Annotated in this window: 39 protein-coding genes and 1 riboswitch; of the genes, 28 read left to right on the plus strand and 11 right to left on the minus strand. The window is 71.8% G+C overall.

Annotated elements, in window-relative coordinates; translation table 11 throughout:
* Nucleotides 1-158: 158 nt before the first annotated feature.
* From ACFYV5_RS00475 to ACFYV5_RS00490, 4 genes are all read left to right on the plus strand, one after another.
* Nucleotides 159-1,505 carry a pitrilysin family protein gene (locus ACFYV5_RS00475; protein WP_355106169.1) on the plus strand — a complete coding sequence of 449 codons (1,347 nt, stop codon included), beginning with the start codon at nt 159-161 and terminating at the stop codon, nt 1,503-1,505.
* Nucleotides 1,506-1,531: 26 nt separating this feature from the next.
* Nucleotides 1,532-2,899, plus strand: a complete 1,368-nt coding sequence (locus tag ACFYV5_RS00480) for a M16 family metallopeptidase (RefSeq protein ID WP_389164985.1) — start codon at nt 1,532-1,534, stop codon at nt 2,897-2,899.
* 200 nt (nt 2,900-3,099) lie between these two features.
* A riboswitch (cyclic di-AMP (ydaO/yuaA leader) is annotated at nt 3,100-3,264 on the plus strand.
* 12 nt (nt 3,265-3,276) lie between these two features.
* Nucleotides 3,277-4,059 (plus strand): M23 family metallopeptidase, encoded by a 783-nt coding sequence (locus ACFYV5_RS00485; protein ID WP_355106173.1) that lies wholly within the window; start codon nt 3,277-3,279, stop codon nt 4,057-4,059.
* 163 nt (nt 4,060-4,222) lie between these two features.
* Entirely contained in the window at nt 4,223-4,906 is a 684-nt protein-coding gene (locus tag ACFYV5_RS00490; RefSeq protein ID WP_355106175.1) for a GntR family transcriptional regulator, read from the plus strand.
* Nucleotides 4,907-5,070: 164 nt separating this feature from the next.
* Here ACFYV5_RS00490 and ACFYV5_RS00495 read toward each other — a convergent pair whose 3' ends face one another.
* Entirely contained in the window at nt 5,071-5,352 is a 282-nt protein-coding gene (locus ACFYV5_RS00495) for an HPr family phosphocarrier protein (RefSeq protein ID WP_355106177.1), read from the minus strand.
* 177 nt (nt 5,353-5,529) lie between these two features.
* Between ACFYV5_RS00495 and ACFYV5_RS00500 the strand changes: the two genes are divergently transcribed.
* The 4 genes from ACFYV5_RS00500 (at nt 5,530) to ACFYV5_RS00515 (ending at nt 11,351) form a co-directional block, all read left to right on the plus strand.
* A complete protein-coding gene (locus tag ACFYV5_RS00500; RefSeq protein WP_389162594.1) occupies nt 5,530-8,796 on the plus strand; it encodes a GNAT family N-acetyltransferase in 3,267 nt (1,088 codons plus the stop codon).
* Nucleotides 8,797-8,852: 56 nt separating this feature from the next.
* The gene (locus tag ACFYV5_RS00505) at nt 8,853-9,437 is read left to right on the plus strand and encodes a DUF5998 family protein (RefSeq protein WP_355106181.1); all 585 of its coding nucleotides are present in this window, start codon (nt 8,853-8,855) and stop codon (nt 9,435-9,437) included.
* Entirely contained in the window at nt 9,437-10,639 is a 1,203-nt protein-coding gene (locus ACFYV5_RS00510; protein ID WP_389162597.1) for an alkaline phosphatase family protein, read from the plus strand. The genes ACFYV5_RS00505 and ACFYV5_RS00510 overlap by 1 nt, the downstream gene beginning before the upstream one ends.
* Before the next feature lie 61 nt (nt 10,640-10,700).
* Nucleotides 10,701-11,351, plus strand: a complete 651-nt coding sequence (locus ACFYV5_RS00515; RefSeq protein WP_355106185.1) for a thymidine kinase — start codon at nt 10,701-10,703, stop codon at nt 11,349-11,351.
* A 16-nt stretch (nt 11,352-11,367) separates the two neighbouring features.
* Here the strand turns inward: ACFYV5_RS00515 and ACFYV5_RS00520 are convergent, their stop codons facing one another.
* Both ACFYV5_RS00520 and ACFYV5_RS00525 read right to left on the minus strand, forming a co-directional pair.
* Complete coding sequence (locus ACFYV5_RS00520) at nt 11,368-11,796, minus strand: heme-binding protein (protein WP_389162601.1); 429 nt, start codon at nt 11,794-11,796, stop codon at nt 11,368-11,370.
* Between the two features lie 48 nt (nt 11,797-11,844).
* The gene (locus ACFYV5_RS00525; protein ID WP_389162604.1) at nt 11,845-13,086 is read right to left on the minus strand and encodes an MFS transporter; all 1,242 of its coding nucleotides are present in this window, start codon (nt 13,084-13,086) and stop codon (nt 11,845-11,847) included.
* A 298-nt stretch (nt 13,087-13,384) separates the two neighbouring features.
* Here ACFYV5_RS00525 and ACFYV5_RS00530 point away from each other — a divergent pair, with 298 nt between their 5' ends.
* The 3 genes from ACFYV5_RS00530 (at nt 13,385) to ACFYV5_RS00540 (ending at nt 18,455) form a co-directional block, all read left to right on the plus strand.
* A complete protein-coding gene (locus ACFYV5_RS00530) occupies nt 13,385-16,024 on the plus strand; it encodes a YfhO family protein (protein WP_389162607.1) in 2,640 nt (879 codons plus the stop codon).
* Between the two features lie 127 nt (nt 16,025-16,151).
* The gene (locus tag ACFYV5_RS00535) at nt 16,152-17,117 is read left to right on the plus strand and encodes a glycosyltransferase family 2 protein (protein WP_389162609.1); all 966 of its coding nucleotides are present in this window, start codon (nt 16,152-16,154) and stop codon (nt 17,115-17,117) included.
* A 3-nt stretch (nt 17,118-17,120) separates the two neighbouring features.
* Nucleotides 17,121-18,455, plus strand: coding sequence for a polysialyltransferase family glycosyltransferase (locus ACFYV5_RS00540; protein ID WP_389162611.1), 1,335 nt, complete (start codon nt 17,121-17,123; stop codon nt 18,453-18,455).
* A gap of 433 nt (nt 18,456-18,888) precedes the next feature.
* Here the strand turns inward: ACFYV5_RS00540 and ACFYV5_RS00545 are convergent, their stop codons facing one another.
* Nucleotides 18,889-19,671: a VOC family protein gene (locus ACFYV5_RS00545; protein ID WP_389162614.1), complete on the minus strand. Its 783-nt coding sequence runs from the start codon at nt 19,669-19,671 to the stop codon at nt 18,889-18,891.
* A 341-nt stretch (nt 19,672-20,012) separates the two neighbouring features.
* Here ACFYV5_RS00545 and ACFYV5_RS00550 point away from each other — a divergent pair, with 341 nt between their 5' ends.
* On the plus strand, nt 20,013-20,894 hold the full coding sequence (locus ACFYV5_RS00550; protein WP_389162617.1) for a sulfurtransferase: 882 nt from the start codon (nt 20,013-20,015) through the stop codon (nt 20,892-20,894).
* 63 nt (nt 20,895-20,957) lie between these two features.
* On the opposite strand, the gene sepH is transcribed toward ACFYV5_RS00550, so the two are convergent.
* Nucleotides 20,958-22,025 carry a septation protein SepH gene (sepH, locus tag ACFYV5_RS00555; protein ID WP_355106200.1) on the minus strand — a complete coding sequence of 356 codons (1,068 nt, stop codon included), beginning with the start codon at nt 22,023-22,025 and terminating at the stop codon, nt 20,958-20,960.
* A 420-nt stretch (nt 22,026-22,445) separates the two neighbouring features.
* On the opposite strand from sepH, the gene ACFYV5_RS00560 reads away from it, so the two are divergent.
* The gene (locus tag ACFYV5_RS00560; RefSeq protein WP_389162621.1) at nt 22,446-23,264 is read left to right on the plus strand and encodes a hypothetical protein; all 819 of its coding nucleotides are present in this window, start codon (nt 22,446-22,448) and stop codon (nt 23,262-23,264) included.
* Between the two features lie 3 nt (nt 23,265-23,267).
* Here ACFYV5_RS00560 and ACFYV5_RS00565 read toward each other — a convergent pair whose 3' ends face one another.
* Together ACFYV5_RS00565 and ACFYV5_RS00570 are read right to left on the minus strand one after the other, a co-directional pair.
* Entirely contained in the window at nt 23,268-24,617 is a 1,350-nt protein-coding gene (locus tag ACFYV5_RS00565) for a D-arabinono-1,4-lactone oxidase (protein WP_389162624.1), read from the minus strand.
* The gene (locus ACFYV5_RS00570) at nt 24,547-25,818 is read right to left on the minus strand and encodes an MFS transporter (RefSeq protein WP_389162626.1); all 1,272 of its coding nucleotides are present in this window, start codon (nt 25,816-25,818) and stop codon (nt 24,547-24,549) included. Before ACFYV5_RS00570 ends, ACFYV5_RS00565 begins: the two co-directional genes overlap by 71 nt.
* 178 nt (nt 25,819-25,996) lie before the next feature.
* Here ACFYV5_RS00570 and ACFYV5_RS00575 point away from each other — a divergent pair, with 178 nt between their 5' ends.
* Nucleotides 25,997-27,124: a ferrochelatase gene (locus tag ACFYV5_RS00575; protein WP_389162629.1), complete on the plus strand. Its 1,128-nt coding sequence runs from the start codon at nt 25,997-25,999 to the stop codon at nt 27,122-27,124.
* Nucleotides 27,125-27,185: 61 nt separating this feature from the next.
* Nucleotides 27,186-28,010: an inositol monophosphatase family protein gene (locus tag ACFYV5_RS00580; protein ID WP_389162632.1), complete on the plus strand. Its 825-nt coding sequence runs from the start codon at nt 27,186-27,188 to the stop codon at nt 28,008-28,010.
* A gap of 76 nt (nt 28,011-28,086) precedes the next feature.
* On the opposite strand, the gene ACFYV5_RS00585 is transcribed toward ACFYV5_RS00580, so the two are convergent.
* Nucleotides 28,087-28,260, minus strand: a complete 174-nt coding sequence (locus ACFYV5_RS00585; RefSeq protein WP_355106212.1) for a hypothetical protein — start codon at nt 28,258-28,260, stop codon at nt 28,087-28,089.
* Between the two features lie 384 nt (nt 28,261-28,644).
* Between ACFYV5_RS00585 and ACFYV5_RS00590 the strand changes: the two genes are divergently transcribed.
* The 4 genes from ACFYV5_RS00590 to ACFYV5_RS00605 all read left to right on the plus strand — a co-directional run bounded on the left by ACFYV5_RS00590 (nt 28,645) and on the right by ACFYV5_RS00605 (nt 32,244).
* Entirely contained in the window at nt 28,645-29,298 is a 654-nt protein-coding gene (locus tag ACFYV5_RS00590) for a response regulator transcription factor (protein WP_355106214.1), read from the plus strand.
* Between the two features lie 4 nt (nt 29,299-29,302).
* Nucleotides 29,303-30,538, plus strand: a complete 1,236-nt coding sequence (locus ACFYV5_RS00595; protein WP_389162636.1) for a sensor histidine kinase — start codon at nt 29,303-29,305, stop codon at nt 30,536-30,538.
* A 395-nt stretch (nt 30,539-30,933) separates the two neighbouring features.
* Complete coding sequence (locus ACFYV5_RS00600; RefSeq protein WP_003955561.1) at nt 30,934-31,230, plus strand: DUF4193 domain-containing protein; 297 nt, start codon at nt 30,934-30,936, stop codon at nt 31,228-31,230.
* Nucleotides 31,231-31,242: 12 nt separating this feature from the next.
* Nucleotides 31,243-32,244 (plus strand): hypothetical protein, encoded by a 1,002-nt coding sequence (locus ACFYV5_RS00605; protein ID WP_355106220.1) that lies wholly within the window; start codon nt 31,243-31,245, stop codon nt 32,242-32,244.
* A 30-nt stretch (nt 32,245-32,274) separates the two neighbouring features.
* Here the strand turns inward: ACFYV5_RS00605 and ACFYV5_RS00610 are convergent, their stop codons facing one another.
* On the minus strand, nt 32,275-32,799 hold the full coding sequence (locus ACFYV5_RS00610) for a DUF3093 domain-containing protein (RefSeq protein ID WP_389162640.1): 525 nt from the start codon (nt 32,797-32,799) through the stop codon (nt 32,275-32,277).
* A gap of 58 nt (nt 32,800-32,857) precedes the next feature.
* Between ACFYV5_RS00610 and ACFYV5_RS00615 the strand changes: the two genes are divergently transcribed.
* The 8 genes from ACFYV5_RS00615 (at nt 32,858) to ACFYV5_RS00650 (ending at nt 40,271) form a co-directional block, all read left to right on the plus strand.
* Nucleotides 32,858-33,442 carry a PaaI family thioesterase gene (locus tag ACFYV5_RS00615; protein ID WP_389162643.1) on the plus strand — a complete coding sequence of 195 codons (585 nt, stop codon included), beginning with the start codon at nt 32,858-32,860 and terminating at the stop codon, nt 33,440-33,442.
* A complete protein-coding gene (gene dut, locus ACFYV5_RS00620; protein WP_389162646.1) occupies nt 33,442-33,972 on the plus strand; it encodes a dUTP diphosphatase in 531 nt (176 codons plus the stop codon). The genes ACFYV5_RS00615 and dut overlap by 1 nt, the downstream gene beginning before the upstream one ends.
* A 1-nt stretch (nt 33,973) precedes the next feature.
* The gene (locus tag ACFYV5_RS00625; protein WP_389162648.1) at nt 33,974-34,744 is read left to right on the plus strand and encodes a DUF3710 domain-containing protein; all 771 of its coding nucleotides are present in this window, start codon (nt 33,974-33,976) and stop codon (nt 34,742-34,744) included.
* A 146-nt stretch (nt 34,745-34,890) separates the two neighbouring features.
* Nucleotides 34,891-35,619, plus strand: a complete 729-nt coding sequence (locus tag ACFYV5_RS00630; protein WP_389162651.1) for an ABC transporter ATP-binding protein — start codon at nt 34,891-34,893, stop codon at nt 35,617-35,619.
* 120 nt (nt 35,620-35,739) lie between these two features.
* A complete protein-coding gene (locus tag ACFYV5_RS00635; protein ID WP_355106232.1) occupies nt 35,740-38,286 on the plus strand; it encodes a sensor histidine kinase KdpD in 2,547 nt (848 codons plus the stop codon).
* A 73-nt stretch (nt 38,287-38,359) separates the two neighbouring features.
* Nucleotides 38,360-39,046, plus strand: coding sequence for a response regulator (locus ACFYV5_RS00640; RefSeq protein ID WP_355106234.1), 687 nt, complete (start codon nt 38,360-38,362; stop codon nt 39,044-39,046).
* Nucleotides 39,047-39,104: 58 nt separating this feature from the next.
* Nucleotides 39,105-39,503 carry an OB-fold nucleic acid binding domain-containing protein gene (locus ACFYV5_RS00645; protein WP_329114953.1) on the plus strand — a complete coding sequence of 133 codons (399 nt, stop codon included), beginning with the start codon at nt 39,105-39,107 and terminating at the stop codon, nt 39,501-39,503.
* Between the two features lie 3 nt (nt 39,504-39,506).
* A complete protein-coding gene (locus ACFYV5_RS00650; protein WP_389162657.1) occupies nt 39,507-40,271 on the plus strand; it encodes a DUF3159 domain-containing protein in 765 nt (254 codons plus the stop codon).
* A gap of 116 nt (nt 40,272-40,387) precedes the next feature.
* On the opposite strand, the gene ACFYV5_RS00655 is transcribed toward ACFYV5_RS00650, so the two are convergent.
* Both ACFYV5_RS00655 and ACFYV5_RS00660 read right to left on the minus strand, forming a co-directional pair.
* On the minus strand, nt 40,388-41,059 hold the full coding sequence (locus ACFYV5_RS00655) for a TrkA family potassium uptake protein (protein ID WP_355106238.1): 672 nt from the start codon (nt 41,057-41,059) through the stop codon (nt 40,388-40,390).
* Nucleotides 41,059-41,727 carry a potassium channel family protein gene (locus ACFYV5_RS00660; protein ID WP_389162660.1) on the minus strand — a complete coding sequence of 223 codons (669 nt, stop codon included), beginning with the start codon at nt 41,725-41,727 and terminating at the stop codon, nt 41,059-41,061. Before ACFYV5_RS00660 ends, ACFYV5_RS00655 begins: the two co-directional genes overlap by 1 nt.
* A 236-nt stretch (nt 41,728-41,963) precedes the next feature.
* Between ACFYV5_RS00660 and ACFYV5_RS00665 the strand changes: the two genes are divergently transcribed.
* Nucleotides 41,964-44,015 carry an APC family permease gene (locus tag ACFYV5_RS00665; RefSeq protein ID WP_389162663.1) on the plus strand — a complete coding sequence of 684 codons (2,052 nt, stop codon included), beginning with the start codon at nt 41,964-41,966 and terminating at the stop codon, nt 44,013-44,015.
* Nucleotides 44,016-44,148 lie beyond the last annotated feature (133 nt).

Below are 44,148 nucleotides of genomic sequence, written 5' to 3' on the forward strand. Positions count from 1 at the left end.
GAGCCCTGTGTCAGCCGTCGGTGAGCCCCGCGTCAGCCGTACGCGACGTCCGCGCGACCCGGAAGAGGGACGTGGGGAACCAGCGGGAACTTCGCCAGGTGTCAGTGCGCTTGCATAGGGTGGCAGGACTTTTCCATATCGCGATCGAAGGGACGTACATGCCCATGGGTCACACGGCCACGGCAGAGGCCGGCTCCGGCGGCCTGACAGCGACCGAGCACCGGCTGGCCAACGGCCTGCGGGTGGTGCTCTCCGAGGACCACCTGACCCCGGTCGCCGCGGTCTGCCTCTGGTACGACGTCGGCTCGCGCCACGAGGTCGAGGGCCGCACCGGCCTTGCCCACCTCTTCGAGCACCTCATGTTCCAGGGCTCGAAGCAGGTCCACGGCAACGGCCACTTCGAGCTGGTGCAGGGCGCGGGTGGCTCGCTCAACGGCACGACGAGCTTCGAGCGCACCAACTACTTCGAGACCATGCCCACCCACCAGCTGGAGCTCGCGCTCTGGCTGGAGGCGGACCGCATGGGCTCGCTGCTCGCGGCCCTGGACGACGAGTCCATGGAGAACCAGCGGGACGTCGTGAAGAACGAGCGCCGTCAGCGGTACGACAACGTGCCGTACGGCACCGCCTTCGAGAAGCTGACCGCCCTCGCGTACCCCGAGGGCCACCCGTACCACCACACGCCGATCGGCTCCATGGCCGACCTGGACGCGGCCACCCTCGAGGACGCGCGGTCCTTCTTCCGGACGTACTACGCGCCGAACAACGCGGTGCTGTCGGTCGTCGGCGACATCGATCCCCAGCAGACGCTGGCCTGGATCGAGAAGTACTTCGGCTCCATCCCGTCCCACGACGGCAAGCTGCCGCCGCGCGACGGCACGCTGCCCGACACCATCGGGGAGCAGCTGCGCGAGGTCGTCGAGGAGGAGGTCCCGGCCCGCGCGCTGATGGCCGCCTACCGGCTCCCGCACGACGGCACGCGCGAGTGCGACGCCGCCGACCTGGCCCTGACCGTCCTCGGCGGCGGCGAGTCCTCGCGGCTGCACAACCGCCTGGTCCGCCGCGACCGCACGGCGGTGGCCGCCGGCTTCGGGCTGCTGCGCCTGGCCGGCGCGCCCTCGCTCGGCTGGCTGGACGTCAAGACGTCCGGCGGGGTCGAGGTGCCCCGGATCGAGGCCGCCGTCGACGAGGAGCTGGCCCGGTTCGCCGCCGAAGGGCCGACGCCCGAGGAGATGGAGCGCGCCCAGGCCCAGTTGGAGCGCGAGTGGCTGGACCGGCTCGGCACGGTCGCGGGCCGCGCCGACGAACTGTGCCGCTTCGCGGTCCTGTTCGGTGACCCGCAGCTCGCCCTCACCGCCGTGCACCGGGTCCTGGACGTCACCGCCGAGGAGGTGCAGGCGGTCGCCAAGGCCCGGCTGCGCCCGGACAACCGCGCGGTGCTCGTCTACGAGCCGATCGGTACCGAACAGAGCGACAGCGACGAGGAAGAGGGAGCGGACCAGTGACCGACGCTGCCGCGTCTTTGACGAGCATGACGTTCCACCCGCAGCCGGACCCGGGCACCGCGAAGCCCTGGGCCTTCCCGGCCCCGGACCGCGGAGCGCTGGACAACGGCCTGACGGTGCTGCACTGCCACCGTCCCGGCCAGCAGGTGGTGGCCGTCGAGGTCTTCCTCGACGCCCCGCTGGACGCCGAGCCCGAGGGCCTGGACGGCGTGGCCACGATCATGGCCCGTGCCCTCTCCGAGGGTACGGACAAGCACTCCGCCGAGGAGTTCGCGGCCGAGCTGGAGCGCTGCGGCGCCACGCTCGACGCGCACGCCGACCACCCGGGCGTACGGGTCTCCCTGGAGGTCCCCGTCTCCCGGCTGCCCAAGGCGCTCGGCCTGCTCTCCGAGGCGCTGATCGCGCCGGCCTTCCTCGACACCGAGGTCGAGCGCCTGGTGCGCAACCGGCTCGACGAGATCCCGCACGAGACGGCCAACCCCGCCCGCCGGGCGGCCAAGCAGCTCTCCAAGGAGCTGTTCCCGGCCGCCTCGCGCATGTCCCGGCCGCGCCAGGGCACCGAGGAGACGGTGGCGGCGATCGACGCCGCCGCCGTGCGCGCCTTCTACGAGGCGTATGTGCGGCCCTCCACGGCCACCGCCGTGGTCGTCGGCGACCTGACCGACGTGGACCTGGACAAGGTCCTCGCCGAGACGCTGGGCGCGTGGACGGGGAACGCCGCCGAGCCGCGTCCCGTTCCGCCGATCACGGCCGACGACACCGGCCGCGTGGTGATCGTGGACCGGCCGGGCGCCGTCCAGACCCAGCTGCTCATCGGGCGCGTGGGCGCCGACCGGCACGACCGCGTCTGGCCGGCCCAGGTCCTCGGCACGTACTGCCTCGGCGGCACCCTCACCTCCCGTCTGGACCGCGTCCTGCGGGAGGAGAAGGGCTACACGTACGGCGTGCGGGCCTTCGGCCAGGTGCTGCGCTCCGACGGCCGGGGCAACGGCGCCTCGATGCTCGCCATCAGCGGGTCGGTCGACACCCCCAACACCGGCCCGGCACTTGACGACCTGTGGAAGGTGCTGCGCACCCTCGCCGCGGAGGGTCTGACGGACGCCGAGCGCGATGTGGCCGTGCAGAACCTGGTGGGCGTGGCGCCGCTGAAGTACGAGACGGCCGCCTCCGTCGCCGGAACGCTCGCCGACCAGGTCGAGCAGCACCTTCCGGACGATTTCCAGGCGCAGTTGTACGCCCGCCTGGCCGAGACCGGCACGGTGGAGGCGACGGCGGCCGTCGTCAACGCCTTCCCGGTGGACCGTCTGGTCACCGTGCTCGTCGGTGACGCGGCGCAGATCGAGGAGCCGGTGCGCGCCCTCGGCATCGGCGAAGTGACCGTCGTCACCGGCTGATCGAGGCGACCGAGCACCCTAGGAGGACCCCGACGTCACGGTACGTCGGGGTCCTTCCCTATGTCCGTATTGCGGAAGACGGTGGCTGTATGCCCTGTGGCATGTCTTACAAACAGCCGTGTCTGTTTGCTGATTGAAAGACGGTCCGCTTAGCGTCGGTCCGGCTGTTCGCCAGTTGCATCCGCCGCGCCCGCGGCATCGGACAGTCATCGCCGAGTCCCCGTCAGGCGCGAGCCTGGGGAGCCGGGGACCCATGAAGTCCCTGGGGTGAATCGGACGCCTTCGCATCCGTGCGGAGGAGCCCGTAGGAGACCTTCCTGCTCCGAACCCGTCAGCTAACCCGGTAGGCGAGAAGGAAGGAAAGGATCAGCCACTACATGGCGTTCACCCGTGCCACCGGGAAGCATCGTGGTCCGAGCCGTCTGGCGCGCCGCAGCGCGGGCATCGCCGGCATCGCGACACTCGCCACCACCGGCGTCATCGGCACCCTCGCCTCCCCGGCGCTCGCCGTCGACGCGGACGCCCCCTCTCCCGAGGACACCGGCCTGACCCAGATCGTCGCCGTCGACGACCTCGCCGACACGATCGACGCCCAGGCCGCCGCCCAGGAGCGCGAGGCCGTCGAGGCCCGGGAGCGCGCCGAGGCCGCCGCCCGCGCCAAGGCCGAGGCGAAGCGCAAGGCCGAGGCCCGCGCCAAGGAGATCCGCGAGGCCAAGGAGCGCGCCGCCCGTGAGGCCGAGCGCAAGCGCCTGAACTCCTTCCAGCTCCCCATAGCCGGCTCGTACGTGACCACCGGCTACCAGGCCGGTGGGTCGCTCTGGTCCTCCGGCAGCCACTCCGGCGTCGACTTCCGTGCCGCCTCCGGCAGCCGGGTCGTCTCCGTCGGATCCGGCACCGTCGTGGAGGCCGGCTGGGGTGGCGCGTACGGCAACAACATCGTCATCCGGATGAACGACGGCACGTACACCCAGTACGGTCACCTGTCGGCCATCAGCGTCTCGGTCGGCCAGTCGGTCACCCCGGGCCAGCAGATAGGCCTCTCCGGCTCGACCGGCAACTCGACCGGCCCGCACCTCCACTTCGAGGCGCGCACCAGCGCCGAGTACGGCTCCGACATCAACCCGGTCGCGTATCTGCGCGCCCGCGGCGTGAACGTCTGACCGCAGACTCACAGCACGTCAGAAAAGCCCCGGCTCGTACTGAGCCGGGGCTTTTTGCTGGCCAAAAGATATCCATGCTTCCCGGAGACCCATCGGAAATAGTGCTCTGCTGCAATAGAGTCGCGGCGAACCGGTTTCGCGCGGATCAAAGCGGAGGTCGAACATGCGCATTCCCGCGCACTCGGTATGCACGGCGATCCGGGACGACATCGTCTCCGGTGTCTTCGCGTGCGGCAGCCGGCTGACCGAGGAACAGCTGGCCCGCCGCTACGGAGTCTCCCGCGTTCCGGTCCGCGAGGCCCTGCGCACCCTGGAGTCCGAGGGCTTCGTGATCACCCGCCGCCACGCGGGCGCCCATGTCGCCGAGCCCACCGAGCAGGAGGCGGCGGACCTGCTGGACGTACGGGCGCTGCTCGAGCCGCTCGGTGCCGCCCGCGCCGCCCAGCGCCGTACCGAGGCGCACCTCAAGGTGCTGCGCGGCCTGGTCAGGCTGGGTCAGGAGAGGGCCAGGCGCGGGCAGGGCGAGGATCTGCGCTCGCTCGGCGGCTGGTTCCACGAGACGCTGGCGCAGGCCTCCGGCAGCCCGGCGCTCACGGCGCTGCTCACCCAGCTCCGGCACAAGATCGCCTGGATGTACGCGGTCGAGCCGGCGGCCCAGCCCGTCGAGGCGTGGGCCGAGCACGGGGCGATCGTGGACGCGGTGGCGCGCGGCGACGCGGAACGGGCCCGCGCCCTGACCGCGCTGCACGCGGAGCGCTCCCTGGCGCAGCACCGGTTGAAGCGCGTCGAGCGCGGGCGTGTGAGGGCTTCGCAACACGTCGTCAACACCGTGAACGTCCGGAATTAACACGCGGGCCGTATACAAAGAATAGGAATTCGACGGGCTTTCTTCGTGCTGCTCTGAATTCCAGCGGGAACGACAAGCCGGACCGGTGGGGAAAACAATGGAGCCGCGCCCGCCGTCATTTCGGCGTGCGCGGCTCCATCGGAAACCGGAATTCGGTCGGACGGTCAGACGGTCTCGGGAAGCTCGTCGAGTCCCTCGGCAACCAGCTTCGCCAGACGGTCCAGAGCGGCCTCGGCGCCATCGGCGTCCGAAGCGAGCACGATCTCCTCGCCGCCCTGCGCGCCCAGACCGAGCACCGCGAGCATCGACGCGGCGTTCACCGGGTTGCCATCGGCCTTGGCGATCGTCACGGGGACGCCGGAGGCCGTGGCGGCACGGACGAAGATGGAGGCGGGGCGGGCGTGCAGGCCCTCGGCCCAGCCGACGTTGACGCGGCGCTCAGCCATGGTGTTGCCCTTCAAGTCTCAAGCGGGTTGTCTAGACCAGTCTCTCACGGGTCGCGGGGTGCTCGTGGCCGACCTGCGGCCCCTGCGGCAGGGGCTGATGGGTCCTCCCTACCCTGCCCGGCGCGCAGACGCCACACGACCGGTGCCACTGTCGGACCCCGGCCGTACGCTTGGCCCATGCAGAGCGCGTCGGAACGGCCGGAGCAACCGGAACACGCCTACCCCGCCCACTGGGAGGCGGATGTGGTCCTCCGCGACGGCGGCACGGCGCGCATCAGGCCCATCACCGTCGACGACGCCGACCGGCTCGTCAGCTTCTACGAACAGGTCTCGGACGAGTCGAAGTACTACCGCTTCTTCGCGCCCTACCCGCGGCTCTCCGCCAAGGACGTCCACCGCTTCACCCATCACGACTTCGTGGACCGGGTCGGGCTCGCGGCGACCGTCGGCGGGGAGTTCATCGCGACGGTGCGGTACGACCGCATCGACGACCGGGGCCGGCCCGCCGGCGCCCCCGCCGACGAGGCCGAGGTCGCCTTCCTCGTCCAGGACGCCCACCAGGGGCGCGGCGTGGCCTCCGCACTGCTCGAACACATCGCGGCGGTGGCGAGGGAGCGGGACATCAGGCGCTTCGCGGCGGAGGTCCTGCCCGCCAACACCAAGATGATCAAGGTGTTCACGGACGCCGGGTACACCCAGAAGCGCAGCTTCGAGGACGGCTCCGTGCGGCTCCACCTCGACCTGGAACCCACCGACCGCTCCCTCGCCGTCCAGCGCGCGCGTGAGCAGCGCGCCGAGGCCCGCTCCGTGCAACGGCTGCTCGCCCCCGGCGCGGTCGCCGTCATCGGCGCCGGACGCACACCGGGCGGAGTCGGCCGGACGGTCCTGCGCAACCTGCTGGGCTCCGGGTTCACCGGTCGTACGTACGCCGTGAACCGCGCGCTCGGGGAGGGGACCGCCACGCTCGACGGGGTGCCGGCCTTCCGCTCCGTCGGAGACATCGGCGAACCGGTCGACCTGGCGATCGTGGCGGTGCCCGCCGAGCGGGTGCCGGAGGCGGTCGCCGACTGCGGCGAACACGGCGTGCAGGGTCTCGTCGTCCTCTCGGCCGGGTACGCGGAGAGCGGCCCCGAAGGGCGGGAACGGCAGCGCGCACTGGTGCGGCAGGCCCGCTCGTACGGGATGCGGATCATCGGTCCCAACGCCTTCGGGATCATCAACACCTCGGCGGACGTCCGGCTGAACGCCTCGCTCGCGCCGGAGATGCCGGCCCCCGGACGGCTCGGGCTCTTCACCCAGTCCGGCGCGATCGGCATCGCGCTGCTCGCCGGACTGCACCGGCGAGGCGCCGGCCTCTCCTCCTTCATCTCCGCGGGCAACCGGGCGGACGTCTCGGGCAACGACTTCCTCCAGCACTGGTACGACGACCCCACGACCGATGTCGTCCTGCTGTACCTGGAGTCGATCGGTAACCCCCGGAAGTTCACCCGGCTGGCCAGGCGGACGGCGGCGGTCAAGCCGGTGGTGGTGGTCAAGGGCGCCCGGCACAGCGGGAGCGCGCCACCGGGACACCGCGTACCTGTCACGCGCATTCCGCACGCCACCGTCTCCGCGCTGCTCCGGCAGGCCGGCGTCATCCGCGTCGACACGGTCACCGAGCTCGTCGACGCGGGTCTGCTCCTCGCGGGCCAGCCGCTGCCGGCCGGGCCCCGCGTGGCGATCCTCGGCAACTCCGAATCGCTCGGGCTGCTGACGTACGACGCCTGTCTGACGGAAGGGCTGCGTCCGCTGCGTCCGATCGACCTGACGACGGGGGCGAGTCCGGCGGACTTCCGCGACGCGCTGGCGGCGGCGCTCGGGGACGACGCCTGTGACGCGGTCGTGGTGACGGCGATCCCGTGGGTCGGCGAGAACGGCGCGGTCGAGTCCGGCGACGGCGAGGTCCTCGCGACTTCGCTCCGCGACGCGGTCGCCTCGGCGCCGACCCCGGCGAAGCCGGTGGTCGTCGTCCACGTCGAGATGGGCGGCCTGGCCGAAGCCCTCGCGGCGGCGACGAGCACGCGCCCGACCCCGGGCCCGCCCGGGCCGCCCGCGCGGGCGGCAGCGGGCGCATCTGCCGGTACGGCGCCGGCCACCGGCCCGGGCCTCACCGGCGCGACGGGCGGACCCGCCGGGACGGGCCCCGGCACCGGTACGACGCCGGCCACCGGTCCGGCACCCCTCAGCGACCGACGGGACGCCGAACCCGTCGGCGAACCGACGTCCGGCACGGGCCCCGGTTCCGGCCCGCGTTCCGGCGCCGACCCGCGTTCCGGCGCCGACCCGCGTTCCGGCGCCGGCACGGGCTTCGCCCCGGCCGGTGGCGGCGGGCCCGCTTCGACCGACATGACCGCGACGTCGCCGGCCGGCTCGGCCCAGCGGCCCGGTGCGGCGGCCGGCACCGCCGGTCCGGGCGCCGGTGAGGGGGCCGCTGCCGGGCCCGCAGGGGGCCGGCCGTCGAACGGCACGCCGCAGAGGTCCGGCCCCGCCACGCCGCCGACCGCCGTGGAAGACGCCGTCGGCGTGTCCGGTGGTGGCAACATTCCCGCCTATCCCGCCGCCGAGCGGGCCGTGCGGGCGCTGGCCGAGGCCGTGCGGTACGGGCAGTGGCGGCGGCAGGCCGCCGAGCCGGGGCGGGTGCCCGAGTACGAGGACATCGACGAGGGCGGGGCCGCCGCGCAGATCGAGCGGTTGCTGGGCGAGGACGTCGACGCCCGGGGCGTGACCCTCGACATCGACGCGGCGAGCGAGCTCCTGGGGCGGTACGGGATCACCGTGCTGCCCACCCTGCCCGCGCCCAGCCCCGACGCCGCCGTCCTGGCCGCCGGCCGCCTCGGCTACCCCGTCGCCCTCAAGACGACAGCCCCCCACCTGCGCCACCGCCCCGACCTCGGAGGCGTACGGCTCGATCTGGCCACCGAGGAGCAACTGCGGACCGCCTACGCGGAGCTGACCGAGGCCCTCGGCAAGCCCGCCGAGCTCCAGCCCGTCGTCCAGGCCATGGTGCCGCGCGGCGTGGACACCGTCGTGCGCTCCGCCATCGACCCGGCCGTCGGCGCCGTGCTCTCCTTCGGGCTCGCCGGAGCTCCCTCCGAGCTGCTCGGCGACATGTCCCACCGGCTCGTCCCGGCCACCGACCGGGACGCCGCCGAGCTCGTACGGTCGATCCGCACCGCGCCGCTCCTCTTCGGGTGGCGCGGCTCCGCCCCCGTCGACACCCCGGCCCTGGAGGAACTGCTCCTGCGTGTCTCCCGGCTCGTCGACGACCATCCCGAGGTGGTCGCCATCGCCCTGGAGCCCGTCGTCGTCGCCTCGCACGGCCTCTCCGTGCTCGGCGCCACCGTCCGGCTCGCTCCGCCCCCGCCGCGCACGGACCTCGGTCCGCGCCGGCTTCCCAGCTACTGACGACCCCCCGCGCAAGCGGCCAGGAGCGCACCTTCCGACGGATTAGGATGGAGTCCATGGCGAAGACCGGTACGACGACCCAGGGGCTGCGCGCGGCGATCGAGCGCAGCGGCTACTACCCGGCCCTCGTGGCCGAGGCGGTGGAGGCCGCCGTCGGTGGCGAGCCGATCGCGTCGTACCTGGTGCATCAGGAGACCACCTTCGACTCCAACGAGGTCCGCCGCCATGTCACGGTCCTCGTCCTGACGGCCAACCGTTTCATCGTCAGCCACACCGACGAGCAGGCCGCCGACAGCAGCTCGCCGACGCCGTACGCCACGACGTCCACCGAGTCGGTCAAGCTCGACCGGATCTCCTCGGTGGTCGTCAGCCGCGTCGTCGCCAACCCGGAGTCGTACACCCCCGGCACCCTGCCCCGTGAGGTCGTCCTCACCATCGGCTGGGGCGCCGTCTCGCGGATCGACCTGGAGCCCGCGGCCTGCGGCGACCCGAACTGCGACGCCGACCACGGCTACACCGGCAACGCCACCGCCGACGACCTGAGCCTCCGTGTCAGCGACGCCGGCGACGGGCCGGACACCGTCCGCCAGACCCTCGCCTTCGCCCAGTCGCTCTCCGAAGCCACCGCGGCGACCCGCTGATGGTCCAGCCCACCACGATCACCGGCTGGCCCGACGACCCGGTTCCGCTCGCGCTCGACACCGCGCCCGTGCCGGAGTACGGCTCCGGCTCGCTGGCCGACGTCCTCCCGACGCTCGTCGCCGGACAGGGTGTGGCCGGCTTCGACGCCCGGATCACCGAACTCGCCCCGGCCGACCGGAACTGCCTCTTTCTGATCGACGGCCTCGGCTGGGAGCAGATCAAGACCCACCCGGACGAGGCGCCGTACCTCACCTCCCTCCTCGCCTCCTCGCGCGGCGGCACGGGACGCCCGATCACCGCCGGTTTCCCCGCGACCACCGCGACCTCGCTCGCCTCGGTCGGTACGGGACGGTTCCCCGGCACCCACGGCCTGACCGGCTACACCGTCCGCAACCCCGAGGCCGGCGAGCTCATGAACCAGCTCCGCTGGAAGCCGTGGACCTCGCCGCGCGTCTGGCAGCCGTACCCCACCGTCTTCCGGCTCGCCCACGACGCCGGGATCCACACGGCCCAGGTCTCCTCGCCGATCTTCCAGGACACCCCGCTCACCAAGATCGCGCTGAGTGGCGGAACGTTTCATGGTCGGCTGTCCGGCGAGGAGCGCATGGACTTCGCCGCCGAGCAGCTCGCCGGCGGCGACCGCTCGCTCGTCTACACGTACTACAGCGAGCTCGACGGTGCCGGACACCGCTTCGGCATCGACTCCGACGCCTGGCGCGGCCAGCTGATGTTCGTCGACCGGCTCGTTCAGCGCCTCGCCGAGCAGCTGCCGCCCCGCTCGGCGCTGTACGTAACGGCCGACCACGGCATGGTCGACATCCCGTTCGACGAGCAGCACCGGATCGACTTCGACGAGGACTGGGAGCTGCGCGCAGGCGTCGCCCTCCTCGGCGGCGAGGGTCGCGCCCGCCACGTCTACGCCGTGCCGGGAGCCGAGGCCGATGTGCTGACGTGCTGGCGCGAGGTGCTCGGCGAGCAGTTCTGGGTGGCGAGCCGGGACGAGGCCATCGCGCTCGGCTGGTTCGGCGACGAGATGGACGAGCGGGTCCTCGGCCGGATCGGCGACGTCGTCGCCGCTTCCCACGACGACGTCGTCATCACCGCGTCCGTCAACGAGCCCCACGAGTCGGCGATGGTCGGCATGCACGGATCGATGACACCCGCGGAGCAGCTGGTGCCGCTTCTCGAAGTCCGTTCCTGACCCCGACCCGTCGGCCCCGTCCTCTCCTTCCCTCCACGACCTGAAAGGTCCTCGACCTGCCATGCCCGAGCTGGTGTTCTTCTCCGGAACGATGGACTGCGGAAAGAGCACCCTGGCGCTCCAGATCGGACACAACCGTTCTGCACGCGGGCTCCAGGGAGTGATCTTCACGCGGGACGACCGGGCGGGGGAGGGGAAGCTCTCCTCGCGCCTCGGCCTGGTCACGGAGGCGGTCGAGGCCGCCGAGGGCATGGACCTGTACGCGTTCCTCGTGGACCAGCTGTCCAGGGGCGGCAAGGCGGACTACGTGATCGTGGACGAGGCACAGTTCCTGGCCCCGGAGCAGATCGACCAGCTGGCCCGGGTCGTGGACGACCTGGGGATGGACGTGTTCGCCTTCGGGATCACCACAGATTTCCGCACCAAGCTCTTCCCGGGTTCGCAGCGGCTGATCGAGCTGGCCGACCGGATAGAGCAGCTCCAGGTCGAGGCCCTGTGCTGGTGCGGCGCCCGCGCCACCCACAACGCCCGCACGGTGGGCGGGGAGATGGTCGTCGAGGGCGCCCAGGTCGTCGTCGGTGACGTGAACCGTCCGGCGGAGGAGATCGGCTACGAGGTCCTCTGCCGCCGCCATCACCGCCGCCGTATGACCAGTGCCTCCGCCCACGCGAGCGCCCTCTCCCCGGACGTCCTCCCCGTCAACCACGCCTGACGGCGTCCACGGGCCCTCAGGCGAGGGCCGTGACGGCCGCCGTGGCGAACGCGTGGTCCTGCTCCGGGGCGCCGCCGCCGACCCCGATGGCGCCGACGAGGCGGCCGTCGCGGTGGACGGGAAGCCCGCCGGCGATGAAGAGGAGCGGGCGGTCCAGAGCCGTGGCGAGGCTGTGGAACGGGCCGTCGGGCTTGACCAGGTCGACGAGGTCGGCGGTCGGCGCGTTCAACTGGAGGGCGGTGTACGCCTTACGGGTGCTGGTCTCGCCGGACACGAGGACGGCCCGGTCGTCCCGCCGGAAGGCGAGCAGGTGGCCGCCCGCGTCCAGGACGGTGACGCTGACGGTCGCCCCCGCGGCTTCGGCGGCGCGGCGGGCGGCGGTCAGCAGGATCTCGGCGTCCTGGGTGCTCAGCGGGGTGACGGCGGTGGGGGTGGCGGTGCTCATGCTGCGTGCTTCCTTCGTGCGGGTGAGGAGAGGGGCGGGGGTACGAGGTCAGTGGCGGGCGGCAGCGGTGGCGGCCGTCGGCGTCGGTGTCGGCGCCGGTGTCGACGTCGTGGCGGGGCCTGTCGCCACGACCCGGGAGCGGGCCTTGGTGCGCCTGTCGAGGAACGCGGCCAGGAAGGCCAGGAGCAGGGCGGTGGCGGAGAGGAGCGCGCCGACCCAGTTCGGGGCGGTGTAGCCGAGGCCGGCGGAGATGACGACGCCACCGAGCCAGGCGGCGAGCGCGTTGCCGAGGTTGAAGGCGCCGATGTTGGCGGCCGAGGCCAGGGTGGGCGCGGCGGAGGCCTGGTCGAGGACCCACTTCTGCAGCGGCGGCACCGTGGCGAAGCCGAGCGCACCGATCAGCGTGAGGGTGATCGCGGCGAGCACCTTGTCGTGCGCGGTCTCCGTGAAGGCCAGCAGGGACAGGGCCAGGGCGCCCAGGGTGGTGAAGAGCAGAGGCATCAGCGCCCGGTCGGCGAACCGGCCGCCGAGGAGGTTGCCCAGGAACATGCCGATGCCGAAGAGGACGAGCAGCCAGGTCACGGCGCCTTCGGTGTAGCCGGTGACCTCGGTCATCATCGGGGTGATGTACGTGATGGCCGCGAACACGCCGCCGTAGCCGAGGACGGTCATCGCCATGGCCAGCCAGACCTGGACGTTCTTGAACGCGGCGAACTCGGTGCGGACGTTCGCCGTCTCGGGGCGCCCCTGCGCGGGCACGAGCTTGGCGACGCCCAGGAGGCCGAGGACGCCGAGGGCGGCCACGAGGACGAAGGTGACCCGCCAGCCGAGGGCCTGGCCGATGGAGGTGCCGCCGGGGACACCGACGATGTTGGCGACGGTCAGCCCCATGAACATCAGGGAGATCGCGGACGCCTTCTTCTCCGGCGCGACCAGGTCCGCGGCGACGACGGAGCCGATGCCGAAGAAGGCGCCGTGGGCGAGCGAGGCCACGACCCGGCCGATCAGCATGACGCCGAAGCTGGGCGCGAAGGCGGACAGCGCGTTGCCGACGATGAAGAGGCCCATCAGGAACATGAGCATCTTCTTGCGGGACACCTTGGTGCCGAGCACGGTCAGGAGCGGGGCTCCGAGGACGACGCCGAGGGCGTAGCCGGTCACCAGCCAGCCGGCGGTGGGAATCGAGACACCGAAGTCACCGGCGACCTGGGGCAGTACGCCCATGATCACGAACTCGGTCGTGCCGATCCCGAAGGCCCCGATGGCCAGGGCCAGGAGCGCGAGAGGCATGGCGAAGCACCTTCCGAAAAGATTGCAGGGGGATCTTGCGTGCTTCCACAATAATTGCAGACGCGGGATAAGTGCAACAGGTGGCTAGTGGCGCGCGATGGCTAGTGGTCGCCAGGGGGCCTACGGCACCTCGTGTTCACCTGGGGTGCGCCCGGAGATCCACTGGTGATCGGATGCGGGACGCCGGGCTCGGCGGTAATGGGCCTCGCCCATCCGCGCGCCGCACGACACCGCCGTACGAACACCGCCGCACGACACCGCCGTACGAACACCGCCGCACGAACACCCCGGAGGACCTGTGCCCCCTGCAGCCGAGACCGTGCAGGCCGAGGGCGTGCGGCCCCCCGCGGCGAACGGCGGTGACGCCGGCCGGGGCCCGGCCCGTCCGGCGCGGCTGATCTCCCGCGCCCGGTACAGCATCCGTGCACGGGCTGCCGCCGGAGCCGCCCTCCTGACCTGCCTCGTCTTCTGCCTCGGCGGCGTGCTCGCCGGCACCCATCCCTTCGGGCCCACGACCCGTAACACCGTCGACCTCGGCCAGCAGTACCTGCCGTACCACGCCTACTGGCGCAAGCTCCTGCTCGGCGAGGCGGACGGCGACCTGTTCCTGAACTGGAGCACGGGCTTCGGGTCGAACTTCCTCGGCGACTACGGCACGTACCTGAGCAGCCCCTTCGACCTGCTGGTCGTGCTCTTCCCGGCGGACCGGATCGAAGTCGCCCTCTACCTCGTCACCGCGGCCAAGATCACCGCCGCCGGTGCGGCGATGGCCGTGCTGCTCCTGAGGCTGCGCCGCGGCCCCTGGCCGGTGGCCGCCGTGCTGGGAGCGGCGTACGCGCTGTGCGGCTGGACCCTGAACTACGCGGCCACCGTTCCGATGTGGCTCGACGGGCTGCTGGCCTTCCCGCTCCTGTGCCTCGTGGGGGAGTGGGCCGTGGCCGGGCGCCGCCCGGTCCTCGGCCCGCTGGTCGTGGCCCTGGCCTGGTTCGCCAACTTCTACACCGCCTACATGGCGACCGTCGGCGCTGCCGTGGTCCTGGCGGTCCGGCTGTTCACGGCCGACGACACGGGCCGCCGACGCCTGGCCGGGCTGGTGCGCGCCGCCCGGACCGTCCTCGTCGGGGTCGCCCTCGCGGCCCCCCTCGTCCTGGTGATCTTCCTGGGCACCCGGGTCGCCGACCCGACCCCCGAGGTGACGTTCACCGCCGTCGCCTGGTCGGAGGTGTTCGCCCGGGTGCTGCCGGCCACGGCGAGCGTCGCGAGCCCCGCCCTCTTCATCGGCACCCCGGCGCTCGTCCTGGCGCTGACCCTGCCCTTCAACCGCACCGTGGCCCCCCGGGTCCGTATCGCCTGGACGGCCGCGATCTGCCTGGTCGCGCTGTCCATGCAGTGGGAGCCCACCCATCTGCTCTGGCACGCGGGCGCCTCGCCCAACGGCATCCCGTACCGTCAGACCTTCGTGCTCTGCGGCCTGTTGCTGATCGCCGCCTGGCTCTCCACCGCCCGGGGGCTGCCCGGGCCGGCCGCACTGCTCGGCGCCCTGGCGCTCCTCGCCGCGATGGCCTTCGCCGCCCGGGACAGCGCCGTCGTCGACCGCTGGACCTACCCCGCCTTCGCCGCCGCCCTGATCCTCGCCGCGCTCGCCGCCGCGGCCGTTCTGCTCGCCCGCCGGTCCGCCGTCGGGACCCGGACCCGGACCCGGGCGCTGCCCGCCCTGGCCGTCGTGCTCCTCGTCCTGGCCCAGGCCGGCGAGGCCGCCCTCACCGGCGGCAGGATCGAGGAGAAGCAGCTGAGCCAGGTCTCGTGGGCTCCGCGGGTCGGGCCGTGGCAGGACGACATGTCCCGGGCCACCGCCCGCGCGGACGCCTGGCCACGGCACCGTACGGACCCGGGCGAGGTGCCGGGCGGCAACGACCCCCTGCTCGTCGGGGGGCAGGGCGCGGACTATTACTCGAGCCTCACGTCGGAGGTCTACTCCCGTACGCTCTCCGCCCTCGGCTTCGGCTTCTACGCCAAGGGCCGCCATCCGGTCAGCCTGGACAATCCGGTGACGGACGCGATCTTCTCGATCGGCACCCGGATGCGTTCCACGCCCTCGGCGCCCGTCCGGCAGGACGTGCTGCCCGAGGCGGTGATCACCACCACCCACACCGCCGTGCCGCCCCTGGTGACCGTCCGCCCGGACGTCCGGTTGCCCGCGCGCGGGACCAGGTTCGGTGACTCCGCCTTCGCCAACCAGGAGTTGCTGCTCGGCTCGACGGTCTACGAGGTGCCGGCCGACCTCCGGCGTACGGACGGTCCGGCGAACACCGTCACGCTGGCGGCTTCCTGCCCCGCGAACACCCACGTCTGGTTCTGGGCCCCCGAATACCAGGGCACCGCGGCCCTGGACGGAGAGACGCCCGTCTCCTTCGTCGGCAGACTGCCGGCCGTGCGCGGTCCGATGCGGCCGCTCGGCACCGTCCCGGCCTCCGGCTCGGTGCGGATCGAACTGCGCGGGGACCGGTCGGCCCCGAAACTGCCCCGGCAACCGGTCGGCTGCCTCGTCCAGGAGCGACTGGACGCCGTCGTACGGCAGTTGACGGCGACCGGAGCCACCACCGTGCGGGTCTCCGGACACAGCCTCACCGCCGAACTCCCGGCCGGCAGCACGGGAACCGCCGTCGTCGCCGTGCCGCGGATCTCCGGCTGGAGCTGCGCGGCGGGCGACGCGCCCCCGGCCCCCGCCAGGCGGTACCTCGGCCTGCTGGCCGTCCCGCTCGACGGCGAGGCGACCTCGATCAGGTGTGCGTTCCGGCCCCCGGGTCTGCGCCTCGGCGGTGCGATCGCCGGTGTCGCGGTCCTCGTCCTGCTGGCGACCGGATTCCGGAACCGGTTTCTCCGCAGGACGAGAAGAGTTCACCCGGAGTGCACATCTGGCTCGTCCAGCGGGAATTGACGAGGGATACGCTGCACGCCTGGCCGGCGTTTGTCCGTGTGTACGTCATGACTCGATCACCCCGTCATGAACGCGATCGCCCGCGTGATCGACTGATTGCCTGTTTGTTTGAATGTTGGGATTCCGTGTGCCGAAATTGTCCGTCATCGTGCCGTTCCACAATGTCGGGATCTATGCGCCCGACACCATGCGCAGCCTCGCGAACAACGCGGACCCGGACTTCGAGTTCCTGCTGATCGACGACTGCTCCACGGACGAGACGCCGTACGTCCTGGACCGCTGGCAGAGCCGCGTTCCGAACGCCACCGTGATCCGCCACGAGACGAATCTCGGCGTGGCGCAGGCGCGCAACACCGGCCTGGACGCGGCGACCGGGGACTACGTCACCTTCCTCGACGGCGACGACTGGTACGCCCCCGGCCACCTGAGCGCCATGGTCCGCGGCATCGAGGCGCTGGGCTGCGACTTCGCCCGTACCGACCATGTGCAGTCGACCGGCACCGCGCGCAGCATCCGCTACGCGCCCGCCCCACAGCGCGACACCGTGATGAATCCGCGCGACGGAATCGCACCCGCCGGCATGGTGACGATGGTGGACTACCCCTTCGTCCCCTTCGGTATCTACAGCGGACGCCTTTTCGAGAACGGCGCCTCACGCTTCGAGACGGTATTGCGCACCGCCGAGGACCGGCTCTGGATCTGGCGCCTCCATCTGAAAGCCACGACCTACGCGGCTCTCAGCCTGCACGGAGTCTTCTACCGGCGCGGTGTCACCACGTCGCTCACCCAGATCACCGACAACCGCCAATTGGACTTCATTCCGTCGTACGACCTCCTTCTCGAAGAAGTGTCGAAGGACGCCGAGGCCGATCGCTTTCTGCCGAAGGCGGTCCGCACCTACTGCGCCATGATCGCCTTCCACATGGGCAAGGCCGACCAGTACGAGCCGGCCGTGACCAAGCGGCTCCGGCAGAACGTGACCGACGCCCTGCGCCGGATGCCGCAGCAGGTGCTCGACGAGACCCTGGCCACGATGGACAGCACCCGCGGCACGCTGCTCCGGAGCCTGCACGCCACCGGAAGGACCGCCTGACCCATGACCGCGCAACCACGCATCCAGATCTTCCAGGTGTCGACGCTGTACGGCGCGGCCACGCTGGCGGCGGCGCTCGACTCGGGCCGGTTCGGCGCCCGCGAGGACGCCCGGCGAATCCTGCTCGTCTCCCACAACGCCGAGATCCCGGAGACGGCGCTGCGGCTCGACGCGATGACCGGCTATGACCGGATCGTCGCCCGGTTCGACGAGACGATCGACTGGAACGAGGCCATCCACCCGCACCACCCCAGCTCGTGGGCCCCCCGCCCCGAGGAGGTGCCGCTGTGGCAGCGGGTCTTCCGCACGGCGTGGGGCCTTGCCGACGCCCCGGTCGAGCTGATCGTCGAGTCCATCCAGGTCAACCCCGCCAAGGCCCTCGCCGCCCTCTTCGCCGAGAGCTCCGTCCAGCTGTACGCCGACGGCCTCATGAGCTACGGGCCGACGCGCGGCGAGCTGCCGCAGTCGATCGCCTGCCGCGTCCGGCGGCTGCTCCACCTCGACCTGGTGCCGGGGCTGCGACCGCTGCTGCTGGCCGAGTACGGCGTCGAGCCCGAGCTGGTGCCCGACACGGCCTTCCGCGCGGTGCTCGCGGAGATCGCCGAGGCGGCGGAGGGCGACCCGCAGGTGACGGCGGCGGTCGTGGCCGAGCCCACCGCGCTCCTCCTCGGCCAGTACCTCGCGGCCCTCGGCATCCTCACCGCCGACGAGGAGGAGGAGCTGCACATCCGGATGCTCCGCGGAGCCGCCGCGGCCGGACACACGTCGGTCGTCTTCAAGCCGCACCCGACCGCGCCCGCCCGCTACTCCACGGCCCTGCACGAGGCGGCCGAGGAGTCCGGCGTACGTCTCACCGTCCTGGACGGTCCGTTGCTCGCCGAGACCTTCTACGAGCGCTGCCGCCCACGCCTCGTCGTCGGCTGTTTCTCGACCGCGATGCTCACCGCGTCCGTCTACTACGGCGTCCCGATCGCCCGGGTGGGCACTGACACGGTCCTGGAACGGCTCAAGCCGTACGAGAACAGCAACCGTGTGCCGCTGACCGTCGTGGACCACATCGTTCCGGACCTGGAGTCGGGCGAGGGCCCCGCCGTCCCCGGCGCCGCGCCGGAGACGCTGACGCCGCTCGTGCGCGCTGTGGGCCACTGCATGCAGCCGCGACTCCACCCTCTCCTGCGCGACGAGACGGCCGCGTACCTCACGGCGCGTCAGGGCGACGACGACACGGCGCGGTACTTCCAGCGGGAACGGCTGACCGAACTCGAACTTCCCGGCGGCGACGGGCGACGGGCCGGCTCCAGGCTCCGCCGGAGCCTGGCCCGCGGCGGGCGGAGCTGACCCCGGGCGGAGTCTGGCCCGCGGCGGCAGGAACTGCCCCCGGGGCGGAGCCGGCCCGCGGGTGCGGGGCTGGCCCCGGGTGCGGGGTTGCCTGCGAGCCGGACGTGCTCCTGGGCCGGAGCTGTTCCCGGGGCGGAAGCGTCCGCAGTGCGGGGCTGCCCGCGGGTGCGGGGTTGCCTGCGGGCCGGACGTGCTCCTGGGCCGGAGCTGTTCCCGGGGCGGAAGCGTCCGCAGTGCGGGGCTGCCCGCGGGTGCGGGGTTGCCTGCGGGCCGGACGTGCTCCTGGGCCGGAGCTGATCCCGGGGCGGAAGCGTCCGCAGTGCGGGGCTGCCCCGGGCCGGGCCTGCCTCCGGGCCGGACGTGCCCCCGGGCCGGAGCCGTACCCAGGGGCCCCAGGGCGCCGGGAGGCCGAAGGCCCCCGGCTCCGTGCCTCTCAGGCGGCGGCCGACGCCGTCGAGTGGACGATGGTGAAGACCGCGCCCTCCGGGTCCGAGACCAGGGCGTGTCGGCCTCTCGTGGCCTCCCCGGGCGGCCGCAGGACCTGGCCGCCCAGCTCGGCGACCAGGTGGGCGGCCGCGTCCGTGTCGGCGACCTCGAAGGACGTCATCCAGTGCGCACCCCGGTCGCGCGCCAGCGCCGTACCGACGCCGTGCAGGGACGCGACCGGGCGCCCCGCCACATGGAGGGTCATACGGTCGAAGTCGGCGGAGTCGACCGGCTCGGCCTCGAACCCGAACACCGTCCGGTAGAACTTGCCGACCGCCGAGGTCTCGTACGTCAGCAGTTCGTTCCAGACCGGCGTCCCGGGCGGTCCCGCGGCCGCGATGCCGTGGTGCAGCTCCGCCTGCCAGACCCCGAAGACCGCGCCGGTCGGGTCCGAGCAGATCGCCATCCGTCCGGCCTCCGCGGCGTCGATCGGGCCGACGGCGACCGTTCCCCCGCAGCTGCGGATGGCCTCCGCGGTCTCGTGGGCGTCGTCCGTGGCCAGATAGGGCGTCCAGGCGACCGGCAGATGCCGGTCGGGCGGCAGCTGGCCGATACCCGCCACTTCCTTGCCGTCGAGCAGCGCGCGGACGTACGGGCCGAGCTGCTGCGGCCCGGGAACGAACTCCCAGCCGAACAGCGCGCGGTAGAACTCCTGCGTCGCGTCAAGCCCGTGCACCATCAAACTCACCCAACAGGGTGTACCGGGTGTGCGCCGAGTCGCCTCGGTCATCGTCACTCTCCTCGGACCATCGTCGTGGCCGTACGGGGGGACAAGCCGTGCGCACAGGGCGCGTACGGGCGGTGGGGGCCGGGCCCACGGGGTCCGCAGCGGATTACTGCCCGCCGTTCGGCTGTCGTACGCGCGGCTGCGCCGCGCGCTCCGTGCAGATGCTTGCACCACCGGGCGCGCCGCACGCCAGGGCCGCGCCGTGCTTTGGCGCGATCCCACACGAGGATGCCTGGATTTCCGGTCCGCTTTCCCGCCGTCCTCTGCCGTCGTGCGGCGCCGTCCGCCGGCGCCGGAGTCACGGCGTGGCACGGGGCGGCGCGTCCTGCGCGAGGATGGCCCCCATGAAGCCCATCATCACCGCGAGCGAACTCGCGAGCGAGTCGGCCGGGGGCAGGCCCCCGGTACTGCTGGACGTCCGCTGGCAGCTCGGCGGCCCGCCCGGGCGGCCGGCGTACGAGGCCGGGCACATCCCCGGCGCGGTCTACGTGGACCTGGACACGGAACTGGCCGGTCCGCCCGGCACCGGCGGCCGCCATCCGCTGCCGGACGTGGCGGCGTTCGGAGCGGTGATGCGCCGCGCGGGCGTCTCGGCCGACACGCCGGTCGTCGTCTACGACGACTGGCTCGGCTGGGGCGCGGCCCGCGCCTGGTGGCTGCTGCGCTGGACGGGTCACGCGGACGTACGGGTCCTGGACGGCGGGCTCGCGGCGTGGACGGCGGAGGGCCACGGGCTGTCGAAGGAGACCCCGAGCCCGGAGCCGGGCGACTTCGCGCCGCGGCCGGGCGCCGTCGGCCTCCTCGACGCCGACGGGGCCGCGGCCCTGGCCCGCTCCGGCCTGCTCCTCGACGCGAGGGCGGCGGAGCGCTACCGGGGCGACGTGGAGCCGATCGACCCGGTCGGCGGCCACATTCCGGGCGCGGTGTCGGCCCCGACGACGGAGAACGTGGACGAGGCTGGCCGCTTCCTGCCCGCGCAGGCCCTTGCGGCGCGCTTCTCGAAGCTCGGCGCGGACGCCGACGCGGACGCGCACACGGACGCGGCCTCGCCCGAAGCCGTAGGCGCTATGGGTGCCGTAGGTGTCTACTGCGGCTCGGGCGTCTCGGGTGCGCACGAGGTGCTGGCCCTGGCGATCGCGGGCATCCCGGCCGCCCTCTACGCCGGTTCCTGGTCGGAGTGGTCCAACGACCCCACCCGGCCGGTGGCCACAGGCCCGAATCCGTAGAACCCGCGTACGGAGAAAGGGGCCCGCGCCGACCCGGCGCGAGCCCCTCTTTCCGTACGGACGTCAGTCCTGCTTCTTCCTTCGCGTGCCGAAGACGATCTCGTCCCAGCTCGGGACCGCCGCGCGGCGGCCCGGGCGGACGCCGTCCGCCTCGGCCTGGCGGTCCGTGGTGCCCGTCAGGCGGTCGCGGTGGCCCGAGACCGCACGGGGCATCAGGACGTCGGCGTACGCCGAACCCGCCCCCGCCGAGGCCGCCGGAGCCGGGGGCTCCTCCGCCTCGGGCTCGTCGGAGGGCTCGGACGAAGGCGGCTCGGAGTTGCGGTCCGGGACCACCATGTCGCCACGGAAGCTCGGCACCGCCTCCAGCAGGCTGGTCAGCGAGTCCCGTTCCTCCTCCGGCTCCGGGGACGGCACGGGCGCGCGCTCCAGCTGGCGGTCCAGAGCGCGGTCCAGCGGCCTGTCGCGCGGCAGTCGGGCGATGCGCGGCACGAACGGGAAGCTGGGCTCCGGCGCGGCGGCGATCGTGTCGTCCGTCTCGCCGATCAGCGCGCGCGCCTCGTCGTCCACGGCCTGGACGAGCCGCCTGGGCGGGTCGTACGTCCAACTCGCCGTGTGGACCTCGCCGGCCACCCGGTAGACGAGCAGCACCTCCCAGGTGCCGTCGTCACGGCGCCAGGAGTCCCACTGCACGGTGTCCTTCTCGGCGCCGCGCAGCAGCAGTCGCTCCTGCACCGCCTCGCCGAGCTGCGGTCCGGTGTTCTCCCCGGGCCTGCGGACAGGGGTCTTGCGGGCCCGCTCCGCCATGAACGCCCGCTCCGCGAGCACGGGGCCCTCGAAGCGCCGTACGCGGTCGACGGGGATGCCGGCGAGCTGGGCGACCTCCTCCGCGGAGGCACCGGCACGTATCCGCGCCTGGATGTCGCGGGGGCGGAGGTGGCTCTCCACCTCGATCTCGATCTGACCGAGCCGTGCGCGGTCGTTGCGCACGGCGGCGCGCAGCCGCTCGTCGATCGGAAGCGTGTACTCCGTGCTGTCAGCAGCCTTCAGCACCAGTCGTGTGCCGTCGTTGGAGACGGCCACGACACGCAGTTCGGGCATGGGGACCTCCCGGGTGGTGCCTGCCGACGTCACGTGCGTCGCTGCTTCCGCTAGTCGAGTGTGGCCTGCCCGGGTGCAGCCTGCCACAACCTTGCCGAGTTGCCCGGCGTGTCGGGCATGGACCCTGGAACGCCGTTATGGCACGGTTACCTGTCTGCGACGCAGAGTGACAGGCCGTCACTCTGTGCATCGGGCGACCGTGCGGTGCCGCGGCGCCGCCGGTTCGAGCGCCACGTTCGGCCCCCTCCCGTTGGACCCCGAGCACCCTCGCGGGAGCCCGGACCCAGGGCTCGACACAGTACTCCATTCGGGCCACCTGGGTGGACCGGCACGCCGCTCAACTTCTCCGGAGGTACGGGAGTTGAGTCTCCGCGATCTCCGTCCGCACGTGTCGCTCTTCACAGAACCGGCAGAAACGGAACTTTTCACTTCGCCCATTTGTCCCTTGTGGGTATGGAGCAGGAGCAGAACGGTGAGAAGAAGAAGCGGCTCGACCTGAGCGTCGCTCAGGTCTCGGGCAGCGCGGTCGCCGCGGTCGTCGCCGCCAAACTCGCCTCCACCCTCGGCGTGTACGGAACGATCCTCGGCGCCGGTGTGATCAGTGTCATCGCGACCTGCGGCGGCTCGGTCTTCCAGCACCTCTTCAGGCGCACGGGAGAACAGATACGGGACGTCGCCGTCCCCACCGAGCCGTCGAAGGCGGCGGCCCGGCAGCCGACGGCCGACCGTACGCGGCTGCCCGCGACCGTCGGCGGGCCCGCGGCACCCTCGTACGACGAGGAGTTCGGCCGGGAGTTCGGCGAGGCCACCACGCACGGCACGCGTGTCCGGGGCTGGAAGCGTTCCGGCATCGCCGCCGCGTTCGTCTTCCTCGTCGCGATGGGAGGCATCACCACCTACGAACTGATAGCCGATCAGGACTTCAGCGGCACCCAGGGGACGACGACCTTCGGCTCGGTCGCCCGCGGCGGCGACAGCGGCGGCAAGGCCGAACCCTCCACCCAGCCGTCGACCGGCCCGACGCCCTCCCAGCAGCCGCGGAGCGAGCAGGACGGGACCGGCAGCGGGACGGGCGCGCCGTCCCCGGGGACCGGGGCGAGCACCCCCGACCGCACCCCGACACCCTCACGCTCGGCCGGGGACGACCCGACGCCCGCCCCCACCCCGACGCCCACACCCTCCGGCGCGACGCCGACCGTGCCCGCGCCCCCGACGGGGACCCCGTCCACCGGCACCGGGCCCGGTGGCCAGGAGACCCCGCCGGCCGAGTGACCGTCAGTCGCCCAGGACCCGGCGCAGATAGTCGTTGGCGAAGAGCCGTTCCGGGTCGAGACGGTCGCGCAGCGCCGTGAACTCGGCGAAGCGCGGGTAGACCTCGGAGAAGTACGCGGCGCCCTGGGTGTGCACCTTGCCCCAGTGCGGCCGGCCGCCGTGCGCGGTCATGATGCGCTCCACCGCGGTGAAGTACCCGCGATAAGGCGTCCCCTTGTAGAGATGCACGGCGATGTACGCCGTCTCCCGGCCGGAGGCCGTCGAGAGCGCGATGTCGTCGGCAGGGGCCGTCCGCACCTCCACCGGGAAGCTCACCTTCAGCGGCGAGCGCTCCAGCATCGCCTTCACCTCGCGCAACGCCGCGACGGCCGCCTCGCGCGGCAGGGCGTACTCCATCTCCAGGAAGCGCACCCGGCGCGGGGAGGTGAACACCTTGTACGGGATGTCGGTGTACGTACGGGCCGACAGCGCGCGGCTGGAGACCTTGGCGATCGACGGGATGACGGGCGGGATCGCGCGGCCCAGCGAACAGGCGAGCTGGAAGAGCCCGTTGGAGAGCAGCTCGTCCTCGATCCAGCCGCCGACCCGTCCGGGCGGCGCGGCGGGGCCGGCGCTGCGGTTGTTGCGCTTGGTGTTGCAGTTGTCGGTGTGCGGGAACCAGTAGAACTCGAAGTGCTCGTTCTCCGCGTGCAGCGCGTCGAACTCCGAGGTGACCCGGTCGAAGCTCATCGGCTCCTCGCGCGCGGTGAGCAGGAAGACGGGCTCCACGGCGAACGTGATCGCCGTGACCACGCCGAGCGCGCCGAGGCCGATCCGCGCGGCCGCGAAGACCTCGGGGTTCTCCTTCTCGGAACAGGTCATCAACCGGCCGTCGGCGGTGACCAGCTCCAGCTCCCGGATCTGCGCGGCGATCGAGGCCGAGTCACGGCCCGTGCCGTGGGTGCCCGTGGACGTGGCCCCCGCGACCGTCTGCTCCATGATGTCGCCCATGTTCGTGAGCGACAGGCCCTCCCGGGCCAGCGCCACGTTGAGCCGCTTGAGCGGAGTGCCGGACTCCACCGTGACCGTCATCGCCTCGCGGTCGATGCGCCTGATGCCCGTCAGCAGATCCGGCCGGACCAGCACGCCGTCCGTGGCGGCGATCGAGGTGAAGGAGTGGCCGGTGCCGACCGTCTTCACCCGCAGCCCGTCCGCGGCCGCCTTCCTGACCGCGTCGGCCAGCTCCTCGGCCGACGCGGGACTCACCTCCCGTACGGGGCGGGAGGTGACGTTCCCCGCCCAGTTACGCCACGGGCTGTTCGCCGTCCTTGCGCTTGTCGGTCGCTGTGACCGCCCTGTTGTCGGCCCGCTCACGCTGCCCCTCCCCAGTCGGCACCGGCCTGCGCAGCCGGCGGTACCCCAGGAGACCCACCAGGACCGCGAGCGCGCCCGAGACGACGGGCACCACGTACGCCGCTTCCGCGCCCGAGGCGTCGACCATCCAGCCGGCGGCCGAGGAGCCGAGCGCCAGACCGATCGCCAGCCCGGTCCCTGTCCAGGTCATGCCCTCGGTCAGCTTGGTGCGGGGTACGTGCGCTTCGACGAGGGCCATGGTGGTCACCATCGTCGGTGCGATGGACAGGCCCGCGACAAAGAGCGCCACGGCCAGCAACGGCAAGTTCCCGGCCAGTAGGAGGGGGATCATACTCACGGCCATCGTGCAGACGCCCAGAAGCCACCTGCGCGACGGCTCGCCCTTGAGATGGAGCAGGCCGAACACGGCACCGGCCAGGCAGGAGCCCAGCGCGTAGACCGCGAGCACCAGGCTGGCGGCGGCCTTGCTGCCCTGCTCCTCCGCGAAGGCCACCGTCACCACGTCGACCGAGCCGAAGATCGCTCCGGTGGCGACGAAGGCGAGGGCCAGGACCTGCAGGCCGGGGGAGCGGAGCGCGGAACCACCGGAGTGCCCGTCGCTCGGGTGCGGCTCGGGCTCGGTGGCGCGCAGCGAGGTCAGCCAGAAGACGCCGATGGCGAGGAAGACGGCGGCGAACAGCGGACCGGCCTCGGGGAACCAGATGGTGGACAGACCGATGGAAATGATCGGGCCGAAGATGAAGCACACCTCGTCGACGATCGACTCCCAGGAGTACGCGGTGTGCAGCCGGCGCGCCTCCCCGCGGTAGATGTCCGCCCAGCGGGCCCGGGTCATGGCGCCGAGGCTCGGCACGCAGCCGATCACCGCGGTGAAGACGAACAACGTCCAGTCGGGGGCGCGCTGCTGGACGCAGAGCAGCAGCCCGGCGGCGGCGACCAGCGAGACGAGGGTCACCGGCCGCAGCACACGGCGCTGGCCGTAGCGGTCGACCAGCCGGGAGACCTGCGGACCCAGCACGGCCGCGGACAACGCCATGGTCGCGGAGAGCGCGCCCGCGAGTCCGTACCGCCCCGTCACCTGGGAGATCATGGTGACGATGCCGATCCCCATCATGGACAGCGGCATCCGGCCGATGAAACCGGCGACCGAGAACGATCTGGTGCCGGGCGCCGCGAAGATCGCGCGGTAGGGACTGGGCAAAGGGATCTCCGGGCGTCTGCTCAACACGTGTAATTAACAGCTAAAGCCTACGGCTTTGAACTGGATGCCGCAGCAGCATTTTCGGCCGGGCCGCGCCTTCGGCCGTCGGCAGGGGCCTCCCCGCCGCGGGCAGGGGCCTCCCCGCCGCGGGCAGGGGAAGGGTGGGAAGATCGGTGCCATGTCCGATCAGCGCGATCCCGCACCGTACGACGCTCTTCTGCTGCTCTCCTTCGGCGGCCCCGAGGGCCCGGACGACGTCGTCCCCTTCCTGGAGAACGTCACCCGCGGCCGAGGCATCCCCAAGGAGCGGCTGAAGGAAGTGGGGCAGCACTACTTCCTCTTCGGTGGCGTCAGCCCGATCAACGACCAGAACCGCGCGCTGCTCGACACGCTGCGCGAGGACTTCGCGCGGGCGGGCCTCGACCTGCCGGTCTACTGGGGAAACCGGAACTGGGCGCCGTATCTCACCGACACCCTGCGGGAGATGGTCACCGACGGCAGGCGTCACATCGCCGTCCTCACCACCAGCGCCTACGCCTCGTACTCCGGCTGTCGGCAGTACCGCGAGAACCTCGCCGACGCGCTCGCGGAGCTGGAGGCGGAAGGGCTCCCGCTGCCCCGGGTGGACAAGCTCCGGCACTACTTCAACCACCCCGGCTTCGTCGAGCCCATGGTCGAGGGCGTGCTCGCCTCGCTGGCCGACCTCGACGAGTCCGTCCGGGCCGGCGCGCATCTCGCCTTCACGACCCACTCGATCCCCGACTCGGCGGCGGACTCCTCCGGTCCGGTCGGCGAGCACGGCGAGGGCGGCGCCTATGTGAAGCAGCACCTCGACGTGGCCCGGGTGATCGTCGACGAGATCCGCGAGCGCACCGGGGTCGAGCACCCGTGGAAGCTCGTCTACCAGTCCCGCAGCGGTGCCCCGCACATCCCCTGGCTGGAGCCGGACATCTGCGACCACCTGGAGGAGCTGCACGGCGCCGGCGTCCCGGCCGCCGTGATGGTCCCGATCGGCTTCGTCTCGGACCACATGGAGGTGCTGTACGACCTCGACACCGAGGCCACGGCCAAGGCGGCCGAGCTGGGCCTTCCCGTCCGGCGCTCGGCGACCGTCGGTGCCGACCCCCGGTTCGCGGCGGCCGTACGGGACCTCGTCCTGGAGCGCGCGGCGAGCGAGCGCGGCCTCCGGGTCGAGCGCTGCGCCCTCGGCGCCCTCGGGGCCTCGCACGACCTCTGCCCGATCGGCTGCTGCCCGGCGAGGGCGGAGCGGCCCGCGGCGGCCGGAGCCGACAGCCCGTACGCGTGATCCCCGCGCGTGATCCGTACGTCTGATCCGTACGCCTGATCCGTACGCACAAGGAGCGCCTGTGACCGAGCCCGTGAACCCCACGCCGACCGATCCCCTGCTCGCCGAACTGCTCGACCTCGCCCTGGAGGCCGCACGCCGGGCGGGCGCACTGCTCCGCGACGGCCGGCCCGACGACCTGGTGGTGGCGAAGACCAAATCCAGCCCGATCGACGTCGTCACCGAGATGGACATCGCCGCCGAGAAGTTGATCACCGGCTTCCTCGCCGAACACCGGCCCGACGACGGCCTCCTCGGTGAGGAGGGCGCCGCCACCCCCGGCACCAGCGGGGTCCGCTGGGTGATCGACCCGCTCGACGGCACCGTGAACTATCTGTACGGGCTGCCCACCTGGGCCGTCTCCATCGCCGCCGAGCGCGACGGCGAGACCGTCGTCGGCGTCGTCGAGGCCCCGCTGCGGAACGAGACGTACCGGGCCGTGCTCGGCGGCGGCGCGTACCTCGGGGAGCGCCGCCTGGCCACCCGCCCCGCGCCCCCGCTGGAGCAGGCGCTGGTCTCCACCGGCTTCGCCTACGTGCAGACTCGGCGCGCCCGCCAGGCCGACCTCGCGCAGCGGATGATTCCGCGCCTTCGCGACATCCGCCGCGGCGGATCGGCCGCCATCGACCTCTGCGACGTCGCCGCCGGCCGTCTCGACGGCTACTACGAGCGCGGTCTCGCCCCCTGGGACCTCGCCGCCGGTGACCTCATCGCCCGTGAGGCGGGCGCCCTGACGGGTGGACGGCCCGGTGAGCGCCCGTCGGGCGAGCTGGCGATCACGGCCTCCCCGGGCGTCTTCGAGCCGCTCCAGGAGCTTCTGGAGGAGTTCGGGGCCTGGCACGACTGACCCGGTCCGGCGGCAGCCCGCGCGCATGCGAAGGGCCCCGGTGTCGACGACACCGGGGCCCTTCGCACGTCAGGGGTCAGGCGCTGGCGACGCCGACCTCCACGCCGTGTTCGGCGGCCAGGCGGTGCAGGTCCTCGAGCTCGGCCTGCTCGACCTCCGCGAGGAAGTCGTCGCCCGTCTCGCGTGCCCGTGTGAGGTCGGTCTGCGCAGTCCTTATGCGCTGCAGCAGTCCTGCGGTGAAAGCGTCCATGGTGCGCCCCCTCGTCATGGGTCGGTGGCACGGGGGTGTGCCGAGGGTGGGGTGGATCACACGCTGCGACCTCTGGGGACAGAGCGGTCGGTGGCGCGCCACATACAGGGCGTGATCGCGGGGTGTGCAGACGTCCTCCCCACGGCGTTCCTCACAGAAACCTCAACTGGCCCGTGAATCCGGTGAACTCTCCGCGCGCCCCTTTCCGACCCCGTTCGTGCACCCACACGCCCCCCACCCCGCCCGCGTGCCTTCCTGTCCTGGGCGCCACCGCCGTCTTACAGCCGGTTTACGCGCGTACGGGGCAGGATGGACACGCACAGTCAGTGCTCACAAACCGCCCGGTCCGTGTGAAGGACAGGGGCTCGCAGGAAGGAATGCGACGTGCGCGTACTCGTCGTCGAGGACGAGCAGCTGCTCGCCGATGCGGTGGCCACCGGACTGCGCCGGGAGGCCATGGCGGTCGACGTCGTGTACGACGGCGCAGCCGCTCTCGAACGCATCGGGGTGAACGACTACGACGTGGTGGTCCTCGACCGGGACCTCCCCCTGGTCCACGGCGACGACGTCTGCCGCAGGATCGTCGAGCTGGGGATGCCCACCCGCGTCCTGATGCTCACGGCCTCCGGCGACGTCAGCGACCGTGTGGAGGGCCTGGAACTGGGCGCGGACGACTACCTCCCCAAGCCCTTCGCCTTCACCGAGCTCACCGCGCGCGTGCGGGCCCTCGGTCGGCGCACCACCGTGCCCCTGCCGCCCGTCCTGGAGCGCGCCGGGATCAAGCTGGACCCGAACCGCCGGGAGGTCTTCCGCGACGGCAAGGAGGTCCAGCTCGCGCCGAAGGAGTTCGCCGTCCTGGAGGTCCTGATGCGCAGCGAGGGCGCGGTCGTCTCGGCCGAGCAGCTCTTGGAGAAGGCCTGGGACGAGAACACGGACCCCTTCACCAACGTCGTACGGGTCACGGTGATGACCCTGCGCCGCAAGCTCGGCGAGCCTCCCGTCATCGTCACCGTCCCCGGCTCCGGCTACCGGATCTGACCCGGTGGCCGCGACCCCCGCGCCCCCACAGGCGCCCCCGAAACCGACCTGGGACCCCAGAGACCCGGTCAGGCCCCTGCTGCGGCCGACGATCCGCATACGGCTCACCCTGCTGTACGGCGGCATGTTCCTGATCGCCGGCATCCTGCTGCTCTCGATCATCTACCTGTTCACCGCGCAGGCCCTGGGCGAGAGCGCCTCGGAACTGCCCTTCAAGGTCGTCGAGGGCAAGGTCCAGCCGACCACCTCCTGGTGCCAGCTGCCCGTCCAGGGCACCGGTGAGCAGCTCAACGAGGCCGTCTCCGCCTGTCTCCAGCACCAGGGCGACCTGGCGCTGGACGACCTCCTGCGCCGCTCCCTGTTCGCCCTCCTGGGCCTGAGCATCATCGCCTTCGCCTTCGGTTACGCGATGGCGGGCCGCGTGCTGTCGCCCCTGGGCCGGATCACCCGGACCGCCCGCCAGGTGGCCGGATCCGATCTGGCCCGGCGGATCGAGCTGGACGGCCCGGACGACGAGCTGAAGGAGCTCGCGGACACCTTCGACGAGATGCTGGAGCGCCTGGAGCGGGCCTTCACGGCCCAGCAGCGGTTCGTCGCGAACGCCTCGCACGAGCTGCGCACTCCGCTGGCGATCAACCGCACGCTCCTGGAGGTCCACCTCTCGGACCCCGGGGCGCCCGTGGAGCTCCAGCAGCTCGGCAAGACGCTGCTCGCCACCAACGAGCGCAGCGAGCAGCTGGTGGAGGGCCTGCTGCTGCTTGCCCGCAGCGACAACCAGATCGTCGAGCGCAAGCCCGTGGACCTCGCCGAGGTCGCCTCGCGCGCCCTCGACCAGGTGCACGCGGAGGCCACCGCCAAGGGCGTCGGGATCCGCGGCGAGCGGGCGCCCGCCGTCGTCCAGGGCAACGGCGTCCTGCTCGAACGGATCGCCCTGAACCTGGTCCAGAACGCCGTGCGGTACAACCTGGCCGAAGGAGGCTGGGTGGAGGTCACCACGGAGACGCAGCACGGTCAGGCGGTCCTCGTCGTCTCGAACACGGGCCCTGTGGTCCCCGCGTACGAGATCGACAACCTCTTCGAGCCCTTCAGAAGGCTCCGGCAGGAGCGGACCGGGAGCGACAAGGGAGTCGGTCTCGGCCTGTCGATCGCCCGTTCCGTCGCGCGTGCCCACGGTGGCCGTATCATCGCGGAGCCCCGCGAAGGCGGCGGTCTCGTGATGCGTGTCACTCTCCCGATCTGACACACTTCGGGTACCAGCCGGTTCCGTTCGCTTTGCGCGGAATTCCCGGGTCTCGTTTCTGAGACGCTCATGTGTGATCGATCACAGGAACGAACATCCGGCTCTCTACTCTCCGTGATCGAGAATTCCCGCGGAAAACCCGGAAAAGTCCGGGTTTCCGGGGCCCTGGATGACGGGAAGTACACGGGGTGGCGCCCGTGAAGGACAGTAGGTGGACCGTGTACGGTCCCGTTCGCCACCCAAAGCCGATCACTCGCGAGAGGGCCGGTTGGGTGTCGATTGAGTAACAGACCTTGATGTGAGGCAAAATCTCCGCCTCGGGTCGGGCACAAGTCCGGCCTCTCACGCGTTACGTGCGCTGGAGACACCGCAACCACCCAGAGGGGGAGAGCGACATGGCAACGGATTACGACACCCCACGCAAGACCGACGACGACGTCGATTCGGACAGCCTTGAGGAACTGAAGGCTCGCCGGAACGACAAGTCGACCTCGACGGTCGACGTCGACGAGTTCGAGGCCGCCGAAGGCCTGGAGCTGCCCGGCGCGGACCTCTCGAACGAGGAGCTCGCCGTACGGGTCCTGCCCAAGCAGGCCGACGAGTTCACCTGCATGAGCTGCTTCCTCGTGCACCACCGCAGCCAGCTGGCTCGGGAGAAGAACGGCCAGCCGATCTGCCGCGACTGCGACTGAGATCGGTCGGCCGTGGCAGGCGACACCCCGTCTCGGAAGCGACGCTTCCGGCTTCCCGGGAAGCCGGAGGCGTATCAGGGCGGCTCGGACCCGGCGAAGGGAGCTCAGGAGGCCCCTGAAGCCGAGCAGACCGCCCACCTGCCCTCCCTCGGCGCGCGTGACGACGAGCGGGGCCCTTCGGCCTCGCTCGAAGCAGGCGTGACCGGAACGGCCGGGACACCGGAACCGGTGGAACGGGAGGCCCCGCGTAGCGGGCGCCGTCTCGACGCCGTCAAGCGCGTCGCCAATCCGGCGCGCGTCCAGCTGGACCGTATGAAACTCGACCGCGCGCGGATCGACGCCGTCAAACGCGGCGTGAAGCGTGGCGGCGAGAGCGCCAAGGCCGGCATCGGCTTTCTCGCCGACCGGATCATCGAGATCGCCCCCCGCCTTCCCGTACGGGACCTGGAGACCCTGCGCCGCCACTTCCCGGGGCTCGGCCCCGAGCAGATCGCCGACAAGCTCGTCGCGGGCGCCGCCAACGCCAGCTCGACCGTCGGCGCGGGCATCGGCGCCGCGGCCATGCTTCCCGTACCCCCGGCGATGCCGGCCGAGCTCGCGGCGGAGATCACGGGAGTCGCCGCGATCGAGCTCAAGCTCATCGCCGAGCTGCACGAGGTGTACGGCCTGCGGCCGCCCGGCACGCTCACCCAGCGGTCGACCGCCTACCTGACCTCCTGGACGGAGGAGCGGGGCATCGACCCCACCAAGCCGACCACCGTCAACGCGGCGCTCGGCGGACACCTCAAGCGGGAGCTGCGCCAGCAGATCATGAAGCGCATGGTGCGCAACCTGCCGAACCTGATGCCGTTCATGGTCGGTGCCGCCGTCGGCGCGGTGATGAACCGCCGCGACACCAAGAAGCTCGCCGAACACGTCCGCAAGGACCTGCGGCGCCGCCAGGTCCCCTGGGACGCCCTGGGCGGGCTGCCCCCGCTGGAGCAGCCCGAGAACCCCAAGGAGATCGGCTTCTAGGGCTCAGGAGACCGGCTTCCGGATCTCGCCTCAGGAGACCGGCGTCCCCGTCCCGGTGTCCTGGGCCTTCGCGCCCTCGTCCGGGTCCTCCGCGCGCGCGGCCTCCAGGGCCGCGGCCAGGCCCTCCGGGTCACGGCTGGACAGATACACGTACGGCGTCGGGTCCGCCGGGTCGGTCACCTCGATCCGGACCGCGCGCGGGACATAGCTGCGCAGCAGCATGAAGGCGCGCGGGTCGGCCTTGAACGTGCGCCAGGCGCGCGCCTCCTCCGCGTCCAGCACCTCCGGAGCTCCCAGCGCCGTCACCGGGATCCGTGCGTCGCCCGCCACCAGCGAACCGGCCACCACCCGGATCCGCGCCGAGCCGTACGAGGAGACGACGACCGCCGCCAGCGCCGCCGCGACGATCAGCCCGCCCAGCGTCGGGACGGTGCCCAACGGGAACATGACCAGACCGCCGGACAGGCCCAGCAGAGCCGTGATGACCCACCAGGAGCGGGGAGCGGTCAGACGTTCGTCGAAGCGCGGCGTGGAGGACGGTACGGAAGGCTGCATACGTCCAAGCTTGGCACGGCGCGACCTGCCCCTACCCGCGCGGGTAAGGTCTGCGGCTGTGACTGCAACATCTGCCGCCCTCACCCCGCCGGCCGACGCCATACCGCCGGTACGCCACCCCGACGCGCCCGCCCCCGGCGAGCTGCTCGGCGCGCACTACGAGTTCTGCTTCGGGTGCGGCGGCGGGCAGCCCCACGGCCTCCACCTGGAGGCCCGGGCGGGCGACGGCGTGCGCGTCACCGCCGAGTTCACCGTGACCCCCGACCACCAGGGCGCGCCCGGTCTCGCGCACGGCGGCGTCCTCGCCACCGCGCTCGACGAGACCCTCGGCTCCCTGAACTGGCTGCTGCGGGTCATCGCCGTCACCGGCCGGCTGGAGACCGACTTCGCGCGGCCCGTACCGGTCGGCACCGTCCTGCACCTGGAGGCCGAGGTCACCGCCGTGCACGGGCGCAAGATCTACTCGACCGCCACCGGCCGGATCGGCGGGCCCGACGGCCCCGTCGCGGTCCGCGCCGACGCCCTCTTCATAGAGGTGAAGGTCGACCACTTCATCGACAACGGCCGCCCGGAGGAGATCCAGGCCGCCATGTCCGACCCCGACCAGGTCCGGCGCGCCCGCGCCTTCGAGGTGAACCCCTGATGCGTAATCCTGTCGACGTACTCATCCGGCGCCTGGACCCGGACGTACCCCTCCCGGCCTACGGCCATCCCGGCGACGCCGGGGCGGATCTGGTGACCACCGAGGCGGCCGTCCTGGCCCCCGGGGAGCGGGCCGTGCTGCCCACCGGAGTCTCCATCGCCCTGCCGGACGGCTACGCCGCCTTCGTGCACCCGCGTTCGGGTCTCGCGGCCAGGTGCGGAGTCGCCCTCGTGAATGCCCCGGGGACGGTGGATGCCGGGTACCGTGGAGAGATCAAGGTGATCGTGGTCAATCTCGACCCGCGCGAGAGCGTGCGGTTCGAACGGTTCGACCGGATTGCCCAACTGGTCGTCCAGCAGGTCGAGAAGGTGCGCTTCCACGAGGTGGCGGAGCTTCCCGGCTCGGCGCGGGCCGAGGGGGGCTTCGGGTCCACCGGCGGTCATGCCGCCGTGGACGGCACAGACGACACAGACGGCACAACGGGTGGGAATCGATACGCTTCGGTCGTATCCGACCGGGAAGGACAGTGACGTGTTCGGACGTCGCAAGAAGAGTGGTTCCGCTGAGGGCGCGGCGGACGCAGCGGGCGAGGCCGAGCAGGTCGTCGACGAGGTCGAGTCCCGCGACGGCGCGGCCGCGCCGCGCCGGGTGAACCTTCCGCCGGCACCCCGGCCCGACGGGCCATGGGACATCTCCGAGGTCTCCAAGCCCGAGGAGGGGCGGGTGGACCTGGGCGGCATCTTCGTGCCCGGGGTCGAGGGCATGGAGCTGCGGGTCGAGGTCGCGGGCGACGCGATCGTCGCGGCGACCGTCGTCCTGCGCGACAGCGCCGTGCAGCTGCAGGCCTTCGCCGCACCGAAGAAGGAAGGCATCTGGGGCGAGGTCCGCGAGGAGATCGCCTCCGGCATCACCCAGCAGGGCGGCGTCATCGACGAGGTCGAGGGCCCGCTGGGCTGGGAGCTGCGGGCCCAGGTCCCCGTGCAGCTGCCGGACGGCACCGGCGGTGTGCAGCTGGTGCGCTTCGTGGGAGTCGACGGCCCCCGCTGGTTCCTGCGCGGAGTGATCTCCGGTCAGGGCGCGGTGCAGCCCGAGGCGGCCGGTCTGCTGGAGCAGATCGTGCGGGACACCGTCGTGGTCCGCGGCGACGGCCCGATGGCCCCGCGCGACCCGATCGTCCTCAAGCTCCCGAACGACGCGCAGATGGTGCCCGAGGGCATCCAGCAGGAGGAGCAGGAGGGCTCGCGCTTCTCCGGAGGCATGGGTCAGCTCCAGCGCGGACCGGAGATCACCGAGGTCCGCTGAGACACGAGTCGTCCAGAGCCCGGTGGGCCGTATTCCGAACACATCGTCCGGAATGCGGCCCCTCGGCGTCTGACGGACCCTGGCCCGGCAGCCCCTCGGCAGCCCATACTGACGGGCGCACGCGTTCGACGAGGGGGAGTCAGACGATGACAGACAGCAGCGCGCGGTCCGGCACGGCGGTGGTCGAGGACCTGCCCGGCGGACCCATGGTCCGGGTCGAGAACCTGCGCCGCTCGTACGGTACGGGCGCGGCGGCCGTCCACGCCCTGCGCGGGGTCTCCTTCGACATCCCGCCGGGTCAACTCGTCGCCCTCAAGGGCCGCTCGGGCTCGGGCAAGACCACGCTGCTCAACCTCGTCGGCGGCCTGGACACCCCCGACAACGGACGGATCACCATCGGCGGGACCGACCTCGCGGAGCTCGGCGAGAACGGGCTCCTGGCCCTGCGCCGGGACCGTATCGGCTTCATCTTCCAGTCCTTCGGGCTCATCCCGATCCTCACCGCCGCGGAGAACGTCGGCGTGCCCCTCCGACTGCGCAAGGCCGATCCCAAGGAGCGCGAGGAGCGGGTCGCCCTCCTCCTCGCCCTGGTCGGCCTCGCCGACCATGCGGCGCAGCGGCCCGGCGAGCTCTCCGGCGGCCAGCAGCAGCGCGTCGCCATCGCCCGCGCCCTGGCCAACCGGCCCGCCCTGCTGATCGCCGACGAGCCGACGGGCCAGCTCGACGCCGAGACCGGGCTCGCGGTGATGGAGCTCCTGCGCGCGGTGGTCCGCGGCGAAGGCGTGACGGCGCTGGTGGCCACGCACGACACCCAGCTTCTGGGGCTCGCGGACCGGGTGCTCGAGCTGAGCGACGGCGAGATCATCGAGCATTGAGGTCCGGGGCGTCGGGATTCCCGGGGCCGCGTCCGGCCGCCCATCAGAATCCCGTCAATACAGCCGCGAGGCCCTCCCCCTCGTGCGGAATGTCCGTTTCCCTGCACGTAAGGTCATGCCATGGGACGCGGCAGGCTACGGATCTACCTCGGAGCGGCACCGGGTGTCGGCAAGACGTACGCGATGCTCTCCGAGGGACACCGGCGCGTGGAACGCGGCACGGACTGCGTGGTCGCCTTCGTCGAGCACCACGACCGTCCGCGTACGGAGGTGTTGCTGCCCGGTCTGGAGCAGGTGCCCCGCCGCACGCTCGCGTACCGCGACACCACCTTCACCGAGATGGACGTGGACGCGGTCCTGGCCAGGAAGCCGGCCGTCGTCCTCGTCGACGAACTCGCCCACACCAACGTGCCCGGCTCGCGGAACCCCAAGCGCTGGCAGGACGTCGAGGAGCTGCTGGCCGCCGGGATGGACGTCATATCGACGGTCAACATCCAGCACCTCGAATCACTGGGCGACGTCGTCGAGTCGATCACCGGGGTGCGCCAGCAGGAGACCGTCCCCGACGAGGTCGTACGCCGTGCCGACCAGATCGAACTCGTCGACATGTCGCCCCAGGCCCTGCGCCGCCGCATGGCCCACGGGAACATCTACAAACCGGACAGGATCGACGCGTCCCTCGCCAACTACTTCCGCCCCGGAAACCTGACCGCGCTCCGGGAACTCGCCCTGCTGTGGACCGCCGACCGGGTCGACGAATACCTCCAGCAGTACCGGGGCGAACACAACATCCGCTCCACCTGGCAGGCCCGCGAGCGGATCGTCGTCGGACTCACCGGCGGACCCGAGGGCCGCACCCTCATCCGGCGGGCCGCCCGGCTCGCCGAGAAGGGCGCGGGCGGTGAGGTCCTCGCCGTCTACATCGCCCGCAGCGACGGCCTCACAGCAGCCTCGCCCAAGGAGCTCGCCGTCCAGCGGACCCTCGTCGAGGACCTCGGCGGAACGTTCCACCACGTCATAGGCGACGACATACCCTCCGGCCTGCTCGAGTTCGCCCGGGGAGTCAACGCCACCCAGGTCGTCCTCGGCTCCAGCCGCCGCAAGACCTGGCAGTACATGCTCGGCCCCGGCGTCGGCCAGACCGTCGCCCGCGAGTCGGGCCCCGACCTCGACGTCCACATCGTCACCCACGACGAGGTCGCCAAGGGGCGCGGACTGCCCGTCGCACGCGGCGCCCGCCTCGGCCGCTCCCGGATCATCTGGGGCTGGTTCGCCGGCATCGCCGGCCCCGCGCTGCTCACCCTGCTGCTCACCCACGTCGACGCCGACCTCGGTCTGGCCAACGACATGCTCCTGTTCCTGGCGCTGACCGTGACCTCGGCGCTGCTCGGCGGGCTCCTGCCGGCGCTGGCGTCGGCCGCTTTCGGCTCCCTGCTGCTGAACTACTTCTTCACCCCGCCGCTGCACCTGTGGACCATCGCCGACCCGCGGAACGTCGTCGCCATCGCCGTGTTCTTCGCCGTCGCCACCGCCGTCGCCTCCGTGGTCGACCTCGCGGCGCGTCGCACCCAGCAGGCCGCCCGGCTGCGCGCCGAGTCCGAGGTCCTCTCCTTTCTCGCCGGAGGCGTCCTGCGCGGGGAGTCCAGCCTGGAAGCCCTGCTCGAACGCGTCCGGGAGACCTTCTCCATGGAGTCCGTCGCCCTGCTGGAGCGCACGAGCGACGTCGAGCCGTGGACCTGTGCGGCGAGCGTGGGGTCGCGCCCCGTCGAGCGCCCCGAGGAGGCGGACGTGGACATGCCCGTCGGTGAGCACCTGGCGCTCGCCCTGACCGGTCGCGTGCTGCCCGCCGAGGACCGGCGGGTGCTCGGCGCCTTCGCCGCGCAGGCCGCGGTCGCCCTGGACCGGCAGCGGCTCGTCGGCGAGGCCGAGGAGGCCCGCAAGCTCGCCGAGGGCAACAAGATCCGTACGTCCCTGCTCGCGGCGGTCAGCCATGACCTGCGTACCCCGCTCGCCGGGATCAAGGCGGCCGTCTCCTCCCTGCGGTCCGACGACGTCGAGTGGTCCGAGCAGGACCGCGCCGAACTCCTCGCGGGCATCGAGGAGGGCGCCGACCGCCTCGACCACCTGGTGGGGAACCTCCTCGACATGTCCCGCCTCCAGACCGGCACCGTCACCCCGCTGATCCGCGCCATCGACCTGGACGAGGTCGTCCCCATGGCACTCTGCGGGGTCCCCGACGGCAGCGCCGAGCTGGACATCCCCGAGAGCCTCCCGATGGTCGAGGTCGACAAGGGGCTCCTGGAGCGTGCCGTCGCCAACATCGTCGAGAACGCCGTGAAGTACAGCCCGCAGGGCGTGCCGGTGGCCGTCGCCGCCAGTGCTCTGGGGGAGCGGGTCGAACTGCGGGTCGTGGACCGCGGGCCGGGCGTGCCCGACGAGAGCAAGGACGGCATCTTCGAGCCCTTCCAGCGCTTCGGCGACGCCCCGCGCGGCTCCGGAGTCGGTCTCGGCCTCGCGGTCGCCCGCGGCTTCGTCGAGGCGATGGGCGGCACGATCACCGCCGAGGACACCCCAGGCGGTGGACTCACCATGACCCTCACGCTCAGGGCCGTGGCGGGCCGGCGGCCGGAGACGGCCGCCGACGTACCCACACGGGCCGTCCCGTGACCACGCGATCCGACCGCGCGCCCCGTGGCCACGCCGTCCGGCGGCCACACCGACAGAGAGAAGGAAGCCTTCGATGACCCGGGTTCTCGTCGTCGACGACGAGCCGCAGATCGTCCGCGCGCTGGTGATCAACCTCAAGGCGCGGAAGTACGAGGTGGACGCGGCGCCCGACGGCGCCACCGCCCTCCGGATGGCCGCCGAGCGCCACCCCGACGTGGTCGTCCTCGACCTCGGACTGCCCGACATCGACGGCGTCGAGGTCATCAAGGGGCTGCGCGGCTGGACGCGGGTGCCGATCCTCGTGCTCTCGGCGCGGCACACGTCCGACGAGAAGGTCGAGGCCCTGGACGCGGGCGCGGACGACTACGTCACCAAGCCGTTCGGGATGGACGAGCTCCTGGCCCGGCTGCGCGCCGCGGTCCGCCGGGCCGAGCCGGTCGGCGGCGGCGAGGACGGCGTCGTGATGGTCGAGACCGAGGGCTTCACGGTCGACCTGGCCGCGAAGAAGGTGCACCGGGACGGGCGGGACGTACGCCTCACGCCCACCGAGTGGCATCTGCTCGAAGTGCTCGTCCGCAACAGCGGTCGCCTGGTCAGCCAGAAGCAGCTCCTCCAGGAGGTCTGGGGCCCGTCGTACGGCACCGAGACCAACTACCTGCGCGTCTACATGGCGCAGCTGCGACGCAAGCTGGAGGCCGACCCCTCGCACCCGCGGCACTTCGTCACCGAGCCGGGCATGGGCTACCGCTTCGAGCGCTGATCCGGGACGGTTCCGCCGGGGCGGTTCTGCCGTGTGCCGGGGCCGGTACGCTTTCTGTATGAGTGCTGCACCGCGTACAGAGAAGCCGGCAGGGCGCTTCCGCCGGATGCTCGACCGGCTGTCCACCTCGCAGGAGGAGCTGGAGTCCGAAGAGCTCCAGGAGGACGCCGAGGCGTCGGGCTGCACGCGTATCTGCGACTGCTCCGACCGCCAGATAGTCAAGGTGACTGGTACCTTGCGCACGGTCACCCTGCGTCCTCGGGCCGGTGTGCCGGCCCTCGAGGCCGAGCTGTTCGACGGCACGGCCCCGCTGGACGTGGTGTGGCTGGGCCGGCGGTCCATCGTGGGCATAGAGCCGGGCCGCAAGCTGATCGCCTCCGGCCGGATCTCCATGAGCCACGGCCGGCGGGTCCTCTTCAACCCCAAATACGAGCTCCGACCGCTCGGACAGGAGTAGCCGGTGACGTCGCTCGACAAGCCGACGACGGATCAGGACGCCCAGGACGCTCCGGGCGGCCAGGACCCCCAGGACCCCCAGGCGGCGAAGGAGGTCACCGAAGCCGCGCTCTTCGAGGCCTTCGGCGGCCTGCGGGGCATGGTCGAGACGGTCCTGCCCGGCCTCCTCTTCGTCACGATCTTCACGATCAACAAGGACCTGCACATCTCGGCGATCGCGGCGCTCGCGGTCTCCCTGGTGCTCGTCGCCGTCCGGCTGATCCGCCGGGACACCGTCAAGCACGCGTTCAGCGGCGTCTTCGGCGTGGCGTTCGGTGTGGTCTTCGCGATGATGACCGGCAACGCCAAGGACTTCTACCTGCCGGGCATGCTGTACACGCTGGGCCTCGCCCTCGCGTACATCGTCACCACCCTCGCGGGAGTCCCGCTCATCGGCCTGATCCTCGGGCCGGTCTTCAAGGAGAACCTCTCCTGGCGGACCCGTAACCCCGGCCGCAAGAAGGCCTACGCCAAGGCCAGCATGGCGTGGGGCCTGATCCTGCTCGGCAAGTGCGCGATCCTCTTCCCGATGTACTGGTGGGCCGACACGACCAAGTTCGGCTGGGTCCTGGTCGCGCTGAAGATCCCGCCCTTCCTGCTCGCGGTGTACCTCACCTGGGTCTTCCTCGCGAAGGCCCCGCCGCCGATCGACGTCTTCGCCGAGATGGAGGCGGAGGAGGAGGCCGAGAAGGCCCGCAAGGCGGCCGCGGCGCGGCTACCGGAGGCGTGACACCGGCACGCGGATACGCGGATACGCGGTACGCGGATACGGAGAAGGGCCCGGGACCTCGACGAGGTCCCGGGCCCTTTCCCGTACGTGCGTATTATCCGGGGCCGGCCCCTCGGCTACGCGTCGTCGCGGCGGACCGAGAGCAGGTCTTCCAGCTGCTCCTCGCGCGCCTGGGCGGCCACGAAGAGGAGCTCGTCGCCCGCCTCCAGCGTCTCCTCCGCGCTCGGGGTCAGCACCCGCGAGCCGCGGATGATCGTCACCAGGGAGGTGTCCTGCGGCCAGGCCACATCGCCCACCGCCGTCCCCGCGATCGCCGACTCCGGCGGGAGCGTCAGCTCCACGAGGTTCGCGTCGCCATGGCTGAAGCGCAGCAGCCGGACCAGGTCGCCGACGCTCACCGCCTCCTCCACCAGGGCCGACATCAGACGCGGCGTCGACACGGCGACGTCCACGCCCCAGGACTCGTTGAAGAGCCACTCGTTCTTCGGGTTGTTCACCCGGGCGACCACGCGCGGCACGCCGTACTCGGTCTTCGCGAGCAGCGAGACGACCAGATTCACCTTGTCGTCACCGGTGGCCGCGATCACCACGTTGCAGCGCTGCAGCGCCGCCTCGTCCAGCGACGTGATCTCACAGGCGTCGGCCAGCAGCCACTCCGCCTGCGGCACCCGCTCCACCGAGATGGCGGTCGGCGCCTTGTCGATCAGCAGGATCTCGTGCCCGTTCTCCAGGAGCTCGCCCGCGATGGAACGGCCCACCGCACCCGCGCCCGCAATAGCGACACGCATCAGTGACCGCCCTCCTCAGGACCCTCGGCGAAGGCCTCCTCGACCTTCGCGATCTCGTCCGTACGCATCATCACGTGCACGAGGTCGCCCTCCTGGAGCACGGTCTGCGAGGAGGGGATGATCGCCTCGCCCAGCCGGGTGAGGAACGCCACCCGCACGCCCGTCTCGTCCTGCAGCTTGCTGACCTTGTGACCGATCCACGCCGCGGAGGTATGCACCTCGGCGAGCTGCACCCCACCGCTCGGGTCCGTCCACAGCGGCTCGGCGCCGGACGGCAGCAGCCGCCGGAGCATCTGGTCGGCGGTCCAGCGGACCGTGGCGACCGTCGGGATGCCGAGGCGCTGGTAGACCTCGGCCCGCCGCGGGTCGTAGATGCGGGCCGCCACGTTCTCGATGCCGAACATCTCGCGCGCGACCCGCGCGGCGATGATGTTGGAGTTGTCGCCGCTGCTCACCGCGGCGAAGGCACCGGCCTCCTCGATCCCCGCCTCGCGCAGCGTGTCCTGATCGAAGCCGACGCCCGTGACACGGCGGCCGCCGAAGCCGGAGCCCAGACGGCGGAAAGCCGTCGGGTCCTGGTCCACGACGGCGACGGTGTGCCCCTGCTGCTCCAGGGTCTGCGCGAGAGCGGCTCCCACTCGCCCGCAGCCCATGATGACGATGTGCACGTCCCCTTACCCCGCACTCCTGATCGTCTTACTGACCTGCGAATACACCCTGCTCACAACTTTCCTCACCCGACTGGCCCGGGCCGCGGCGGGCAGCGCCCTGCTGTGCTGCCCGATCCGAGCTTATGCGGCAACACCGAACGGGACCTCATCCGAGGTGGCCGGCCGGAAAGATTCCGTATGGATCGGGGGTCGCGGTGAGCATGGCTCTTTTCGAACGCTTACGATCCTCTGTTGTGTCCAAACTGACCGACCTGCCCAAACGGATCCTGATCGGACGGGCTCTGCGCAGCGACAAGCTCGGGGAGACCCTCCTTCCGAAGCGCATCGCCCTCCCCGTCTTCGCCTCCGACCCGCTGTCCTCGGTGGCGTACGCACCCGGTGAGGTGCTGCTCGTCCTCTCCATCGCGGGTCTGTCGGCCTACCACTTCAGCCCGTGGATCGCGCTGGCCGTCGTGGTCCTGATGTTCACGGTCGTCGCCTCGTACCGGCAGAACGTCCACGCCTATCCGAGCGGCGGCGGCGACTACGAGGTCGCCAACACCAACCTCGGCCCGAAGGCCGGACTCACCGTCGCCAGCGCCCTGCTCGTCGACTACGTCCTGACCGTCGCCGTCTCGATCTCCTCCGGGATCGAGAACCTCGGCTCGGCCATCCCGTTCGTCGTGGAGAACAAGGTCCTCTGCGCGATCGCGGTCATCGTGCTCCTGACCCTGATGAACCTGCGCGGGGTGAAGGAGTCGGGCAAACTCTTCGCCATCCCGACGTACGTCTTCGTCGCCGGCGTCTTCCTCATGATCGCCTGGGGCGCGTACAAGGGGATCGTCCTCGACGAGACGATGAAGGCGCCCACCGCCGACTTCGAGATCAAGCCCGAGCACCAGGGCCTGGCCGGCTTCGCGCTGCTCTTCCTGCTGCTGCGCGCCTTCTCCTCCGGCTGTGCCGCCCTCACCGGCGTCGAGGCGATCTCCAACGGCGTCCCCGCCTTCCGCAAGCCGAAGTCGAAGAACGCGGCGACCACGCTCGCCCTCATGGGCGGCCTGGCCGTCACCATGTTCTGCGGCATCATCTTCCTGGCCATGGCCACCGACGTACGGATGGCCGAGAAGCCCGCCCACGACCTGCTGCTGAACGGCGTGCCGGTCGGCGAGAGCTATGTCCAGGACCCGGTCATCTCCCAGGTCGCGGCCGCCGTCTTCGGCGACGGCACCTTCCTCTTCGTCGTCCTCGCCGCGGCCACGGCACTCGTCCTCTTCCTGGCCGCCAACACGGCGTACAACGGCTTCCCGCTCCTCGGCTCGATCCTCGCCCAGGACCGCTACCTGCCGCGCCAGCTGCACACCCGCGGCGACCGGCTCGCCTTCTCCAACGGCATCGTGCTCCTCGCGGGCGCCGCCGCCCTCCTCGTCTGGGTCTACGGGGCGGACTCGACCAAGCTCATCCAGCTGTACATCGTCGGCGTCTTCGTCTCCTTCACTCTGAGCCAGACCGGCATGGTCCGGCACTGGAACCGCCACCTGAAGACGGAGCGGGACCCGGCGCAGCGCCGCCGCATGATCCGCTCCCGTGCGATCAACACCTTCGGCGCCTTCTTCACCGGCCTGGTCCTCGTCGTCGTCCTCGCCACGAAGTTCACCCACGGCGCCTGGGTCGCGCTGCTTGGCATGGTGATCTTCTACGGGACGATGACCGCGATCCGCCGGCACTACGACTCCGTGGCGGAGGAGATCGCCGCCGCGGAGGAGCGCCCCGACGAGTACGTACGCCCCTCGCGCGTCCGTTCCGTCGTCCTCGTCTCCAAGCTGCACAAGCCGACGCTGCGCGCGCTCGCCTACGCCAAGCTGCTGCACGCGAACGAGCTGGAGGCGCTGAGCGTCAACGTCGACCCGGCCGAGACCAAGGCGCTGAGGGAGGAGTGGGACCGGCGCGGGATCAACGTGCCGCTCAAGATCCTCGACTCTCCGTACCGCGAGGTCACCCGGCCGGTGATCGAGTACGTGAAGAACATCCGCCGCGAGAGCCCGCGCGACGCCGTCTCCGTCTACATCCCGGAGTACGTCGTCGGCCACTGGTACGAGCATCTGCTGCACAACCAGAGCGCGCTGAGGCTCAAGGGGCGCCTGCTCTTCACCCCCGGCGTGATGGTGACGTCGGTCCCGTACCAGCTGCAGTCCTCCGAGGCCGCGAAGAAGCGCGCCAGGAAGCACCAGGACTGGAACGCGCCGGGTTCGGTGCGCCGGGGCCCGGTCGAGAAACGGACGAAGGAATCGGCCGGCAAGGGGACGTAGACTGGTGGGGGGGGGGGGCCGGCGCCCCCCCCCCCCCCCAAAAATGTTTGGACCCCACCAGAAGAAAACCCCCCAGTTTTTTTTTTTTTGGGGGGGGTTTTTGTGGGTGGGGGGCGGGCCGGGGCCCCGCGCC

This window comes from Streptomyces sp. NPDC003035, assembly GCF_042888285.1.
In the GTDB taxonomy this organism is placed as follows: Bacteria; Actinomycetota; Actinomycetes; order Streptomycetales; family Streptomycetaceae; genus Streptomyces.

Bases quoted from the DNA above. Each gene is read 5' to 3' on its own strand.
- ACFYV5_RS00475 (WP_355106169.1), top strand. From the start codon at position 159: ATGCCCATGGGTCACACGGCCACGGCAGAGGCCGGCTCCGGCGGCCTG.
- ACFYV5_RS00480 (WP_389164985.1), top strand. From the start codon at position 1,532: ATGACGTTCCACCCGCAGCCGGACCCGGGCACCGCGAAGCCCTGGGCC.
- ACFYV5_RS00485 (WP_355106173.1), top strand. From the start codon at position 3,277: ATGGCGTTCACCCGTGCCACCGGGAAGCATCGTGGTCCGAGCCGTCTG.
- ACFYV5_RS00490 (WP_355106175.1), top strand. From the start codon at position 4,223: ATGCGCATTCCCGCGCACTCGGTATGCACGGCGATCCGGGACGACATC.
- ACFYV5_RS00495 (WP_355106177.1), bottom strand. From the start codon at position 5,352: ATGGCTGAGCGCCGCGTCAACGTCGGCTGGGCCGAGGGCCTGCACGCC.
- ACFYV5_RS00500 (WP_389162594.1), top strand. From the start codon at position 5,530: ATGCAGAGCGCGTCGGAACGGCCGGAGCAACCGGAACACGCCTACCCC.
- ACFYV5_RS00505 (WP_355106181.1), top strand. From the start codon at position 8,853: ATGGCGAAGACCGGTACGACGACCCAGGGGCTGCGCGCGGCGATCGAG.
- ACFYV5_RS00510 (WP_389162597.1), top strand. From the start codon at position 9,437: ATGGTCCAGCCCACCACGATCACCGGCTGGCCCGACGACCCGGTTCCG.
- ACFYV5_RS00515 (WP_355106185.1), top strand. From the start codon at position 10,701: ATGCCCGAGCTGGTGTTCTTCTCCGGAACGATGGACTGCGGAAAGAGC.
- ACFYV5_RS00520 (WP_389162601.1), bottom strand. From the start codon at position 11,796: ATGAGCACCGCCACCCCCACCGCCGTCACCCCGCTGAGCACCCAGGAC.
- ACFYV5_RS00525 (WP_389162604.1), bottom strand. From the start codon at position 13,086: ATGCCTCTCGCGCTCCTGGCCCTGGCCATCGGGGCCTTCGGGATCGGC.
- ACFYV5_RS00540 (WP_389162611.1), top strand. From the start codon at position 17,121: ATGACCGCGCAACCACGCATCCAGATCTTCCAGGTGTCGACGCTGTAC.
- ACFYV5_RS00545 (WP_389162614.1), bottom strand. From the start codon at position 19,671: ATGACCGAGGCGACTCGGCGCACACCCGGTACACCCTGTTGGGTGAGT.
- ACFYV5_RS00550 (WP_389162617.1), top strand. From the start codon at position 20,013: ATGAAGCCCATCATCACCGCGAGCGAACTCGCGAGCGAGTCGGCCGGG.
- ACFYV5_RS00560 (WP_389162621.1), top strand. From the start codon at position 22,446: ATGGAGCAGGAGCAGAACGGTGAGAAGAAGAAGCGGCTCGACCTGAGC.
- ACFYV5_RS00575 (WP_389162629.1), top strand. From the start codon at position 25,997: ATGTCCGATCAGCGCGATCCCGCACCGTACGACGCTCTTCTGCTGCTC.
- ACFYV5_RS00585 (WP_355106212.1), bottom strand. From the start codon at position 28,260: ATGGACGCTTTCACCGCAGGACTGCTGCAGCGCATAAGGACTGCGCAG.
- ACFYV5_RS00600 (WP_003955561.1), top strand. From the start codon at position 30,934: ATGGCAACGGATTACGACACCCCACGCAAGACCGACGACGACGTCGAT.
- ACFYV5_RS00610 (WP_389162640.1), bottom strand. From the start codon at position 32,799: ATGCAGCCTTCCGTACCGTCCTCCACGCCGCGCTTCGACGAACGTCTG.
- dut (WP_389162646.1), top strand. From the start codon at position 33,442: ATGCGTAATCCTGTCGACGTACTCATCCGGCGCCTGGACCCGGACGTA.
- ACFYV5_RS00630 (WP_389162651.1), top strand. From the start codon at position 34,891: ATGACAGACAGCAGCGCGCGGTCCGGCACGGCGGTGGTCGAGGACCTG.
- ACFYV5_RS00635 (WP_355106232.1), top strand. From the start codon at position 35,740: ATGGGACGCGGCAGGCTACGGATCTACCTCGGAGCGGCACCGGGTGTC.
- ACFYV5_RS00640 (WP_355106234.1), top strand. From the start codon at position 38,360: ATGACCCGGGTTCTCGTCGTCGACGACGAGCCGCAGATCGTCCGCGCG.
- ACFYV5_RS00645 (WP_329114953.1), top strand. From the start codon at position 39,105: ATGAGTGCTGCACCGCGTACAGAGAAGCCGGCAGGGCGCTTCCGCCGG.
- ACFYV5_RS00655 (WP_355106238.1), bottom strand. From the start codon at position 41,059: ATGCGTGTCGCTATTGCGGGCGCGGGTGCGGTGGGCCGTTCCATCGCG.